Origin of the sequence: Cryobacterium algoricola (assembly GCF_004402485.1) — a bacterium.
Taxonomy (GTDB): domain Bacteria; phylum Actinomycetota; class Actinomycetes; order Actinomycetales; family Microbacteriaceae; genus Cryobacterium; species Cryobacterium algoricola.
Genome location: NZ_SOFG01000004.1, coordinates 457,979 through 513,616, shown reverse-complemented (window position 1 = coordinate 513,616; position 55,638 = coordinate 457,979). Strand labels below are relative to the sequence as shown.

The following is a 55,638-nucleotide window of genomic DNA, read 5'->3' as shown; positions in this document are numbered from 1 at the left end:
CCCGGAGAGCGGGCGTGCGGTGATGTACGCGTTCAGCGACGGCGTGTCGAGCAGGGCGAGGCGATCGTCGACCGAGATGCCCGGGTCCACGAGGTCCGCTGCGGCGTGGGCGAAGGCGCGACGCTCTGCCACGGGCCGGCGTTTGTCCTTACCGGCCGCGGCGAGGAGCACCGAACCTTCGAGGAAGGTCAGCTCGATGTCGATCCCTGCCGGAACCTTGATCTCGGCGGTGTGCACCCAGGTGGCCCAGTCGTCGGCCCACGCCCGCACCCGGTACTGCCAGGTGCCCTGGCGGTCGAGGGTGACGAGAGCGGTCCAGCGGTCGGTCCCCGGAGCGCCCGGATGCATCGGGTGCTCTGACTTGGTGCCCTCGGGATCGGTCAGGAGCAGGGTGACCCCGATCAGGTCGTGACCCTCGCGGAACGCCGTCGCAGCGAAGGGGACGGCTTCACCGACGAAGGCCTTGGCCGGCCACAGGTTGTCGGCGAGCTGGGGCGCAAGGTCGAGGATCGGAATGCGGCTGATGCGCGTCGGTTCCTCCCTGCCTCGCTTGCCCAGGACCGCAGGGGGAGCCAGGTTCGGGCCGGCGTCGGTGCCTGCCACGGATTCGGGAACAACATTCGCACGTTTAGCTGTCTTTGCCACAAGAAGACCGTAGCGCGAATTGTGTGCTTTCCGGGGGACGAAAGGCCCAGAGACCTCCCAGCGCCTCTAGGCTGGAACGTGTGAAGGCGATCCGTAAATTTACAGTCCGCACCGTCGTGCCCGAGGCTCTTGCTGCCCTCGATGAGCTTGCCGGTAACCTGCGCTGGTCCTGGCACGAGCCGACCCGCCAACTCTTCGAACACATCTCACCCGAGCTGTGGCGCGAAATCGGCACCGATCCCGTTGCCTTGCTCGGCGCCGTCGATCCGGCACGCCTCGTGGCGCTCGCCGCGGACCACGACTACGTCTCCTGGGTGAATTCGATCAGGGACGGGCTGCGCTCCTACCTGCAGGAACCGCGCTGGTACCAGGGCCTCGAGGGTGACAAGCCCGAGTCGATCGCATACTTCTCCCCGGAGTTCGGCATCGCCGCCGCGCTCCCGCAGTACTCCGGCGGACTCGGGATCCTCGCGGGCGACCACCTGAAAAGCGCGTCTGACCTCGGCGTCCCGCTCATCGGCGTGGGCCTGTTCTACCGGGCGGGCTACTTCAGCCAGGCGATCTCCCCGGATGGCTGGCAGATCGAAAGCTATCCGCTGCTCGACCCCGACGGCCTGCCCCTGTCCGTGCTGCGCCGTGCTGACGGTTCCGCCGTGCAGGTGTCCCTCGCCCTCCCCGACAACCGCACCCTGCACGCGAGGGTCTGGCAGGCGAACGTCGGCCGCATCCGCTTGCTCATGCTCGACACGGACATCCCCGAGAACACGGACGACCTGCGCCTCGTCACCGACCGGCTCTACGGCGGCGGCGGCGAGCACCGGCTGCTGCAGGAACTGCTGCTCGGCATCGGCGGCGCCCGCGCCGTCAAGGTCTGGAGCGCCCTCAACAACCGGCCGGAACCCGAGGTGTTCCACACCAACGAGGGTCACGCCGGCTTCCTCGGCCTCGAGCGCATCTCGAGCCTGATCGGCGATGGACTGAGCTTCGCCGAGGCCCTGCAGGTCGCGCGCGCCGGAACGGTGTTCACGACCCACACGCCCGTCGCCGCGGGAATCGACCGGTTCGAGCGCAGTCTCGTACGGCGGTACTTCGAGACCGACCTCCTCCCCGGTGTCGGCGTCGACGAACTCCTCGCCCTCGGCGCGGAGAACTATCCGGGCGGCTCGCCCGACGTCTTCAACATGGCCCTGATGGGCCTGCGGCTCGGCCAGCGCGCCAACGGCGTCTCCAAGCTGCACGGCGAGGTCAGCCGGCGGATGTTCAAGGGACTCTGGCCGGGCTTCGACGCCGAAGACGTGCCGATCGACTCGATCACCAACGGCGTGCACGCCCCGACCTGGACCGACCCCTCGCTGCTCCACCTCGCCGAGGACCGCCTGGGCACGAGCGACACCTCAGAGGCCGACTGGGCGTCGCCCGCCATCACCGACGACGACCTGTGGTCTGTGCGCGGGACGATGCGCCTGCAGTTCGTCGAGGACGCCCGCCGGCGCATCGCCGCGGCCTGGCTCGTGCAGAACCCCGGCGGGATCGTACCCGGCTGGATCGGCCAGGTCTTCGACCCGAAGGTGCTCACCATCGGCTTCGCCCGCAGAGTCCCGACCTACAAGCGCCTGACCCTGATGCTGCACGACCCCGAGCGCCTCCGCGCCCTGCTGCTGCACCCGGAGCACCCGATCCAGATCGTGATCGCCGGCAAGTCGCACCCCGCCGACGAAGAAGGCAAACGCCTCATCCAGAAGGTCGTGCAGTTCGCGGCCGATCCCGAACTGCGCACCCGCATCGCCTTCCTCCCTGACTACAACATCGGCATGGCCCAGTTGATGTACCCGGGCACGGATGTCTGGCTCAACAACCCGCTGCGTCCCCTGGAGGCCTGTGGCACCTCGGGCATGAAGGCGGCACTCAACGGAGCGCTCAACCTCTCGATCCTCGACGGCTGGTGGCCCGAGTACTACGACGGCAAGAACGGCTGGGCGATCCCGTCCGCCGATGCGGCCGGCGACTCCGCGGAGCGCGACCGGATCGAAGCGGATGCTCTCTACGAACTCATCGAGCACCACGTCGCGCCCCGCTTCTACGACCGCAACGCCGACGGGGTCCCCGAACGCTGGGTCGCCTCGATCCGGCACACCCTCGCGACTCTGTCCCCGGAGCTCAACGCCGGCCGGATGGTGCGCCAGTATGTGCAGAAGCTCTACCGCCCTGCCGGGGCGGCCGAGGCACGCCTGTCCGCGAACAACTACCGCGCAGCACGCGAGCTCGCCGTGTGGAAGGGACGCATCGTCGCCAAGTGGCCCGGCGTCTCCGTCGCCCACGTCGAGTCAGGGGGAGTCGCGGCGGTCCCCAAGGTCGGCGACGAGCTGCACCTGCGCGCCCACGTCCAGCTGAACGGGCTCGACCCCGCCGATGTGACGGTCGAGGTCGTCTACGGCAAGAGCCTCGCCAACGACGAGCTGAGCGGTGTGCACACCCTCGCGCTCGAAGCGGTCGTCGACCCGGATGCCGCGGACGGTTCGGACACACCCGAGCAGGGCGGCGCGACCCTCTTCACCGGAACGGTCGCGCTCGACCGCGGCGGTGCGTTCGGGTACACCGTGCGCGTCGTCCCGAAGAACGACCTGCTCGTGAGCTCGGCCGAGATGGGCCTGATCGCCGTAGCCGGCTAGCGCGCGATGGGGGCGGTGAGGGCGTCGGTGGCGGCGAGCAGGTCCGCCGGCGCCAGCTCGATGTCGAAGCCGCGGCGCCCGCCGGAGACGAACACGGTGTCGTAGAGCAGGGCGGTCTCGTCGACGACGGTCGCCAGGCGGGTCTTCTGCCCGACCGGGCTGATGCCGCCGAGAACGTAGCCGGTCTTCCGCTCGGCGAGTTTCGGGTCGGCCATCACGGCCTTCTTGGCGCCGGCCGCGTGCGCGAGCGCCTTGAGGTCGAGCTGTCCCGCGACCGGCACGACGGCGACAACGAGCGTGCCATCGGCATCCGCCAGCAGGGTCTTGAACACCCGCGCCGGGTCGAGCCCGAGCTTGGCGGCTGCCTCGAGGCCGTACCCCGTCGCCGACGGGTCGTGGTCGTAGGCGTGCGGGGTGAAACGGATGCCCGCATGAGTGAGCGCGACCGTCGCGGGAGTACCCCCGGCACCATCGTGCTTCTTCACCACTGCGGCTCCTCCACGACCGGGCCGGACTAGCTCGCCCGGAACAGCTGCATCGATGCACCCGGCACGAGCAGGCGGGTGCCGGGGATGTGCTCGATGACCGCGTCGCTCAGGTCGTCGTGGCTGGAATCCCAGAGCAGCGTATACGAGGAGACCCCGGCATGCTCCGGCAGCGTCACGGTCACGTCGCGCTCACGGCCCTGCACGATGAGGAGGATCCGGTTGAACTCCTCGAACTCGGGCGTCGAGGCCGCAAGATACTGCAGGGTGCGCTCCTTCGGGGAGTGCCAGTTGTCCTCCGACATGGACTTGCCTTCGATGTTGTACCAGTCCATCTCGCTCGCGCTCAGCGTGGTTTCGCCGGAGCGGCCGAACCACACCGGGCGGAGGGCCGGGTTCTCGCGACGCAGCTGGAGCAGCTTCCGCGTGACGCGGTGCAGGTCGACCTGCCAGTCGTCGAGGTCCCAGTTCAGCCAGGTCAGCTCGCTGTCGTGGCAGTACGCGTTGTTGTTGCCGCGCTGGCTGCGACCGAATTCGTCGCCGGCCGTGAGCATCGGGATGCCGGCGGAGAGTAACAGGGTGCCGAGGAGGTTGCGCATCGCCTTGCGCCGGGTCGCGAGGATGCCGCGGTCGCGCGTCGGCCCCTCTGCGCCGTGGTTGAACGAATTGTTACTGTCGGTGCCGTCACGGTTCGATTCGCCGTTTCCGACGTTGTGCTTGACGTTGTACGCGGTCAGGTCTGCCATCGTGAAGCCGTCGTGCGCCGTGATGAAGTTGAGGGATGCGAGCGGGCCACGCTCCATGGAGAAGGTGTTCGCGGAGCCGGCCAGCCGGGTCGCGAACCGGCCGATGCCGCTTCCGGAGTGGCCGTCCCTGGCCGCTGCGATGTCGGTGAGCCAGAACGAGCGCATCCGATCGCGGTAGCGGTCGTTCCACTCGGTCCAGCCGTCCGGGAAGTTGCCGGTCTGCCAACCGCCCATGCCCACGTCCCACGGCTCGGCGATGAGCTTCACGCCGGCGAGTTCCGGATCGGACTGGATGGACTTGATCAGGGGATGGTCGCGCTGGAACTCCACGTTGTCGCCGCGGCTGAGCGTCGCGGCGAGGTCGAACCGGAAACCGTCGATCTGCACGTCGTTCGCCCAGTACTTGAGCGAGTCGAGCACCAGCCGCCTCGGCACCTCGTTGGAGACGTTGAGGGTGTTGCCGCAGCCGGTGACGTCGACATAGCCGCCCGCGTCGTTCTGGCGGTAGTAGGTCGCGTTGTCGATGCCGCGGAGACTGCTCGCGGGGCCGCCGGGGCCTTCCTCTGCGGTGTGGTTGTAGACCACGTCGAGGATCACCTCGAGGCCGGCCTCGTGCAGAAGTTTGACCATGCCTTTGAACTCGCGGAGCACGGCCTCCGGTCCGGCCGACTGGGACGCCATCGTCGCGTAGTCGGCGTGCGGGGTGAAGAAGTTGAAGGTGTTGTAACCCCAGTAGTTGGTCAGGCCCTGCTTGAGCAGGCGCTGCTCGGACACGAAGGCCTGAACGGGGAGGAGCTCGACCGTGGTGACGCCGAGTTCCTTGAGATAGCCGATCGTCGCCTCGTGCGCCAGGCCGGCGTACGTGCCGCGGAGGTCGGCGGGGATCGCCGGGTTGAGCTTGCTGATGCCGCGCACGTGCGCCTCATAGACCACGGTGTGGTCGAGCGCGATCTTCGGCTTCACCGAACCGGCCCAGTCGAAGGCGTCGTCGACGACGGAGGACTGCCACTGCTCAGGGCCGACTCTGACGAGGCCCCGCGAATAGGGCTCGACCATGGTCTTCTCGGGGTGGAACGAATTCGTGGGCGAGGCAGGCCCGGAGACGCGGATGCCGTAGTGTCGGCCCGCGGCCAGGGTGCGACTGCGACCGGACCAGACGTTGTCCGCATCGCGGGTCATCGGCACGGTCTTGACGATCCAGTTCGGGTCCGTGGTGTCGAAGATGCAGAGGTCCATGGCCTCGGCGTTCTGCGACCAGACCCGGAGTTCGCCGACCCCGGCTGAAAGCCGCACGCCGAGGTTGTGCAGGGGATCGGCGTGAGTCATGCGTTCTAGAGTAATGAGTACGGAGAGTGGCCGTGACCACCGGCGCACGCGCAGCCAGCCGAAAACCGAGCGGAAGAGGGTATTTTGTCGATTTATCTCGACCACGCCGCGACGACGCCGATGCTCCCAGCGGCCATCGAGGCATACGTCGACGCCATGAGCGTCGTCGGAAACCCGGCTTCCATCCACAGCCAGGGCCAGAACGCCAAGCGGATGCTCGAGGAAGCCCGCGAGACCGTCGCACGCAGTGTCGGCTGCGACCCGATCGAGGTCGTGTTCACCGGGGGAGGCACCGAGGCGATCAACCTCGCCATCAAGGGCCTGTTCTGGGCGCGCGCCCCACGCCGCGGCATCCTCGTCCCCGGCGGAGAGCACCACGCGACCATGGACACCGTCGAATGGCTCGAACGCCACGACGGGGCGGAACCGGGCTGGCTCCCGCTCGACGGCACCGGACGGGTCGACCCGGCCAGGGTGGCGGATGCCCTCGCGACCGGCACAGACGATGTCGCACTGCTCAGCCTGCTCGCCGCGAACAACGAGGTCGGCACCCTGCAGCCCATCGCCGAGATCGGCGAGCTCGCCGCGGCCCACGGGATCCCGGTGCACGTCGATGCGGTGTCCGCATACGGCCAGGTACCGATCGACTTCCGCGCGCTGAGCGGCGCGGGCCGTGCCGGATCGGCCGGCGGCGGCATCGTCGCACTGAGCGTCTCCGCCCACAAGATCGGCGGACCGGTCGGCATCGGCGCCCTCGTGCTCTCGCGCCGGGCCAGCATCGTCCCCCTCATCCACGGCGGCGGGCAACAGCGCCAGGTCCGCAGCGGTACCCAGGACGTCGCCGCCGCCGTCGCGTTCGCGGCCGCGGCATCCGCCCTCGGCGACCTGCCCGCACGCAACGTGCGCCTCCGGGCGCTGCGCGACCGGCTGATCGTCGGCGTGCGCTCTGCGGTCCCGACCGCAGTGCTCAACGGTCCCGTACCTGATGGGTCGAACGAGCAGCGCCTGCCGGGCAACGCCCACTTCACCTTCCCCGGCTGCGAGGGGGAGTCGCTCCTGTTCCTGCTCGACGCCGCCGGAATCTCGGTGTCGACCGGCTCGGCGTGCCAGGCCGGTATCCCGGAGCCCTCGCACGTGCTGCGCGCGATGGGTCGCAGCGAGGCCGAGGCCCGCAGCGCCTTGAGGATCACCCTCGGCCGCGATTCCACAGACGCGGATGTCGACGCCTTCCTCGCCGCACTGCCCGCGGCGCACGCCCAGGCTAGCCGCGCCGGCATGAACGACCGCGTGTCCACCCGCTGACCCCGCCTGGCCCGACGCTGCGGGCTCGCGGCCGCGCCGGTTTGGGCAGGCCGCGCCTGCCGTTTCGGGAGCGGCCTGCGGAAACGGGCGCGGCGGTGCTCGAGTCGCGCCCGGAAACCCGCATTGGTCAAACCGGGCCTCCCGATTACACTTGCCCGGTGAAGGTTTTGGCAGCAATGAGTGGCGGGGTCGACTCCGCGGTGGCAGCGGCGCGCGCGGTTGAGGCGGGGCACGAGGTCGTCGGCGTGCACCTCGCCCTGAGTCGCATGCCCGGGACCCTGCGCACCGGCAGCCGCGGCTGCTGCACGATCGAGGACTCGATGGACGCCCAGCGGGCCGCGAACATCATCGGCATCCCGTACTACGTCTGGGACTTCTCCGAGCGGTTCAAGCTCGACGTCGTCGACGACTTCATCGCCGAATACGCCGCCGGCCGCACCCCGAACCCCTGCATGCGCTGCAACGAGCGCATCAAGTTCGCCGCCCTGCTCGACAAGGCGCTCGACCTCGGCTTCGACGCCGTCTGCACCGGCCACTACGCGAGCATCCAGACGGATGCCGCGGGGAACCGCGAACTGCACCGCGCGAGCGCCTGGGCGAAAGACCAGTCCTACGTGCTCGGCGTGCTGACCGCAGAGCAGCTCGCGCACTCGATGTTCCCGCTCGGCGAGACGCCGTCCAAGGCCGAGGTGCGCGCGGAAGCCGCAGAGCGCGGCTTCTCCGTCGCGACCAAGCCGGACTCCTACGACATCTGCTTCATCCCCGACGGCGACACCCGCGGCTGGCTCGCCGAGCGCGTGCCGGCAACCGCGGGCGACATCCTCGACCGCGAGGGAAACACCCTCGGCAGGCACGAGGGCGCCGCAGCGTTCACCGTCGGCCAGCGCAAGGGCCTCCAGATCGGCACTCCGGCCGCGGACGGCAAGCCGCGCTTCGTGCTCGAGGTGCGCCCGATCACCAACACCGTCGTCGTCGGCCCGAAGGAGGCGCTCGCGATCGGCCTCATCGCCGGGTCGAAGTTCACCTGGACCGGACTGCCGCCGGAGCACCCCGGGATCGCCTTCGACTGCGACGTGCAGATTCGCGCGCACGCCGACCCGGTCCCCGCCGTCGCGCAGGTCGTGAGCATCCCGGCCCCGGCCAGCGGAGCCCCCGACAACGCAGCTCCGGACAGCGGTCGCACGACCGAACTCGTGATCACCCCGCGCGAGCCCCTGACGGGCGTCGCGCCCGGCCAGACCGCGGTGCTCTACGTCGGCACCCGCGTGCTCGGCCAGTGCACGATCGACCGCACGGTGAGCGCCGTTCCCGTGCCCTCCGCCGAGGCCGTGCCCGCCGCCGCCGAACCAGCCCTGGTCGCCGTTCCCGCCGCCCGTGCCTGACGCCGCGAGCGCCGTGCCAGACGACTCCACCCCGCCGGACCTCCAGCGGGCCGCCGCCGAGGTCGCCGACCTCACCGCACGCATCGTCGACGCCCGTGACGCGTACTACGAGCGCAACGAGGTCGTCATTTCCGATGCGGACTACGACGCGCTCGTCCGGCGGCTCGCGGTGCTCGAGGGCGAGTTCCCCGAGCTCGCGAGCCAGGACAGCCCCACCCAGACCGTCGGCGGCCGCGCCGAGACGAGCCTGTTCGCGCCCGTCCAGCACGCCGAGCGGATGCTGAGCCTCGACAACGTCTTCTCGATCGAGGAATTCGAGGCCTGGGCCGCCAAGGTCGAACGGGACGCCGGCCGCCCCGTGCACTACCTGTGCGAACTCAAGATCGACGGCCTCGCGATCAATCTCCGCTACGAAAACGGCGTGCTCGTCACCGCGGCGACCCGCGGCGACGGTGTCGTCGGCGAGGACGTCACCGAGAACATCCACTGGGTCCCCGGAATCCCCGAGAGGCTGTCCGGCACCGGGCATCCGCCGCTGATGGAGGTGCGCGGCGAGGTCTTCTTCCCCGTCGTCGCCTTCGCCGACCTCAACGCCCAGCAGGTCGCCGCCGGAGAACGCCCCTTCGCCAACCCGCGCAACGCCGCCGCAGGCTCCCTGCGCCAGAAGGCGGAGGGCAAGAACCCGGAAGCACTGCGCCTGATGCGCGCGCGGCTCGGCCGGCTGCGGATGCTCGTGCACGGCATCGGGGCCTGGGCCGATCCCGAGGCTGACGCCCAGTCCGAGGTCTATGCCCTGCTGGCCGGCTGGGGGCTGCCGACGAGCAGCTACTTCCGCGTCGAGTCGGACGCGAGCGGGGCATCCGCCTTCATCGCGTACTACGGCGAGCATCGGGCGAGCGTCTCCCACGAGATCGACGGCATCGTGATCAAGGTCGACGAACTCGCCCTGCACGCCGAACTGGGGGCAACGAGCCGGGCGCCCCGCTGGGCGATCGCATACAAGTACCCGCCGGAACAGGTGAACACGAAGCTGCTCGACATCGTCGTGAGCGTCGGCCGTACCGGGCGCGCCACGCCATTCGCCGTGATGCAGAAGGTGCGGGTCGCCGGCTCCGAGGTGCGCCAGGCCACCCTGCACAACCAGGACGTCGTCAAGGCCAAGGGCGTGCTGATCGGCGACACCGTCGTGCTGCGGAAGGCCGGCGACGTGATCCCCGAGATCCTCGGCCCGGTCGTCGAGCTGCGCGACGGCACCGAACGGGCGTTCGTGATGCCGGCGAACTGTCCGGAGTGCGGCACCCCGCTCGCCCCCGCAAAAGAGGGCGACATCGACCTGCGCTGCCCGAACGCGCGCAGCTGTCCGGCCCAGGTCCGTGGTCGGGTCGAACACATCGGGTCTCGCGGTGCGCTCGACATCGAGGTGCTCGGCGAGGTGGCCGCGGCCGCGCTCACCCAGCCGACCGTGCCGATCGAGCCGCCACTGCGCACCGAAGCCGGCCTCTTCGACCTCACCCTCGACGACCTGACCCCGATCGAGGTCGTCGTGCGCGACGCCGAGACCGGGCTGCCCCGCGAGGAGGAGGACGGCACGATCCGGCTGCGCACCCCCTTCCGGCGGAACCCGACGGCCGCCGAGAAGCGGGAAGGCCTCACCGGCCCGCAGCCGTCCTCGAGCGCGGTCAAGCTGCTCGCCGAGATCGAACTCGCCAAGACCAAACCGCTCTGGCGCCTGCTGGTGTCGCTCAACATCCGTCACGTCGGCCCGGTCGCCGCGCGCGCCCTTGCCGGCCACTTCGGCGGCCTCGACGCGATCCGTGCGGCAACGCGCGATGAACTCGCCGAGGTCGACGGCGTCGGCGGCATCATCGCCGACGCTATCATCGACTGGTTCGAGGTCGACTGGCACCGCGACATCGTCGATCAGTGGACGGCCGCCGGCGTGCAGTTCCAGACGCCCGGCCACCCCGGCCCGGGCGCAGCGGCCGCGGCCGGGGGAGTGCTCGCGGGCCTCACGGTCGTCGCTACCGGGTCACTCGAGGGCTATACCCGGGAGGAAGCCCAGGAGGCGATCATCTCCGCGGGCGGAAAGAGCGCGTCGAGCGTGTCCAAGAACACCGACTTCGTGGCTGCGGGGCCGGGTGCCGGCTCCAAGCTCACCAAGGCTGAGGCCCTCGGGCTGCGCATCCTCGATGCCGCCCAATTCCGGCTCCTCGTCACCGGTGGCCCCGCTGCACTCGGCGCGGCCGATGGCGGCGTCGCCGAGGTGGGCACCGACCTGACCGCTGACGCGACCGTCGACCCTACGGCCGACGCGACCGACGGTACGGCCGCCGCGCCGACCGACTGACCGGAGCCGGCCGAGCCTGCAGGGCAGGCCGGGCCGGTCATCCGTCACCCATCAGCCGGGCTCGGGAACCGTTGCCTTGTCGACCCAGCCGACGATCATCCGAGTGAAGAGTGCGGCGTCCTCGATGCTCCAGACGTGGTGCATGCCGGGAGCGATCCAGGTGAGGGTTTGCGGCAGCCTGCGTTGCAGTTCGGGGAAGCTGCGCCGCACCAGGCTCGACTCCTTTCCCCCGGCGACGGCGAGGAGCGGACCCCGGTAGTCGTCGAGCGATTCCGGGCAGCCGCCCCGGTTGACGTCTGCGAACACGCGTGCCGCGTTGTCCGCCCGGATGCCCAGGCCGTGGCCGACGAACAGGTCGACGGCGTCTTCGGGCAGCCCGAACGCCTTCGCCTGGGCCTTCCAGTACCAGGCCTTGTCCCACAGGCGCAGCTGGAGGGTGTTGAGGAAGCGCGCGGCGCCGTGGATGCCGGCTAGCGGTGCGCCCGAGATGAGACAGGACCGGATCAGGTCCGGGTGCCTCGCCATCAGGCGCACGGCGACCAGTCCGCCGAGCGAGAGCCCGACCACGTGGGCGCGCCCGCTCCTGGCGTGGCTGCGGATGATCTCGGCCACGTCGTCAGCGGTGCGATCGAGCGAGAGCCATTCTTCCCCCGAGCGAGAGCCGAACCCCGGCAGGTCGGGTGTGAGGATGTGCCGCTCCGGCAGGCGCTCGACCTGCGGTTGCCAGGACCAGGAGGCGACGGTGCCGCCGTGCAGCAGGACGATGGTCTCCGAGTCCGGGGCCGCGGCGCCGTGCTCGAGCGGGTACCCCGTCACCGTGTGGCCGTGACCACTGCGGAATCGGTCTCGTCGAGCCAGGCGAGTTCCGCCTCGGCGTGCACGATGCCGCTGCGGAGCGTGGCCCGTCGCAGGGCCTGGCCGACGTCGTCCGGGTGTCCCGTCTCCGAGGCGGCGATCGCTGTCAGGCGCGCGAGCAGCGCGGTCGCCTCCTCCCTGCGCGCTCGAAGGAGTTCGCGGACGCCGTCGGCTCCGAGCCTGCCCGCGAAGAAGAGGCGCATCAGGAAGGACTCGTGCGGGTTCTCGGGTTCCAGCGGCGCCGTCAGCGCGGCGTCGAGGGCCTTGCGGCCCGCCGGGGTGATCCGGTGCTCGCGCCGGTCGGGCTTGCCGGCCTGGGGGATGACCGTGACCTCGACGAGTCCGTCGGCGACCAGGCGGCTGAGCGTGCGGTAGATCTGGGACTGGTCCGCAGACCAGAAATGTATGACGGATCCCTCGATCCGCTTGTTGAGGTCGTACCCGGAGAGGGGCGAGAGCTCGAGCATCCCGAGCAGGGCAATGGTCAGCGACATATCTATATAAGACCATGCATATATGCCCGCGCGCAAGGGGTCAGTGTCGGCGCGGAGTTTTTCGGCGCGTTCTGGGGACAATGTTCAACGAAATCCGCCGCCAAATTCGATATTCTAAAAGTGCAGGGTGTGCACTCGATACCGTGCTGATCCACCGCTCGGTGTTCGTGAGGGGACGTACCCAGGTTTGCTGTTAGGCGCGGCAATTCTTCTTGCATCCTCGCTGGTTTTCAATGGAGCCAGCGAGTCCTTTCCGGTGCACGAATACGCGGTCCTGTCGAGCGACACCGACCTCGGACTGCAGCCCATCGGCCTTGAACCGGCCCTGTCGATCGACGGAGACGTCAACTCCCTCCGCTTCCTGCGCGGGTCGAGCCTTCTCGCCGGCCTGGCCAGGCTGAACGTGGCGGACATCTCGAGCTTCGTCCTGGACTTCCCCGAACAGCTCGACTCCCTCCTCGCGGTTCCGCCGGCCGCGACCGAGGTCACCGGCTGGTGGACGAACCTCGGCGGCACCGAACGCTCCTCGCTCATCGCAGCGGCACCCCGTCTCGTCGGCAACCTCGAGGGCATCCCGTTCCGGGAGCGCGGCCGCGCCAACGCCCGATACCTGAACGAGAGCATCGCCGGGGCCCAGCAGCGCCTCGTGGGCGCCCTGAGCGACGACGACCGCACGAGCGCGACCCACGAGCTCGCCATCCTCGGCCAGGTGCGCACCGCACTCCGGCAAGCGGATGCCGGCCCGCGCCGCTCCCTGATCCTGCTCGACAGCACCGGCGGTGGCCGCGCAGCCATCGCGCTCGGCAACCCCGACACGGCTGATTACGTCGGCTTCCTCGTCCCCGGCATGAACTACACCGTCGAGGCCGAGATGGTGCACTGGACGAACACCGCGAACGACCTGTACGCCGAACAGGAGAAGGTACTCGCCGAACGCGCAGCCCAGGGGAAAGGCGAGACGCCCGCCAGTGTCGCGACGGTGGCCTGGATCGGCTACGAGGTCCCCGACCTGTTCAGTGTCGGCGGCCTCGACAAGGCCCTCGTCGGAGCCGACTTCCTCGAGAAGTCCTCGCTCGGCATCCGCTCGGACCGACGGGCGCACCAACCCTTCATCACCGTCTACGCGCACTCCTACGGCTCGACCGTCGCGCTCACCGCCCTCGCCCGAGGCTCCTTCGACGTTGACGCCCTCGTGCTCGTCGGATCGCCGGGCAGCCAGATCCAGTCCGCGGCCAGCCTGCACGTGACGGGCGAGAACGTCTGGGTCGGGAAGGCCGACTGGGATCCGGCCGTGAACAGCGCGTTCTTCGGGAGCGATCCTGGGGCGGAATCGTACGGGGCGCATCCGCTCGGAGTGTCGGGGGCGACCGACCGGATCACCGGTGCCAGCCTCACGGCCTCGCTCGGCCACAACGCGTATTTCGAGCCGGGAAGCGAGTCCCTGCACAATATGGCGCTGGTCGGAACGGACAACGCGGATCTGGTCACCAACGGCTCCGAATAGAATTGGGTCTTCACCTCAACCACAATCGGAGCAACATGTCTGAAATCACGGCCGAGCAGGTTGCGCACTTGGCAAACCTCGCCCGGATCGACCTCAGCCCGGAGGAGATCACCCGCCTCACCGCCGAACTCGGCCAGATCGTGGATTCGGTGGCGAAGGTCGCCGAAGTCGCCACGCCCGACGTTCCCGCGACGAGCCACCCGATGCCGTTGACCAACGTTTTCCGCGCCGACGTCGTCGTGCCGTCCCTGTCCGTCGAAGAAGCACTGTCCGGATCGACCGACCGCGACGGCGACAAGTTCCGCGTGCCGGCGATCCTGGACGAGGAGTAGTCATGACCGATCTCACCCGCCTGTCCGCCGCAGACCTATCGATCCTCCTCACGAGCGGTGCCGTCAGCTCGGTGGAGGCCACCCAGGCCCACCTCGACCACATCGCGGCCGTCGACACCGACGTGCACGCGTTCCTGCACGTGGCCGGGGCGAGCGCCCTCGCAGCTGCCGCGGCCGTCGACGCCCAGCGCGCCGCCGGTGCCGTGCTCGGTCCGCTTGCCGGAGTGCCCATCGCCATCAAGGACGTGCTCGCGACGCGCGACATGCCCTCGACCGCCGGCTCGAAGATCCTCGAGGGCTGGATCCCGCCCTACGACGCGACCGTCGTGCGCCTCGTCCGTGAGGCCGGGCTGATCCCGCTCGGCAAGACCAACATGGACGAATTCGCGATGGGTTCGTCCACCGAGTTCTCCGCGTACGGCCCGACCCACAACCCCTGGGACCTCGACCGGATCCCCGGCGGTTCCGGCGGAGGCTCCGCCGCCGCAGTGAGCGCGTTCGAAGCTCCCCTCGCCCTCGGCAGCGACACCGGCGGATCGATCCGCCAGCCCGCCGCCGTCACCGGATCCGTCGGAGTCAAGCCGACCTACGGCGGCGTCTCCCGGTACGGAGCGATCGCCCTGGCGTCCTCGCTCGACCAGGTCGGGCCGGTCAGCCGCACCGTCTACGACGCCGCGCTCCTCCACGACGTGCTGAGCGGCCACGACCCGCTCGACTCCACCTCGCTGACCGACCGCTGGCCGTCGATGGCCGCTGCCGCGATCGCGGGCCGGGTCGACGGCGCCCTCACCGGTGTGCGGATCGGCGTCGTCAAGGAGCTGTCCGGCCCCGGGTTCCAGCCCGGCGTCCTGCAGCGCTTCAACGAAACCCTCGCGATGCTCGTCGCTGCCGGCGCCGAGATCGAAGAGGTCAGCGCGCCGAGCTTCGAATACGCCGTCGCCGCGTACTACCTGATCCTCCCGGCCGAAGCCTCGAGCAACCTGGCCCGCTTCGACTCGGTGCGTTTCGGCATCCGTGTCGACCCGGAGGAGGGCCCGCTCACGAGCGAACGGGTCATGGCCGCGACCCGCGACGCCGGGTTCGGCCCGGAGGTCAAGCGCCGGATCATCCTCGGCACCTACGCCCTGAGTGCCGGATACTACGACGCCTACTACGGCAGCGCCCAGAAGGTGCGTACCCTGATCCAGCGCGACTTCGACGCGGCATTCGAGAAGGTCGACGTCCTGTTGTCCCCGAGCGCGCCGACCACGGCGTTCAAGTTCGGCGAGAAGATGGACGACCCGATGGCGATGTACCTCAACGACGTCACCACGATCCCGGCGAACCTCGCCGGTATCCCCGGAATGAGCCTGCCGATGGGCCTCGCGCCGGAGGACGGCCTGCCCGTCGGGCTGCAGGTCATGGCGCCCGCCAAGCAGGATGCCCGCCTGTACACCTTCGGTGCCGCCGTCGAGCAGTTGCTCGAAGCGCACTGGGGACACACCCTGCTCAGCCTTGCGCCGAAACTGGCGCCCACCGAAATGTTCGCGAGCGAAGGGGGAGCCGTCTGATGAAGAAGGCTGAACTGATGGATTACGACAAGGCCCTCGAACTGTTCGAGCCGGTGCTCGGCTTCGAGGTGCACGTCGAACTGAACACCAAGACCAAGATGTTCTGCGGCTGCGCGAACGAATTCGGCCAGGGTGCCAACACGAACACCTGCCCGACCTGCCTCGGGCTTCCCGGCGGGCTCCCGCAGGTGAACGCGAAGGCGATCGAGTCGAGCATCCGCCTCGGGCTCGCCCTCGGCTGCGAGATCGCCGAATACTCGCGCTTCGCGCGCAAGAACTACTTCTACCCCGACACTGCGAAGAACTTCCAGACCTCGCAGTACGACGAGCCGATCGCGTTCAACGGGCAGCTCACGATCGAACTCGAGAGCGGCCGCCAGGTCACGATCGACATCGAACGCGCGCACATGGAAGACGACGCGGGCAAGCTCACCCACGTCGGCGGCGCGACCGGCCGCATCCAGGGCGCCGACTACTCGCTCGTGGACTACAACCGCGGCGGCGTGCCGCTCGTCGAGATCGTCACGCAGATGATCGAGGGCGGCGAGGCGGACTCTCCCGAGATCGGACGCACCTATGTGGCCGCGATCCGCGAGATCGTCAAGGCGCTCGGGGTGTCCAACGCCCGGATGGAAGAGGGCAACGTGCGCTGCGACGCGAACGTGTCCCTGCGCCCGCGCGGCTCCGGCAAGCTCGGCACCCGCACGGAGACCAAGAACGTCAACTCGCTCCGCAGCGTCGAACGTGCCGTCCGCTACGAGATCCAGCGCCAGGCCGCGCTCCTCGCCGCCGGTGGAACCATCACCCAGGAAACGCGCCACTGGCACGAGGACACCGGAATCACGTCCGCAGGCCGGCCCAAGTCCGACGCCGACGACTACCGCTACTTCCCCGAGCCGGACCTCGTCCCCGTCGCGCCCTCCCGCGCCTGGGTCGAAGAACTCCGCGCGACCCTGCCGGAGCCGCCCGCGGCACGGCGTAAGCGCCTCCAGGCCGACTGGGGCTTCGCGAACCTGGAGTTCCAGGACGTCGTCAACTCCGATTTGCTCGACGCGGTCGAGGCCACCGTCGCGGCCGGGGCATCCGCCCAGTCTGCCCGCAAGTGGTGGACCGGCGAGGTCGCCCGGCTCGCGAACGTCGCCGGCGTCTCCGCTGACTCGCTCGTCGAGCCGATGCAGCTCGCCGCGCTCATCGAACTCGTCACCGCGGGAACGCTGACCGACCGCCTGGCCCGCCAGGTGCTCGAGGGCGTCATCGCCGGCGAAGGCACCCCGCTCGAGGTCGTCGAGATCCGCGGTCTCGCAGTCGTTTCCGACGACGGCCCGCTCATCGAGGCCATCGACCTCGCCCTCGCCTCCCAGCCCGACGTCCTCGCGAAGATCCGCGACGGCAAGGTCCAGGCGGCCGGCGCCGTGATCGGCGCCGTCATGAAGGCCATGCGCGGGCAGGCGGATGCCGCACGGGTACGGGAACTCGTCCTCGAAAGGGCAGGAACGGCCGAGTAATGGCTCTCTGGAAGCGACGCGAGCCCGCAGCGGACGGGGCTGCGAGCCGCGCCGTTTTCGGCGTGGGGATGCAGGTCCTGGTGCGGCTCGACCGCAGCCGATACCCGGAGTCGATGGTGGAAGACCCCATCGGCGTCATCGTCGGAGCGGGGGACTCCGACGGCGCTGCACTGTACGCGCCGGTCTCCGGCCGGGAGGCGATCTGGACCGTGCAATTCGACGAGCCCTTCTTCGGGCTCGACGGCTCCGGACCGCACCTGTCTGCCCGGGTCGCCCAGGCCTCCCTCGAACCGGCCCCGGAAGCGTGATGGCGATGAGCGCAGCCCAGGAACTCCCGGAGTCCCCGAGCACGGAAAGCCCCGCGACCCCGGCCGACATCCGTCGCTGGCGCCAGTACCTCGCCGACGAACGCGCGGAGGCCGCGGTGTACCGCGACCTGGCCTCCCGACGGGTCGGTGAGGAGCGCGAGATTCTGCTTGCCCTCGCCGAGGCGGAAGCCCGCCACGAGGCGCATTGGCGTGACCTGCTGGGCGATCAGGCCGGACCGCCGAAGCGCGGTGCGGTGCGCACCCGGTTCCTCGGTTTCCTCGCGAGGCGCTTCGGTTCCGTCTTCGTGCTCGCGCTCGCCCAGCGGGCGGAAGCACGCTCGCCATACGACTCCGACGTCGACGCGACGAAGACGATGGCGGCCGACGAACGCATCCACGAGGAGGTCGTCCGCGGGCTCGCCGCTCGGGGGCGCCAGCGTCTCGCCGGATCCTTCCGCGCCGCAGTGTTCGGTATCAACGACGGCCTCGTCTCCAACCTCGCCCTCGTGCTCGGCATCGGAGCGACCGGCGTCCCGGCCGCGACCATCCTGTTCACGGGCATTGCCGGCCTGCTCGCCGGCGCCCTGTCGATGGGTGCGGGGGAGTACGTCTCGGTGCGGTCGCAGCGGGAGCTGCTCGAGGCATCCACTCCCCAGGCGACGGCACGCACGGTGCTCTCGCACCTCGACCTCGCCGCCAACGAGCTCACGCTCGTCTACCGGGCGCAGGGGATGGCGGCCGAGGAGGCCGAAGCGCACGCCCACGAAGTGCTGCGCACGCTGACCATGGCGACCGGACCGGTTTCGGTTGCCGCCCCCGTCCCCGGCTCCGATTCTCCCCACGGGGCGCTCGACCCCGCGACCGATGAGCACGAGGCGATCGGAACCGGCTGGGGCGCCGCCACCTCGAGCTTCTGCTTCTTCGCTTCCGGGGCCATCCTTCCCGTTCTTCCGTACCTGTTCGGCCTCGAGGGCCTCACGGCGATCGTGGTCGCGTCCGTGCTCGTCGGACTCGCCCTCCTCGCGACAGGTGCGATCGTCGGCCTGCTCTCCGGCGGTCCGCCGCTCCGTCGTGCGCTCCGCCAGCTGCTGATCGGCTTCGCGGCCGCCGGCGTCACCTACGTGCTCGGCCTGCTCTTCGGCACCTCGCTCGGGTAGATAGCCCGTCGCGGCCCACCCGCTTCCCGAGTTTGCTGAGCAACCGCAGTCGGGAGCGCGGGTGGGCGCTCAAGCGAACCGGATGAGGCGACACCGGAGTGCCTTACAGATTTGATTCGTCAGCGCCGGGGGCGCCGGATCTCTGACTGGAACCACAGATGTTCCATTGGGGAGAAGCCAGGTGGCCAGGCAGACCGGTTCACAATGTCGGCTGGAGAAATCGGATGCAGCGAGACGGGAGCGTTCTGCGCCCGAGGTCTGTTGAGGCACAGGCTAGGGGGTAGACCGTGACAGGTACTCCTGACTCGTCCGGATTAGGTTGTCGAGCACCGAGCGTGCCTTTTCGAGTCGTGCCATGGCCTCATCGAGGCGTACCCCCTCAGCAATCATGATTTCCGTCGAGCGGTGCGCCACCTCGACTGTTGGCGCGTTAACCATGCACGGCACCATATCCACAATGACCCGGCTTGAGAGCCCTGCCGCGAAGAACGTCTGGATGATGTCGACCCGATTGGCCTGCTGCCCGTCATAGTGGCGCTGGCCCTTCTCTGACCGGGTGCTCGTGATCAGGCCCTGCTCTTCGTAGTACCGCAACGAACGACGGCTGACGCCGGTCAGAGACGACAACTCGCCGATTCGCATTAGTCCTACCCATTCGTTGGCCGCAATCATTTGACCCTCACATTGATGTGAGCGTTTAGTGTAACTGAGAAGACGAGGGGACGCGGTGGCTGCTGTGTTTCCTCAAACTCCTCGAAAGGAACCATTGTGATCAAGCTCGCATTCATGATCAGACGCGTCGAAGGGATGAGCGCCGAGGAGTTCGTCGACTATCACCGGAACCACCACGCCCCTCTCTTCGCCTCAATCCCCGAGTTCGCGCACTACGTGAGGAAGTACACGGTGTCGCACCCCATTGCTGCAGCGGGGTATCCAGCCCCGGCATACGACGGGCTCACTGAGATCTGGTTCGACGACTGGGCCGACCATGACGCGTTCTTTTCCTCGGACAACTACACGACGCTCGTTCAGCCGGACGAAGCCAACCTCGTCGCCAAGGGTTCGACAGGAGTCATGGTCACTCACGAGACGCTGGTCATCTGACCGAAAGCGAATCTGGGACCAAGCTCGTTCGACAAGCAAGCCTGCCTCACTTCAAATGAGCCGCGTGAAGAAGAATCACCCGTTTTCAGGTGCGAAACTCGAGACGAGAAGCCAAAAAGTAGCTGAGCTAACCTCGCATTCGTGTTCGATTTGGGGTAGAATCGGGGTATGACAGGAGCTTCGGATCCACAGTCACACACCCCGCAGACACCCGGTTCCGGGGCCGCGGGAGACCAGGCCGGCACGGCGGGCCTCGCATCCACCGAGTCGTCGGCTGAGTCGTCGGCTGAGTCGTCGGTCGGGTCCTCAGACGGGCAGGTGGAGTCGGCCCATCCGGTCGCGATTGCCGAGGGCTTCGAGGGAGCGGAGGGGCTGGCCGGGGCGGTTGCGTCGGTGCATGCGGATGCTGTCGCCCGGCTCGCTGCAGCGCGTTCGGTTTTGGTGGAGGCGTTGGCGGCGATCCCGGTCGGGTTGCTCAGTGATGCGGAAGCGGTCACGGCGCTGAAGGAAGTCGAGGCGATCGGCCGGACGGTGGATGCGGCCCGGGTCAATACGGCGACGGATGTGGACCGGCGGGCCCGAGTGCTCGGCCGGGACGGGCTGGCCTGGAAGATGGGCTGCCGGGGCCCCTGGGACGTCCTGACCCGGGTGACCCGGGTCTCGGCCCGGGAAGTGAAACGGCGCACGAAACTCGGCGACGCGGTGTTGCCCCGCCGGGCGGGCCTGACGGTGTTGCCGCCGCTGTTCCCGGTCGTGGGGGCCGCGCTCACCGCGGGGGATATCGGTGTGGAGGCGGCGGAGTTGATCACGACGGGGCTCGGGTTGGTCAGTCACCGTGCGGTCCCGGCGGAGGTGGAGGTCGCCGAGCGGGCCCTCGTCGCCACGGCGGCCGGATGGATCACCCCGGAGACGGAGATCCTCGCTGGCGCCGGGGTCCCCGCGGCCGCGGACTTGATCCGCGGCATGGTGCTCCAGTGGCAGGCCGTCCTCGACCCCGACGGGGTCCTGCCGCAGGAGGACCTGTTCGAGGCGAAGTCGAACATCGGCTTCGGACAACTCAAGAACGGGTTGTATCCGGTGAAGGGCGGGGTGACGCCGGAACTGTTCGGGATGATGAACACCCTCTTCGACGCGTTCCTCAGCTTCCATGCCCGGCCCGCGTTCCCCACCGAGGAGGAACAGGCGCTGATGGATTCGGGTCAGATGATCCCCGGTGCCGAGACCGCAGGCGCCGGAGCAGGCACGGGCCCGGAGCTTGATGTGATCGAAGCCGAGCTTCGGGAACGCCGCCAGGACACCCGCACCAGCGGGGAGAAACGCGCGGACATCCTCCGCGCCCTGTTCGAACACGCCGCCCGCGACCAGGACACGCCCAGCATGGGCGGTTCCGCTCCCACGGTGATGGTGCACGTCAACGCCGTCGACCTCGCCAGCGGCGTCGGGGTGGGGTGGATTGACGGGGTCGAAGCGCCCGTGTCGCTCAAGACCGTGCACCAGCGGATCTGTGACGGTGGCTTCCAAGGGGTGTTGTTCGGCGAGAACAACCAGGTGCTCAAGCTCGGCCCGGAACGACGGTACTTCAACCGGGCGCAACGCCGGGCGATCACCGCCCGGGACGGCGGGTGCATCATCCCGGGTTGTAAAGCCCCGGCGCACTGGGCGGAAGTGCACCATGTGAAGCCCTGGGCGAAAGACGGGCCCACGAATGTCGACAACGGGGTCCTCCTGTGTTGGTTCCACCACCACACGATCGATACGTCGGGGTGGGAGATCCGCATGGTGAAGGGATCACCTCAGGTACGGGCCCCGGGGTTGATCGATCCGCAACGGTTGTGGCGGCCACCGAACCGGCACCGCGCCCATCAGGTCCTGACCGGACCACCCAACCGCGACTGACCAGGCGGCTGTCCAGTACTCGACTTAGCTCGGTTACTGGACCTTGAGACTGGACTGTGTGACTGACTCACTGAGTCAGCGCGCGTCGCGGCCGGTGAGCGCGAGCAGGCGGGTCTGCAGCGGTGCATCGTCCGGGAGCGGGACCGGGGGAGCGAAGAGGCCGCTCGCCTCGAGGGCATCCTTCTGCGGCTCGAAGACCGTCCACACCGCAGCGACGAGTTCGTCGTCGAGGGTGTCGTCGGCGGAGACGGCCCGGGCGAGATCCCAGGTGTGGATCGTGACCTCCGCGACCTGCTCCCGCAGGTATTCCTCTGCGGAAACGGTCTCGGATGCCAGCCGGACGGGGGCATCCGCCGGTGCTTCCGACCAGGCGGCAGTGGCGAGGGCGGAGTACGTGTCCCACTCCGCCTGCAGGTCGGAGCCGAGCGGTGCACGGGTGAGCTTCGCCTCGATGGCCGAGCGTCCGGCGAGCAAGCGCGGCACCGTCTGCTGACCTCGGACGACGTGTCGGACGAGATCGCGGACCGTCCACTCGGAGTCCGGGGTCGGCGCGTCCCAGCTGGTGACCTGGGCGAGCCGTGCGCTGAACTCCTGATGTGCCTGCTGCTGCAGGGCGAGCCAGTTCGATTCCATGAGGGCTCCTTTCGTTGCACGATGCAACCCGTGCGGCCGCCGGTGCATTCCGCCTCGCACGCTACCCGCTGAACGGGTCTGCTCGCACGGTCGGCGGTGTGGGTTAGTGTCGCAGGGTGAGCAGGCAGGACGGAAGCGACCGCACGGTCTCGGCGGCAAGCGTCGACGACTCCTCGGCGACCCTGCTCCACATCGACATGGACGCGTTCTTCGCCTCCGTCGAGCTGCTCGACCATCCGGAACTCGTCGACAAACCCGTCATCGTCGGCCACCGCTCCGGCCGCTCCGTCGTGACCGCCGCCAACTACATCGCCCGACGCTACGGCGTGAACTCGGCCATGCCGATGGCGCTGGCCCTGCGGCGCTGCCCGGCGGCGGTCGTCCTCGAACCGCATATGAGCCGGTACCGGGATTTCTCTGAGCAGGTGATGGGCATCTTCACGGACATGACCCCGCTCGTCGAGCCGCTCAGCATCGACGAAGCGTTCCTCGACGTCGCCGGCGCCCGCCGCCTGCACGGCTCGCCCGCCGTGATCGCAGCGCTGATCCGCGAACGGGTCCAGAACGAGACCGGGCTCACCTGCTCCGTCGGCGCGGCGTCGACGAAGTTCGTCGCCAAGATGGCGTCGAGCAGGGCGAAACCCAACGGCCTGCTCGTGGTTCCCGCCGAGGACACCCTCGCGTTCCTGCATCCGCTGCCCGTCGGCTCGCTGTGGGGCGTCGGCGCCATGACCGAGAAGTCGCTCCTCGCGCTCGGCCTGCGCACGATCGGCGATCTCGCCGCCACACCGCTGCCGGTCCTGCAGAAGAAGATCGGCGAGGCCGCGGGCCGCAAGCTGCACGAGCTCGCGTGGGGGAGGGACCCGCGCGGAGTGAGCCTCGAACGCGAGGAGAAGAGCGTCGGCCACGAGATCACCTTCGAACACGACGTCACGGATGTCGCCCGGTTGCGCAGCGAACTTCTCCGCCAGTCCGACGCGGTGGCGGTTTCCCTCCGCCGCGCCGGGCTCGTCGGCCGCTGCGTGGTGCTGAAACTCCGGTACACCGACTTCAGCACGGTGACCCGCTCGCGCACTCTCGCCGAGGCGACCAACGTGGGCCGGCGCATCTACGAGGAGGCCGCGGCGAGCTTCGACGTGCTCGCGGCCCGCGGCATCCGCGTGCGGTTGATCGGGGTGCGGGTGGAGCAACTCGGCGACGGCGACGGGGCCGGCCTCGGCCTCTGGGACCCCGACGATGACTGGCGCGGTGCCGAACTCGCGGTGGACACGGTCAGTGCCCGCTTCGGCCGAGGTGCGGTGCGCCCTGCCTCGCTGCTCGGGCCGAGCCAGGCCCGCCCGGTCGGCCTCGACGCCACCAAGCCGAACCCCCGGGCGGGCGAACACGGAGACGACAATCCCTGATGCCGGGCGTGGCGGAGCACGACGGGGTATCTTGAGAATATGACTAGCCTCCCCGAAAAGCTCGCAGAAATCTCTCGCTCCGCCGGTGTGCGGTCGGCATACGGTGACCCCGTCCTCGTCGACGGGATCACGATCGTTCCCGTCGCGCTCGTGTACTACGGCTTCGGCGGCGGCGAAGGCGAATCCGCAGAGGGTGCCGGCTCTGGCGGCTTCGGCGGCCCCGGACACGGCGCCGGTGGCGGCGGTGGCGGGGTGTCCATCCCCGTGGGCGCCTACGTGAAGGCCGAGGGCACCGTGCGCTTCGAGCCCAACGTCATCTCCCTGCTCGCCGTCGGAATCCCCTTCGTCTGGGTTGTCGGCAAGACCCTCAGCCACGTCATCCGGGCGCTCAAGAAGTAGCCCTAGCTGAACGCGTCGGGGATCCCGTCGTTGTCCGCGTCCGCCTTCTCCTTGAGGTCGATTTCCCGGTAGTGCCGGTTGCGGCTGCGCAGCACGACGGCGGCGAGCAGGGCCGCGAGCAGTGAAGCCGTGAGGATGGCCACCTTGGCGTGGTCGTCCTCCACTGTGCCGTGCCCGAAGCCGAGCTCACTGATCAGTAACGACACCGTGAAGCCCACGCCGGCGAGCGTGGCCACGCCGATCACGTCGACCCAGGCCAGGTCGGGGTCGAGTGATGCCTTCGTCGTGCGGGTGACGAGCCATGTCGAGCAGAGGATGCCGACCGGCTTGCCGAGCACGAGCGCAACGATGATCCCGATCGCGACGGGGTCGCTCAAGGCGGCCGCGAGACCGGCGGGCCCGCCGATCGCGACCCCGGCGGAGAAGAAGGCGAAGACCGGAACGGCGAATCCCGCGGACAACGGCCGGATCCGGTGCTCGAGGGTCTGGGCGAGCCCGGCTCCCGCGTCCGGCCCGCCACCACGACGGCTGCGGAGCACGGGCACCGCGAAACCGAGCAGCACACCGGCGACGGTGGCGTGGATGCCGGACGCATGGACCAGGACCCAGGTCACCACGCCGAGCGGCACGAGCACGAGCCACGCCAGCCACGGTTGCGTCCCGAAGTGGTACGAGTATCGGTGCGCGAGGAATGCGAAGAGGGCGAGCGGCACCGCGGCCGCCGCGAGCAGGAGCGGCTGCAGGTCGCTCGTGTAGAAGAACGCGATGATCGTGATCGCCAGCAGGTCGTCGACGACCGCGAGGGTCAGCAGGAACACCCGGAGGGCGCTCGGCAGGTGCGAGCCGATCACGGCGAGCACGGCGACGGCGAAGGCGATGTCCGTCGCCGTCGGCACCGCCCAGCCCCGCAAGGCCTCCGCGCCGCCGCCGAGGTTCACGAGCGTGAAGAAGAGCGCGGGGGTCAGCACGCCACCGACCGCCGCCGCAACGGGAACGACCGCGCGGTCCAGGGTGCGGAGGTCACCGGCGACGAATTCGCGTTTGAGCTCGAGGCCGGCAAGGAAGAAGAAGATGGCGAGGAGGCCGTCGGCCGCCCATGCCCCGACGCTGAGCTGGAGGTGCCAGGGCTCATAGCCGAACTCGAAGTCCCGCACGGCGAAATAGAGGCCCGAGGCCGGCGAATTCGCGAGGATCAACGCGATGACCGTCGCAATGAGCAGGAGCGCCCCGCCGACCGTTTCGCGGCGGAGGATCTGACTGATCCGCACGTATTCCGGATAGCTACTGCGCCGGAAGACAGCGCCGATTCCCCGGGGAGTGCGCGGAGCCGGGGAGGCTCCTGACGGGTTCATGGGTGGGTTCATGGGTGGATCCTCTGGTTTCGGGCTCGATGAGCGGACGCCGACCAGACTTCCCGGCACACCTGCTTTCACTGTACACGGGCCCCTGTACACGGTCCCCTCGCCGCGTCCCAGCCTGCTGCGGGAACCCGGTCCGGTCTATACTCGGTATCGAACACGGGAGTCCGGTCAACCGGGCTGAGAGGAAGCTTCCTAAGCTTCGACCGTCGAACCTGATCTGGATCATGCCAGCGCAGGGAGGCAGAAACACTCATACCCGTGCCCTCAATTGCCATTGAAAGGGCGCGACACCATGCATTCACCACTCACCACACCCGCAGCCCGGGTCCGCAACTACCGCTGGCGGGTCGTCGACATCGTCGTCGCCAGCGTGATCGGCGTCGCGAGCGGCGTCATCTTCTGGGCCTGGGGCCTGGCCTGGACGCCGCTGAGCGCCGTCCTGGCCTTCACACCGGGCCTCGAGGGCCTGCTCGCCGGCGGCTGGCTCTTCGCAGCCGTGCTCGGCGGGCTCGTCGTGCGGAAGCCCGGCGCCGCCGTCTACACCGAGGTCGTCGCCGCCGTCGTCTCGATGCTGATCGGCACTCAGTGGGGCTTCTCGACCCTGATCTGGGGTGTCGTCGAGGGCCTCGGCGCGGAGATCGTCTTCGCCCTGTTCCTCTATTCGAGCTGGAAGCTCGGCACCGCGCTCCTCGCCGGCGCCGGGGCAGGCGTCGCGGTCGGAATCCTCGACGTCCTGAACAGCTACGCCGCCGTCGACGATGCGATCAAGGTGACCTACTTCGTCTCCGCCGTGGTCTCTGGCGTTTTGCTCGGTGGGCTGGTCTCCTGGCTCGTCCTGCGCGGCCTCGTTCGCTCGGGAGCCCTGAGTCGCTTCGCCGCCGGCCGCGACTCTGCCGGCCGGGCGACTCAGCGCGCGACCGTGTAGCGTATGCCCCTGGACCCCGATTCCGTCCGCCCGGTCGCGGGTGCGCACGTGCGCGCCCGCGGCTGGGGCTGGCGGCACGCCGGACGGCGCGCACCGGCGGTCTCCGGACTCGACCTCGACATCCGCCCCGGCGAACGGGTGCTGCTGCTCGGCGCGAGCGGCGCGGGCAAGAGCACCCTCGTGCACGCCCTCGCCGGGGTGCTCGGCTCGGAGGACGAGGGCGACGAGACCGGCGAGCTGCTCGTCGACGGGCGGAGACCGGCGGATGCCCGCGGCCGGGTCGGACTCGTGCTGCAGGACCCGGATTCCCAGGTCGTGCTCGCGCGGGTCGGCGACGATGTCGCCTTCGGCTGCGAGAATCTCGCCGTGCCGCGGGACGAGATCTGGCGCAGGGTCGGTGTCGCCCTCGAGGCGGTCGGCCTGAGGGTCCCGCTCGACCACCCCACCGCCGCCCTCAGCGGAGGCCAGAAGCAACGCCTCGCCCTCGCCGGCGTCCTCGCGATGCGGCCGGGCCTGCTCCTGCTCGACGAGCCGACCGCGAACCTCGACCCCGATGGTGTGATGGAGGTGCGAGACGCCGTGGGCCGCACCCTCGACGCCTCGGGGGCGACCCTGATCGTGATCGAACACCGGGTCGCGGTGTGGCAGGACCTCGTCGACCGGGTCATCGTGCTCGATGCCGCCGGGGGAATCCTCGCCGACGGGCCGACCGGCACCGTGCTGCAATCCGAGGGCGAACGGCTCGCGGCTGCCGGTGTCTGGGTGCCGCACCTCCCGCCGCGGTTGCCCGGCAGGCTGCCCGGTCGGCTGCCGAACCGGCTGTCTGCTGACCTCGGCCTGCAGGCCGGGGGAGCCCACGCTCCCGAACTCCTGCTGTCCGCGACCGGGCTCGCTGTCGGGCGAGTGCCGTTCGCGCGCCGCACCGCCCAGGTCGTCGCCGACGGGATCGACCTCGGCATCGGGGCGGGCACGGCGACCGCGATCACCGGACCGAACGGCGCGGGCAAATCGACCCTCGCGCTCACCCTCGCCGGGCTGCTCGCTCCGGCGGGCGGCCGTCTCGCGGCGGGTCCCGGCCTCGCGGGCGGTCTCGGTGCCGAACCGGTGCGCTGGCGCTCCCGCGCCCTGCTCACCCGCATCGGCACGGTCTTCCAGGACCCCGAGCACCAGTTCCTCACCGGCTCCGTGCGTGCCGAACTCACCGTCGGACCGCACGCCCTCGGCCTCGCTCCCGCGGAACAGGCGCGCCGCGTCGACGAGCTCCTCGAGAGGCTCCGGCTCGACCATCTCGCCGAGGCAAACCCCTTCACCCTCTCCGGCGGAGAGAAACGCCGGCTCTCGGTCGCGACGGTGCTCGCGAGTCGCCCGCGGGTGCTCGTCCTCGACGAACCCACCTTCGGCCAGGACTCCCGCACCTGGCGGGAACTCGTCTCCCTCCTCGTCGACGTGCAGAGCGCGGGCACCGCACTCGTCTGCGTGACCCATGACCAGCTCCTCGTCGACACGATCGCCGACTCCGAATACCGGCTCGCGGCCGGCCACGCCGGGTCCACGGCCGGGGTACGCCGATGAGCCTGCTGACGCCGAGCATCCGCCCGAGCGCGGTCGCCCGGCTCAACCCGATCTCCAAGCTCGGTGCCGCGATCGTCGTGAGCCTCGCGTTGCTGCTCTCGATCGACTGGGTCTCCGCGATGGTCGCCCTGGCCCTCGAGGGCGTCTTGCTGTTCTGGTGTGGGCTGAGCGCACGGCAATTCTGGCTGCGCACGTCGACGCTGTGGATCGCCTCGCCCTTCGCCGGCCTGACCACGGTGCTCTACGGCCGCGACTCGGGGGCCGTGCTCCTGACCGTCGGTTTCGTGACGGTGACGGATGGCTCCGTGCAGCTCGGTCTGGCCATTGCGCTCCGCGTGCTCGCGATCGGGCTGCCGGGGATCGTGCTCCTGGCCACGACGGATCCCACCGACCTCGCCGACGGGCTCGCCCAGGTGCTGCGGCTTCCTGCCCGGTTCGTGCTCGGCGGACTCGCCGGCCTCCGCCTCGTCGGCATGTTCATCGAAGACTGGCGCTTCCTCGGCCTCGCGCGGCGTGCGCGGGGAGTCGGTGACGGTGGCGGACCGATCGGGGCGCTCCGCCGCTTCTTCGGGCCGGCCTTCGCTCTCCTGGTCATCTCGGTGCGCCGCGGGAGCAAGCTCGCAACGGCCATGGAAGCCAGGGGTTTCGGGACCGCGCCGCGCACCTGGGCCCGCGAATCGGTGATCGGTGCCGGGGACGCGGTGCTGCTGGGGCTCGGCATCGGCATCGCCGGAATCGCGATCGTGGTCGCGATCTGGGCGGGGACGTGGCACTTTGTCCTCTCCTGACCAGGTGCTGCTCGCCCCGGTGCTGGCTGCGATCGCGGCGCACACCGCAGCGCACACCGGGGTGGATGCCCGGAATCCGTCTCCGCCCGTCGTCATCCTGATCGACGGGCCGAGTGGGGCGGGCAAGAGCACCCTCGCCGACCGCATCCTCGCCGCCTGGCCTGCGACAGAGGGCCGGACGAATGGGCTGCCCACGCTCATCCGTCTCGACGACATCTACCCCGGCTGGAACGGACTCGCCTCCGCGAGCGCAGACGTGACCGAACACGTGCTGCGTCCGTTCCGGGCGGGCCTGTCCGGCGCGTGGCGCCGCTACGACTGGACCACGGACGCGCCCGCGGAATGGCACCCGGTCGATCCGGAGCGCCCGCTGCTCGTGGAGGGCTGCGGCACCCTCGCCGCGGCCAACGCCGGGCTGAGCGACGTGCGGATCTGGCTCACGGCCGACGACCAGGAGCGCAAGCAGCGGGCGCTCGCGCGGGACGGCGAGGCATTCCGGTCGCACTGGGACCAGTGGCAGGCGGAATGGCAGGGATTCCTCGTGCGGGAGGAACCCGCACGCTGGGCGACGCTCGAACTCGACGGAACCCCGGCATCCGCGTAGATCAGGGAAATCGGACTACCGTGGAGGTATGACTAGTCCAGCTCCCGAAGAAGTGTTCTACACCGCCGAATTCATCGACGGCCCCCTCGAAGGGCAGGTCGATTCCCGGGTTCTCGTGCGCGGCGCTCACGACAGCCGGATCAGCATGGTCTCGCTCGTCGAGGGCATCGAGACCCTGTTCTGGTACGACGAGGTCGATGAACGCGACGTGCAGGGCCGGATCCACGTGCGCTACCGCTTCGACGCGACGGACAGCGACCCGTACGTTCCGGAAGAGCAGCCGGAGTAATCGCCTACTGCTCCAGAAGCGCCGAGATCATCGGCACCGGGTTGAGCAGCCGCCAGCCGGGTCCGGGTGCGCTGATCGTCGCATCGAGCACGAGGGGTGAGGTCACGGCCTCCCCGCTCGCATCCACGGTGACCCGGCCGATCGTCGTGCCGGAGCGGCCGGTCGAGAACGCGTCCAGGTCGAGCGTCGCTGCTCCCACCGGGGTCGCCTGCCAGCCGAACCGGGTCTTACCCGTCTTCACGACGCCAGTGGACGTCGCGTCCCAGGGAGCGTCGAACCGCACGTATGCCGCGCCCTCCGCGAGGATCGGAAGGTCGGTGACGCCTGCCTTCGCACTGGCCATCAGGGCCTTCAGATCGCTCGTCAGCGTGTCGTAGTCCGGCTCGCCGATCAGGGCGCCGGCGAAGGTGAAGGCGGCCGGCGCGGTTCCGACGGTTGCGGTGAACAGGAAACAGACGCCGCCGGCATCCGTGTAGCTCCGGGAGAGGCCGGTGATGCCCTCCTCGGGCAGGTAGGCGGTCGTGTTGTCGACTCCGCGCTGGCCGACCAGTGCGGATGCCGGGCTCGCCAGGATCTGGCTGATCACCGGGTTGGTCGCGGCGAGGCCCGCGAGCCGCGCGAGGTCCGTTCCGGTTCCGGCGCTCGCATCCGCGAGGCCCGTGGCATCGGCGACGTGGATGCCGGCCAGGCCCTCCTTCGCGAGCCAGGCGTTGGCGGCGCTCACGTACGCGTCGACGGAGCCGAAGGCCCACCGGGCGAGGGTGTCCGCGTGGTTGTTGCTCGAGCCGAGGATCATCGCCTGCAGGAGTTCCTGCTGCGTCCAGGTCTCGCCCGGGAAGACGATGACCGTGCGCGCGCCGTTGGCCACGTAGTCGAGGTAGCCCTGATAGTCGGCCGGTGTGATCGGCACCCCGGGCCCCGCTGCTCCGGCGTCGAGCGGCTTGGCCGAGAGCACGACGAGGGCTGCGACGACCTTCGCCGCCGCGGCCATCGGCAGCGGCGTCGTGCTGCCCGCTGCGGCGATCGGGGTGCTCGCGACCGTCATCGCGGTCGTCGTGGCGCCGGCGGCCGGCGGCACCAGGCTCACGACCGCGCTCGTGCCCGCTGCGGGGAGGACCGGGGGAGTGGCCGGTGCCGCGGCAGCAGGCGCCGACACCACGGTCGCCTTGACCATCGGGAGCGGCCCGAGGAGCGTCGCCGGCCCGTAGACGCCGATGACCAGGATCGCAAGGGCACCAACCGTGATGCCCAGGGCGCGGCCGGGCCGGAATCTACTCATGAGTCGAGGCTAACAAGTGCCGGTCATCCCCAGCCGAGCTCGTGCAGCCTGTCGTCATCGATCCCATAGAAATGTCCGATTTCGTGCACGAGAGTGATGTGCACCTGGTCGCGGAGTTCGTCGAGGGAATCGACGATCGCGAGCAGGGCCTCCCGGTACAGGATGATCCGGTCCGGCATCTCCCCGAAGCCGTACTGGTCGCGCTGCGTCAGTGCGACGCCGTCATAGAGGCCGAGCGTGTCCAGAGAACCGTCCTCGGGACGATCCTCGACCACGAAGATGACGTTCTCGAGGCCGTCGACCATGTCGTCCGGCAGGAGGTCGAGTTCGTCGACGACGATCTTCTCGAATTCCGCGTGACTGAAATCATCGGGGCTGAGCTGCGGCATCCGTTCAGCATGTCATAGGAAGACACTGCCGAACGGATGCCGGCTCTACTTGGGGTGACTGACGGGGCTTGAACCCGCGACCTTCCGGACCACAACCGGACGCTCTACCAACTGAGCTACAACCACCATGTGCTGCGCTTTTCCCGAAGGAGCAGCGGCAACTCAAGAATTCTATTACACGTTTGGGGTGAATGCTGACACGGCTTCGGCCGCGCTCGCTTTTGCCTCGTCGCTCGTGGGCCCGGGGTCGGTCACGAACACGGTCTTGCGGTAGTACGCGAGTTCGCGAATCGACTCAAGGATGTCGGCGAGGGCGCGGTGGCCGCCGTCCTTGACGGGGGCGTTGAAGTACACCCGCGGGTACCAGCGACGGGCCAGTTCCTTGATGGAGGAGACGTCGACGTTACGGTAGTGCAGCTGGTTGTCGAGGCGCGGCATGTACTTCGCGAGGAAGGAGCGGTCCGTTCCGATCGAGTTTCCGGCGAGGGGCGCCTTCTGCTCCGCGGGAATGAACTTGAGCACGTACTCGAGGACCTCGAATTCGGCTTCTGCGGCGCTGACCCCGTTCGGGATCTCCTCGATGAGGCCGGAGGTCGTGTGCATGTTGCGCACGAAGTCGTTCATGTTCGCGAGCGCGGAGGCGTTCGGCTTGATGATGATGTCGAGGCCCGGGTCGATCACGTTGAGGTCGTAGTCGGTGATGACCACGGCGATCTCCACCAGTTCATCGTTTTCCAGGTCTAACCCGGTCATCTCACAATCGATCCAGACCAACCGGTCACTGCTTTTTGTCATGCTCCGAGTCTAGCGGCGGGGTCCGACGTGGCCCTCGGTGCCGAGAGTCCGCGTCGGACGGGATCCTGGGCTCTCCGGGTCTGCGGTATCGTTGAAGCGCTGTGCGCCCCCGTAGCTCAGTGGATAGAGCAGCGGCCTTCTAATCCGCTTGTCGTTGGTTCGATTCCAACCGGGGGCACCGTGCCACACATGCCGCGACACCCGTTCAGCGGATGCGCAGCAGGCTGCCGACGCCCAGCGGGTAGTCTCCCGGCCGGGGACCCGTTGCCTCGACCAGGATCGGACCCGGTGACGCCCCGCGGTCCGTGGTGGGAAACCAGGGACGGCCGGGTGAGACGAGGATCAGCAGGCCGTCGGTGTCTCCGACCGGGGCGAAACTGCGGCCGGGCTCACCGATGTACGGCCGGACATCCGCTTCGCGGTTCAGGAGAGCGGCCGTCGCGAGGACGTCGCTCGTCGCGACTCCGACCTCGCTGATGCAGAGGAGGTCGGCGCTCGTGAATGCGCCCGGCGTGTTGTTGTCGAGGTCGCGACGGATGATGAACTCGAGGACCGAACCGTCCGGCCCGGTGAAGTACAGCGAGCGGGCGTTCCAGGCTGCGAACTCGAATTCGTCGGCGTCGGCAGTGCCGATGAGGGCGGATCGGGGCTCGAGCCACTCGCGGGCCGCCGTGAACTTGTTGGAGGGGATCGTGATGGCCAGGTGGTGCCGGCCGACGGCGTTCTCGTCCTCCGTGAACTCGAGCAGGGTCGTCCCGATGCGTACCTCGACCGTGTCCGGTCTCCGGAGCCCTGTCCGGTCGAGGTTGAGGAGGAGGACGTTCTCGAAGAATTGCGCGGCCTCGCTCACGTTCCCCGCGCGCACGGACACCTTCGTGATCTGCATGCCCCCAGTCAAGGCCTTCGGGCACTGAATTCACAGGCCACCGGAGCAATGCACAGTGTTTGCGGGGATGGCCGGGCCGGCCGTTTTGATAGATTCGAGGTATGGGAGAACTTCAGGCGCGCATCATCGCCGAACTGCATGTGTCACCGACCATTGATCCGGCTGCCGAGATCCGCCGACGGGTGGACTTCCTCAAGGAGTACCTGGTGGGCTCGGGTGCGAAGGGGCTGATCCTCGGGATCAGCGGCGGGCAGGACTCGTCCCTTGCGGGCCGCCTCGCGCAGCTCGCCATCGAGGAACTCGATGACGCCGGCCAGGAGTTCGAGTTCGTCGCCGTGCGGCTGCCGTACGCCGTGCAGCACGATGACGCCGACGGCGAGCTCGCGCTCGACTTCATCCAGCCGCACACCGCACTCACCTTCAACGTGCAGCGCGCCGTCGACGGGATCGCCGCCGAATACGAGGACAGCACCGGGGAGGTGCTGCCCGACTTCGACAAGGGCAACACGAAGGCCAGGGAGCGCATGGTCGCGCAGTACGCGATCGCCGGGGCGCGTGGCCTCCTCGTGATCGGCACCGACCACGCTGCAGAGGCGGTCACGGGCTTCTTCACCAAGTACGGTGACGGCGGCGCCGACGTGCTGCCGCTCACCGGCCTGACCAAGCGCCAGGGCAAGGCCCTCCTCATCGAACTCGGTGCGCCGAAGCACCTCTACCTCAAGGCTCCGACGGCCGACCTGCTCGACGGCAACCCCGGCCAGACCGACGAGGACAACCTCGGCCTGCGCTACGAGCAGATCGACGACTACCTCGAGGGCCTTCCCGTCGACGAGGAGGTCGCGGCGGCGATCGAGGCACGGTTCCTCAACACCGAGCACAAGCGTCAGGTCCCGGCGTCCCTCTTCGACGAGTGGTGGCGCTGAGCCGCTAAACACGAATCGCCCGGAGCCAGAATGCTCCGGGCGATTTGTCGTGCGCGAACTACGGGTGGTTGATCGGTGCCGGTCGTACCTCGAGGGCCTGGACGTCGTCGAGGAGGCGCTGGGTTTCCGTCGACGGCGTGGACTGGCTGGCCGCGTGCACACTCGGTGAGGGCGTGGCGGGGACCGGCGCTGCCGGCAGCGCCTCGTTGAACTGGTCGTGGTGCTGCTGGGCCGCCCACGCGTCCTGCTGGGCGAGCAGGCTCGATTCTGAGGTGGAATTCTGCGTCTTCCACCGGTCGAGGTCGCTCTGGAACACCTTGCGGGTGCGGCGGGGCTTGTCCTGCCACTCGATCAGTCGATCACGGAATTCCAGCAGGGCGGGCTCCAGCTGGTAGCCGAAGGTCGCCGAGGTGCGCTTGAGCTCGTTGAGCTGGTGTGACGCCCAGTTGGCCGCGACGCCGGAGCCGCGAATCGGAAGCAGGCGCACCTGGATGTCGGCCTGGCCGACGGCGCGGTCCGCCATCACCTGTTCCTGCGGGGTGAGGGAGTTCCAGACGGATGCCTCTGTCGCGGCATCGATAAGGGCGCCGATGGCAGCGGCCTTGAGCTCACGGTCGTGCTGGACGAGGAGCTGCTTGATGGCACCGCGCCCGATCAGGGCGGTGAGAACGCCGGCGATCAGGATCGCGACAATGAACACCACGGCTGTGTTCACCACGGTCTGGTTGCTGGCTGCCGTGAGCCAGGATACAAAACTATTCCACCACGTCATGTGCGGCACTTTATCGCGAGCGCGGCGGGTTGGACGGCTTTGCGGACGGCGTGCCTCAATGTGGCGGATATCTCACTGGTGTACGCCACTGCGGCCACCGGAGTCATCGGAAGCAGTCCGCGGCATCCGCCAGCTGCCAGAAGGTGCCCAGATCGAGGGTGCGGGTAGCCGGGAGCAACCGCCGGGCAGCGAAGGACTCTCCGCGGTCGTCGAGCTTGCGTTCGATGTGGCCGAGGACGGCACCCGAACGGCCCGTGACGCGCCAGAGCCCGTCCTTCACGGGAACCAGGGCGAGGCCGCGAACGGACGCGATGTCGCGGAGAGGGGCTCGCACAGGGGCTCGCAACGGGGCCAGGAACGGGGTGTCGGTCATGGGGTCCTCCGGTGCCGGGTGGCGGGGTCTCGAGTGGCTGGTGCTGTGCTCAGCACGCTACGGGGGACCTCCGACAGTGGACCGGCCGCCGGTCGCCCGGCGGGGCCAATGCCGTCCGGGAGCTACGGAAGCTGGATGGCGCCGGTGACTCCGGGGCCGGCCAGGTCCAGGTCCACGGGCCGATTGGCCCGTGCCGTCTGGGCCACGATGATCCCGGCGAGGACGAGCACGGCGCCGATCGCCTGGACGCCGTCGAGGGTCTCGCCGAGCCACAGGAACGCGAAGGCGAACGCGAAGATGACCTCAGACGCCGACACGATTCCCGCGGCGGTCGCGGTCAGACGGGCGAGGGCCATATACGAGAGCAGGTACGGGGCGAAGGAGCCGAGCACCCCGTTCCAGAGCAGCAGCGTCCAGAGCGGGGCCGCCACGGTCTCGAGGTGGCCGTGCAGGTGCACCGACTGCGTGAGGAGTGCAGGGTCGATCTGCCACCATCCGCTGAACAACAACCAGAAGGCGCTCGCGAACAGCATCGACCAGAAGGCGACGGCGAGCGGTGACGAGGACGCCACCTGGCGCTCACCGACCAGGAAATAGACCGCGAGGCAGATGGCCGCAGCGACGCCGGCGAGTACTCCGAGCGTCGAGAGCGGGCTCGCCCAGATCTGGGCGACGACGGCCATGCCGACGAGGACGCACCCGATCGCCCACCAGATCCGCGGTTTGACGCGTTCCCTGAACACGAAGCGCGCCACGAGGGCGATCAGGAGCACGCCGGAATACTCGAGCATGAGCGCGATGCCGACAGGAAGCAGGCTGATCGCGACGGCGTAGAACCACTGGATCAGCGCGACCCCGGCGACGCCGAGAAGCGCCATCACGGCGAGCTGGCGCCGGTCGATGCGGAAGGCCCTCCGGTTCGTGACGAGCAGGACGGTGCCCGCGAGCACCATGATCACCGTGACCCTGACGAAGGTCAGCTGCGCGGGGGACAGCCCCGCCTCAACAATGACCTTCGTCGTCGAGCCGTTGAGCCCGAAGAGCAGGGACGCGAGGAGCGCGTACAGATACCCCAATCAGGAGTCCCGGCCGGTGCCGTGCACCGCGAACGGCTCGATGTCCGTGATTTCGGCCTCGGTCAGTGCCGGCGCGTCGAGGGCGGCGACGGTCTGCTCGAGCTGGTGCACGCTGCTCGCGCCGACGAGCACGCTCGTCACCTGGGGCTGGCGCAGGATCCAGGTCACCGCGAGCTGGGCGAGGGTCTGGCCCCGGCCGAGCGCGATCTCGTTGAGGGCACGGGCTCGTTCGAAGTAGCTGTCCGTGAGGGCGTTCTCCGAGAGGAAACGGCTCGTCGCGGCGCGCGACCCGGCCGGGACGCTGCCGCCGAGGTACCGGTCGGTGAGGAGTCCCTGCGCGAGTGGGGAGAAGACGATGCTGCCGATGCCGAGTTCGTCGAGCACGGGGAACAGGCCGTCCTCGATGTGCCGGTCGAACATCGAGTACCGCGGCTGGTGGATGAGCAGCGGGATCTTGTGTTCGGCGAGCGCCGCGGCGGCGGCCCTGGTCTCCTCCGGCGAATAGTTGGACACGCCGACGTAGAGGGCCTTGCCCTGCTGGACGGCGGTCGCGAGGGCGCCCATCGTCTCCTCGATCGGCGTTTCCGGGTCCGGGCGGTGCGAGTAGAAGATGTCCACGTAGTCGAGGCCGAGGCGTCCGAGGCTCTGGTCGAGGGAGGACAGCAGGTACTTGCGCGAGCCGAAGTCGCCGTATGGGCCGGCCCACATGTCGTACCCGGCCTTGCTCGACACGATGATCTCGTCGCGGTATGCCGTGAAGTCCTCCGCGAAGATCCGGCCGAAGTTGGTTTCCGCAGCACCGTACGGCGGGCCGTAGTTGTTGGCGAGGTCGAAGTGCGTGACGCCGAGGTCGAAGGCCCTGCGGAGTATGGCCCTCTGGGTGTCGATGGGGCGTTCGTGTCCGAAATTGTGCCAGAGGCCGAGCGAGAGCGCCGGGAGCTTGAGCCCGCTCCGTCCGGTCCTGCGATAGGTCATGTCCGAATAGCGGTTCTCAGCGGCGACAAAGCTCATGGGATCACTTTAGGGCCGCAGGGGAGGGTTCCCTCCTCACCAGGCAGCCGTTCTGCGGCGTTTTCCCCACAAGCGGATGCCGCGAGTCGTCCGGGTGCACACGGCCGCACACTCGGACGTGACCCGGGGGCGTCGGAGACAGGCACGAGCGTCGCCCCCGGGCCAACGCCGGGCGAGCGTCCGGCGCCGACCAGGACGGGAGACCCCATGAGCAACAGCATCACCGTGACCGGAATCGTGGCGACCACGCCGCGCCACCTCGTGACGAGCGCAGGACTCGCGATCACCTCCTTCCGACTGGCCTCCGGGCAGCGACGGTACGACCGGAACCTGCACAGCTGGGTCGACGCCGACACGAACTGGTACACCGTGACCGCGTTCCGGCACCTGGCCCACAACGTCGTGCGGTCGGTACGGAAGGGCGAGCACGTCCTCGTGGCCGGGCAGCTGCGGGTACGGGCGTGGCAGAACGCCGAGCGATCCGGCACCTTCGTCGAGGTCGAGGCCGAGGCGGTCGGCCACGACCTCGGCTGGTGCACGACGAACTACCTGCGCCCGGTCGCGGGCACGGCGGAGGCCAGGGGGCTCCCGATCGCGCCGGATCCGGCCGCCGCTGCCACGACCGCTGCCGCTGACGCCGCTACGACCGCTGCCGCTGGCGAGTCCGCCATGCGCTCGGTTTAGACTCGATGGCACTGGCCGCATCGCGGCCTCGGGAGGACACACGTGCCGGCAGTACACAGGACGACACTCCGACCCTTCGTTGCCGTCGTCATCGGCGGCCTTATCGTCGCATCCCTCGCCGGCTGCACCGCGGGCACTGCCGCACCCACGCCCGTGGCGGCCACACCCACGAGCACTCCGGCCGCCACGGCGACGCCGACCGCCACCGCGGCGCCGACGGTGCGTCCCGCACTCGGTGCCCAGGCGAACCACGCATACTTCGACCAGATCGCCGCTGCCGTGGATCCCGCGACGGGCGGGCGCGGCGTCGTGGACGCCCTCGTTGCCGCCGGATTCGACAAAACAACGATGGAGGTCGGGTTCGACAAGACGAGCGTCAACCTCGACGCCGACTCCGTGCAATTCTCGGTCCGCTTCCCCGACGGCTGCCTGATCGGCCAGAACGGGCCGAAGTCCGGCGGGTACCACAGCATGTTCACGACCACGATCTCGACCGGCCGGTGTCTGATCGGGGCCACGCGCCAAATAGACTGGTAAGCACTATGGCCGAATTTATTTATACGATGGTCCGCGCACGCAAGGCGGTAGGCGACAAGCTCATCCTCGACGACGTCACGATGTCGTTCTTCCCCGGTGCCAAAATCGGCATCGTCGGGCCGAACGGCGCCGGAAAGTCCACGATCCTCAAGATCATGGCGGGCCTCGACACACCGAGCAACGGCGAGGCGAAGCTCTCACCGGGCTACAGCGTCGGCATCCTGATGCAGGAGCCGGAACTCGACGAGACCAAGACGGTCCTCGAGAACGTGCAGGAAGGCGTCGGCCCGATCAAGGCCAAGGTCGACCGGTTCAACGAGATCAGCGCAGCACTGGGCGAACCCGACGCGGACTTCGACACCCTCCTCGCCGAGATGGGCACCCTGCAGGAAGCCATCGACGCCGCAGACGCCTGGGACCTCGACTCCCAGCTCGAACAGGCGATGGATGCCCTCCGCACGCCGCCGGGAGACTCAGCCGTCTCCGACCTCTCCGGTGGTGAGAAGCGCCGCGTGGCGCTGACCAAGCTCCTGCTGCAGAAGCCCGACCTGCTCCTCCTCGACGAGCCCACCAACCACCTCGACGCCGAGAGCGTGCTCTGGCTCGAGCAGCACCTGGCCCAGTACGCCGGCGCCGTCCTCGCCGTCACCCACGACCGGTACTTCCTCGACCACGTCGCCGAATGGATCGCCGAGGTCGACCGCGGCCACCTCTACCCCTACGAGGGCAACTACTCGACCTACCTCGAGAAGAAGCAGGAACGTCTCCTGATCGCCGGCAAGAAGGACGCGAAGATCGCCAAGCGCCTCGCCGACGAACTCGAGTGGGTCCGCTCGAACGCCAAGGGACGCCAGGCCAAGTCCAAGGCGCGCCTCGCGCGCTACGAAGAGATGGCATCCGCTGCGGAGAGCACCCGCAAGCTCGATTTCGAAGAGATCCAGATCCCGGTCGGCCCGCGCCTCGGCGCCCAGGTCATCGACGCGAAGAAGCTGGAAAAGGGCTTCGGCGACCGGATGCTCATCGACGGGCTCAGCTTCACCCTCCCGCGGAACGGCATCGTCGGCATCATCGGCCCGAACGGCGTCGGAAAGACCACGCTCTTCAAGACCATCGTCGGCAAGGAACCGCTCGACGGCGGCGAGCTCAAGATCGGCGAGACGGTCTCGATCTCCTACGTCGACCAGGACCGCACCGGTATCGACCCGAACAAGACCCTCTGGGAGGTCGTCTCCGACGGCCAGGACTACATCCAGGTCGGCAAGACCGAGATCCCGTCCCGCGCCTACGTGTCGACCTTCGGATTCAAGGGCCCCGACCAGCAGAAGAAGGCCGGCGTGCTCTCCGGTGGAGAGCGCAACCGCCTGAACCTCGCGCTCACCCTCAAGCAGGGCGGCAACCTGCTGCTCCTCGACGAACCGACTAACGACCTCGACGTCGAAACCCTCGGCTCGCTCGAGAACGCGCTGCTCGAATTCCCCGGTTGCGCCGTGGTCATCACTCACGACCGGTGGTTCCTCGACCGGATCGCGACGCACATCCTCTCCTATGAGGGCACGGACGAGAACCCGGCGAGCTGGTACTGGTTCGAGGGCAACTTCGAATCCTACGAGCAGAACAAGATCGAGCGGCTCGGCCCCGACGCGGCGAAGCCGCACCGGTCCGCGTACCGCAAGCTCACGCGCGACTAGGCACGTCGTGAAGCTGCACGTGCCGATCAGCCTGCGCTGGTCAGACCTCGACGCGTACGGCCACGTCAACAACGCCTCGATGCTGCGCCTCCTCGAGGAGGCGCGCATCCAGGCGTTCTGGCTCGACGAGGAGGTGGAACCGGGCTCGGGGGCCGGGACCGCCGTTCTCGACGGCCGGCCCGGCGCGGCGACGCTGACCGTGATCGCGCGGCTCGAAGCCGAGTACCTGCTGTCGATCCCGTACCTTCGGCAGCCCGTGGACATCCGCCTCTGGCTCGGCAAGGTCGGCGGGGCGAGCCTCGAGGTGTGTTACGAGGTCTGGGGGCCGGTGGACGCCGAGCCGGCGCTGCTGTACGCCCAGGCCAGCACCACGATCGTGCTTGTCGACGCCGCGACTCAGCGCCCGCGCAAGATCACCGACGAAGAGCGGGCGGCATGGCTGCCCTACCTCGAAGACCCCGTGCGGTTCACCCGCAGGGCAGCCCTCCCGGAAGACTGACCCCCGGCGGCTCAGCTCGCGGTGACCGAGTCTCCCGAGACGGTGACGGTGATGCCGAGCAGCGGCTTCGGCGCGGGGCCCGCGAGCACGGCGCCGGTGTCCTTGTCGAACCTCGAACCGTGGCAGGGGCAGTCGAACGACGAGTCGGCGAGCTTCACGATGCAGCCCTGGTGCGTGCACACGGCGCTGAACGCCACGACCTTGCCCGCGGTGGGCTGGCTGACGAAGATGGCCTTGCCGTTCAGGGCGGTCTCGATCGAGCCGCCCACCGGGATATCGGAGAGCTTGGCGACCACTGTTCCGCCGCCGCCACCCGCTGCGGCCGTGCTGCCCGTCGTCGCCGCCCCGGTCGATCCTCCGGCGGATCCTCCGGCCGTGCCGCCCGTCGTGGTCGGGGTGCACGCGGCGAGGGTCACTACGGCGGTTCCTGCGGTGCCGATCAGCAGTGCGGTGCGGCGGGAGACCGCGGTGTCGTTCGTCATGATTCTCCTCGTGATGGTGCTCGTGGCGGTCGGTGGCGGCGAATGCGGGTGCTACTCACTAGGGTGCTACTAGTTACTACGAGAACGCGCGGCCATCGGTTCAATCATCGTCGAGGAAATTCGACGGCGACTGAACGAATGGCTCGGTGATCCCGTGTTAACGAGAGGAGGTGCGCCGTGGTGCAGAAAGCTGGACGCGGGGAACGGCCCGTCGACGCGCGTGCCGACCTGCTGCGCGCCCTGCACGACGCGCACGCCGTGGCACTCCACCGGTACGTGTCCCGGCTGACGGGGGATTCCGCACTCGCCGACGATGTCGTGCAGGAGACCCTGCTGCGCGCCTGGCGGCTGCCCCGGGTGCTCGACGACGCTGAGTCCGCGCGCGCCTGGCTCTTCACCGTCGCCCGCCACCTCGTCATCGACGAATGGCGCTCGGCCAGGAACCGGCACGAGATCAGCACCGACGAACTTCCCGAGCGGCTGACGACGGATGCGACGGCCGCCCTCCTCGATGCCTGGCTGGTGGCGGATGCCCTCGACGGCCTCTCGAGCGACCACCGGGCCGTCGTCGTCTGCGCCTACTACCGTGGCCAGACGGTCGCCGAGACCGCGCGCTCCCTCGACATCCCGGAAGGCACAGTGAAGTCGCGCCTGCACTACGCCCTGCGTGCCATGCGCCTGAGCCTCACCGAGAGGGGAGTGACCGAGCGATGAACACGACAGGATCCGGCGCTGCAGGCTCAGGCTCTGCGGGAGCCGGGCGCGACCCCTACGCCGAGTGGGATGCCGCATATGTGCTCGGTGCCCTGGGGGCGGAGGATCGCCACGACTACGAACGCCACCTGCGCACCTGCGCCGACTGCGCCCTGCGGGTGTCCGAGGTCGCCGGGATCCCCGGTCTCCTCGGCCTCGTCCCGATCGACGAGGTGCTGGCCACCGCAGAGTCTCCGGAAACCCCGCCCAGGCCGGACAGCCTGCCGCGCCTGCTCACGGCCGCGCGCCGGCGTCGGCGTCGCGGGCGGATGCTGCAGGCGGGGCTCCTGCTGGCGGTCGCGGCCGTCGCGGCGACCGTTGCGATCGTGCTGCCGGCCCGGCTCGCCCCCGTCGGGACGACGGAACCCCTCGGAGAGCTCGTCACCCTGCTCCAGGTCGTCCCGAACCCGCTGAGCGCGGATGTCCGCATCGTCGCCCAGGCCGGCGGCACCCGCATCGACGGCTCCTGCAGCTACGGCGCGCCCGGGGACGGCGCCGGACCCACCCCCGGAGGCGCCACACCCGGAGGTGCCACCCCCGGATCGGAACGCGCGTACGCGATGTTCGTCACGGACCGCACCGGGGAGGCGACGCAAGTGGCGAGCTGGCTCGCGGGGCCGGGGATGACGGTTCCTGTCGCGGGCACCACGAAACTGGACGCCGGCGACATCGCGTCCGTGGACATCCGCCTGCAGCCGGCCGGTGTCGTGCTGCTCGCTGCCGAGCCGGCACGGCAGCCGGCTGGGTAACCGCCCCTAGTCGTGGTTCGCGGGAACGCGGACCATGCCTTCCTGGGCGACGGTCGCGAGCAGGAGGCCTTCACGGCTGTAGATGCTGCCGGTGGAGAGGCCGCGGCCGCCCTGGGCCGTCGGGGAATCCTGCACGTAGAGCATCCACTCGTCGACACGCCCGAAGCGGTGGAACCACATCGCGTGGTCGAGGCTGGCGACCTTGAGTCCCGGTGTCGCCCAGGCGATGCCGTGGCGGCGCATGACCGGCTCCATGATCGAGTAGTCGCTCGCGTATGCGAGGGCGGCGCGGTGCAGGTCGGGGTCGTCGGGGAGCGGGCCGAGGGTCTTCATCCAGACCGCCTGGTGGCTGGTGTGCTCGCCCGAGACCTGCAGGTAGATCGGCGAGGGCACGTGCCGCATGTCGAAGGGGCGTTCGCTCGCCCAGTAGCGGGCGATCGTGTGGTCGACCTGGGCGAGGGACTCGGCGGCGGTTGGCAGCGACTCCGGATCCGGCAACCCGGCCGGCATGTCGATGTGGTGTTCGAGGCCCTCGTCGTCGTCCTGGAAGGAGGCGATCATCGAGAGGATCGGGTTGCCGTTCTGGTAGGCCTGTGTGCGCCGGGTTGAGAACGAGCGGCCGTCGTGGATCCGGTCCACGGAGAAGGTGATCGGCTGGCTGACGTCGCCGGGACGCAGGAAGTAGCCGTGCATCGAGTGCGGGTGACGGTCGTCCGGAACGGTGCGCATCGCGGCGACCAGGGACTGCGCGAGAACCTGTCCGCCGAACACCCGGCCGAGGGGCATCCACTGCGACGGGCCGGTGAAGATGTCTTCGCTCGTTCGCGCCCCGGTATCCGTCAGGTCGAGGGCGTTCAAGAGACCCTCCATCGGCATGTCCATGCGTCCTCCTCGTTCGTTCTCGCGAAGGCGATATGGGCCTCGCCGTACCTTGGTAGTTTAGGAGCAGATGAGCCAGTCATTTATTCTCACGGATTCCTATGCCCTCAGCGATCTGCAGGTCTACCTGTCGCGCGCCAGCCGCATCGAGGACGGTTCGGTGCGCCTGATTTCGGCCGCGGGGGCGCTCGCGGTGTACTCCGCGATCCTCTACCCGCGCGGACTCCTCGACGGGAGCCCGACCGTGCTGGGCCTGCGCGCCTTCGGCCTCGACGCCCCCGTCGACCTCGACGCCGTCGTGCCGGTGCGTTCCCTGCTCGACCGGGTCGCCCGCCTCGCCGCCGCGGGCAACGACCAGGAGGCCCCCGTCGCGGTGACCGTTCCCCTCGAGGTCACGACCGTGACCTGGGCCGGCATCTCCCCGCCCCGGGGCGGCTGGAAACTGCTCGGCGAGACGGATGCCGCGCTCCTGACGTCCGCTGCGGCCGCCGGTATCGACGAGGTCGCCGCCACCGTGCCGCGGGATTCGGGTGCCCAGGTCGTGCAGCGGGTGCGCGCCGAGGTGTGGGGTCGCCCGATCGCCGGACTCGAGATCGTCCCCGCCGGTGCGGCGTTCGCAGCGGTGAGCCTCGGCTTCCTGCCGAAGGACGAACCGGTGCGTCTCTTCGAGACCGGGCCGTGGACCCGGCTCAGCACGAGCCGCGGCCACATCCTCGTGCGTCGCAAGCCCTGGTCGCTGCGCGCCTGATCGCGCACTCGTATGCCGGGGTCCGGCCCGGACCATGAACTACGATGAACGCGATGAGGGAACGAACCAGGGTTGAGCTCGGGCGCCGGGAGGACCTGGGCGCCGACTGCGCCAGGTGCTTCGGTCTCTGCTGCGTCGCCCTGGCCTTCGCGAGGTCCGCAGACTTCCCGTTCGACAAGCCGGCCGGCGATCCCTGCGAGAACCTCGACGACCACGACGCGTGCCGCGTGCACACTGAGTTGCGCCCCAGGGGGTTCGTCGGTTGCACGGTGTTCGACTGCTTCGGTGCCGGCCAGAAGGTCTCGCAGCACACCTTCGAGGGCCGGTCCTGGCGATCCGATCCGGCCACCAGGACCGCCATGTTCGCGACCTTCCCGATCGTGCGGCGGCTGCACGAACTCCTCTGGTACCTCGAGCAGGCGATCGTTCTCGTCGGGGAGACCGGGGAGACCGGGGATGCGACTCCGCTGCTGTCCCGCTTTGATCGCGTCAGCGCGCTCAGCCGGGAGCAGCCGGACCGGCTCCTGGGCCTCGACGTCGACGCGGAATACTCCGCCGCCCGCCCGCTGCTGCTCCAGGCGAGCGAGGACGCGCGCAGGGGCGTCCTCCGCGGGCTCCCTGATCGGGGCGTTCGGCGCCGGCTCGGCCCGGGGAAGGACCTGGCGGGCGGGGCCCTCGCCGGTGTGGACCTTCGTGGGCTGACCCTGCGCGGCTCCCTCCTCATCGGCGCGGACCTCAGCGGAGCCCTGCTCTCGCACTGCGACCTCCTCGGTGTCGACCTGCGCGACGCGAACGTCGCGGGCGCCGACCTCGCCGGAGCGATCTACCTGACCCAGATGCAGGTCAGCAGCGCCCGGGGCGACGGCCTCACCCTGCTGCCTCCCGGCTTCGCCCGTCCCGCGCACTGGTCGCGAAACCGCCGGTGAGCGGATGCCCGGCGCCCGTGACCTCAGGCGCTCACGTGCTCACGTGCTCACGCGGTCAGCCGGCGTCGTCGCCGGATGCGAGCAGTGCCGCCCAGATGTCGGCGCGCGCATGGAAGGTGCCGAAGTCCCGGCCGAGCAGAGCCTCCGCCTGGCTCACCCTGGCCCGTACCGTGTGCCGGTGCACGCCGAGTTCCGTGGCCGCCGGTCCGAACTTACCGTTGTGCTCGAGCCAGACCCGCAGCGTGTGGATGAGGTCGGTGGCGTGGACGGCGTCGTGCGCGGCGAGGGGCTCGAGCGTCGCCCGGCCGACTTCCGAGGCATCCGTTCTGGCGAGGAAGGCGAGAACGCCCTGCCGTGAGATCACGTCGAACTCGACGATGCCGGGCGCGCCCTCGTGTGAGCGTTCGAGGGCCTGCCTCGCCTGGGCGAGCGCGTGCGGCAGCTCACGGTACCTCGCGCGGTCGGAGAGCCCGAGGTGCAGCCCGAAGCCGACGAGTTCGTCGAGCAGGGGGCCGGCACCCGCATCGAGGCACAGGACCACGAGGCCGCCCTGGCGCGCGAAGAAGAGATGTCCCGGGCTTTCCTCGACCCGGAGCTCGAGGAACTCGGTGAGGGCGTCGAGCCGTTCGGGAGCGGGGTCGGTCACGGCGACCCGAACCGGCTCGAACGGGAGCGGCCCCCACATCTCGCCGGAGGTCGCCTGCACGAGGTCGATGTCACCCCCGAGGAGCGCGTGCAGCAGACCGGAGCGGAGGAGCCCGCGTGCCCGGTCGAGCGCACTGTTCTGCTCGAGCGCGAGCCCGGCGAGCGCGATCACACTCGTCACGACCTCCTGACTGGCCTGGTCGAGCTCACCGGGACCGCCGTGCGCGAGCACCCCGCGCAGCTGGTCCCGTCGCCCGAGGGTCTGCAGGGAGAGCGTCTCTCCGCCGGTCGAGACGGAGGTACTGGCCCGCTGCCCGCGCCGGATCAGCTGGGCCGCCTCGCGCTGCACCCGGTCGAGCGCACCGCGTGAAGCGGATGCCCCGGCGAAGGTGTCCCGGGGGAAGACCCGGTCGAGCGCTCCGCTCATGTCGAAGAGCGCGACCCAGTGGCCGAGCTGGCGGGAGAGCTCGCTGAGGGTCGCGCTGAGCCCGTCCGGTCGGAGCGCAGCGAGCGCGATCGCCCGCTGGGCACCGAGCGCCCAGGTGTTCCGGGCGTAGCGGAGCTCGGCGACCAGGTCGCCGGCCGCCCGCGCGACGGCGATGAACGGCGTTTCGTACGGGACCTCGACGAGGGGGAGTCCGCGCGACTGGCAGGCCGCGACGAGCGCGTCCGGGGTGCCGGAGCGGAGGACCTCCGTGCCGAAGCCGAGGCAGACGATGCCGCGGTCGCGCAGCCGGGTCACGTAGTCGACATAGAACGCGTCCGTGAGGACTTCCGCGAACTGGCGCCCGGTCGTCAGCAGCATCTGGTGCGCCGACAGGAACGGGGTCGGGTCGGCGAGGTCGGAGCTGTGCACCCATTCGACGGGCTGGTCGAGGGCGTACGGCGGCAGCCCGGCCTCCGGAGTGAGCAGGCGCAGCCCCAGGTCCGGCTGGCCGAGCAGGCGGCGCAGCCCGGGCAGCGGCGGCGGTGCGGTGGGCGGGGACATGCGCCGAGTGTACAACGTGTCGAAACCTCGCCACCAATCTGTACAGTTCGGCGAGCGCGCCGCGGTCGGCGCCCTGCCTACCATGGCACCTGACATCGACGCCGCCCGGTCGATGCACCTCGGTTACGAACTGGAGCAGCCATGACCCTCGTCGCATCCCCGCCCACCACCGTTCCCGTCGGCGGTCCGTCCCTTCCGCAGGAACGCCGCCTCGTCACCAGCATCCCCGGCCCGAAGTCGCAGGCCCTGCAGGCCCGCAAGACCGCCGCGGTCTCCGCGGGCGTCGGCGTGACCCTGCCCGTCTACATCGTCGCCGGCGGAGGAGGCGTGCTCGTCGACATCGACGGGAACTCCCTGATCGACCTCGGCAGCGGCATCGCCGTGACCGGTGTCGGCAACAGTGCACCCCGGGTCGTCGAGGCCGTCGCCGCCCAGCTCGCCCAGTTCACCCACACCTGCTTCACCGTCGCCCCGTACGACTCCTACATCGAGGTCGCCGAGACACTCAACCGGATCACCCCCGGAGACCACGCCAAGCGCACCGCCCTGTTCAACTCCGGCGCCGAGGCCGTGGAGAACGCCGTGAAGATCGCCAGGCACTACACCGGCAGGCAGGCCGTCGTCGCCTTCGACCACGCCTACCACGGCCGCACCACGCTGACCATGAGCCTCACCGCGAAGAACCAGCCGTACAAGAACGGCTTCGGCCCATTCGCCGCCGAGGTGTACCGGGCGCCGATGTCCTACCCGCTGCGGGACGGCGGCCTCGACGGCGTCGTCGCCGCCAAGCGCACCATCTCCCAGATCGAGAAGCAGATCGGCGCGGAGAACCTCGCGGCTCTCATCATCGAACCCATCCAAGGCGAGGGCGGCTTCATCGTCCCGGCCGCGGGCTTCCTGGCCACCCTCCTGGCCTGGTGCCGCGCCAACGGGGTCGTCTTCATCGCCGACGAGGTCCAGACCGGCTTCGCCCGCACCGGCGCGATGTTCGCGTGCGACCACGAGGACATCGTCCCCGACCTGATCGTGATGGCCAAGGGCATCGCCGGGGGCCTCCCGCTCTCCGCGGTCACGGGACGCGCCGAGATCATGGACGCCCCGCAGGCCGGCGGCATCGGCGGCACCTACGGCGGCAACCCCCTCGCCTGCGCGGCGGCCCTCGCCACCCTCGACACCTACGAGAGCGAGAACCTCGTCCAGCGCGCCCGCGAGATCGGCACGATCCTCACCGGCCGGCTGAACGCCATCCGCGCCTTCGACAAGCGGGTCGGCGACGTGCGCGGCCGCGGCGCCATGATCGCGATCGAACTGGTCGACTCGGCGACGGGCGAACCGGATGCCGCCCTCACCTCCCGCGTCGCGGCCGCCGCCCACGCGCAGGGCGTCATCGTCCTCACCTGCGGAACCTACGGGAACGTGATCCGGTTCCTGCCGCCGCTCAGTATCTCGGATGACCTCCTCGTCGAGGGCCTCCAGGTCGTCGCCCACGCGCTGGCGAACGCATGAGCCTGCTCGAGGCCCGGCCGGCCGTGCTGACCAGCGCGGCAGCGGGCATCCGCCCCGCACTCGCCATGCCGCTTGCCACGCCGCTCGTCGACGCCCGCTCGCAGCTGAGCGACGCCGTGGCCCTGCTCGGCTACCCGGAGGGCCTGCACGCACTGCTCGCGACCCCGCGCCGTGAGCTCACCGTCGCCGTTCCGCTGCGCCGGGACGACGGCAGCACCCGCCTGTTCACCGGCTACCGGGTGCAGCACAACTTCTCCCGCGGCCCGGCCAAGGGCGGCCTGCGCTACAGCCCGCACGTGACCCTCGACGAGGTGCGCGCCCTCGCCATGTGGATGACCTGGAAATGCGCCCTGCTCGACGTGCCGTACGGGGGCGCCAAGGGCGGCGTGACGATCGATCCGCGCGAGTTCTCGCTTCCCGAACTCGAGCGCGTCACCCGCAGGTACACGAGCGAGATCCTGCCGATCATCGGCCCGGAGAAGGACATCCCCGCCCCCGACATCGGCACCGATGAGCGCACCATGGCCTGGATGATGGACACATACTCCGTCAACGTCGGGTACACCGTGCCCGGGATCGTCACCGGCAAGCCGATCAGCCTCGGCGGTTCACACGGCCGGGCGAGCGCGACCAGCCGCGGCGTGACCCACGTCGCACTCGCCGCCCTCCGGCACCGCCGCATCACCCCCTACGGCGCGACAGCGGCCGTGCAGGGCTTCGGCAAGGTCGGCCACGACGCCGCCGTGTTCCTCGCGGACGCCGGGGTGCGGGTCATCGCGGTCAGCGACCAGTACGGGGCCGTCTACAACGAGCGCGGCATCGACTTCGCCGGGCTCGACGCGCACGTCGCCGCGACCGGCCGGGTCGTCGGCTTCGCCGGGGCAGACCCGCTCGACGGCGACGCCCTGCTCGAGCTCGACGTCGACCTGCTGGTCCCCGCCGCGGTCGAGGGCGTTCTGCACGCCGGGAACGCGGCCCGCGTCACGGCCCGCGTGATCGTCGAGGGCGCGAACGGCCCGACGTCCCCGGCCGCCGACCGGATCTTCGCCGCGAACGGGCAGCTCGTCGTGCCCGACATCCTCGCGAACGCCGGGGGAGTACTCGTCTCCTACTTCGAGTGGGTGCAGGGCAACCAGGCCTACTGGTGGAATGCCGCAGAGGTCGAACAGAAGCTCGAAGAGCGGATGCTCGCCGCCTGGCAGCAAGTCGTGGAGACCGCGGCCTCCCGCGACCTGTCCCTGCGGGCAGCGGCGACGGTCCTCGCCGTCGAACGCGTCGCCGAGGCCCACCTCCTGCGCGGCCTCTACCCCTGACGCCCGATCGCCGCCAACTGCCGTAGCTGCACCGTGACCGAAAGAGAACACCCGTGACCAGTCTCACCACCGAGAACCACCCCCCGGCTCCCGCCGCCGGCGAGAACACCCCTGCCGGCACCGAGCGGGAGGCCGAACTCCTCGCCCGGGTCCCCGTCGGTCTCTACATCGACGGCACCTGGCAGCCCGGCAGCGGGGAGCCGATCATCGTGGTCGACCCCGCGACCGGGCTCGAGCTCACGCGGATCGCCAACGCGGACGTCGCAGACGGCCGCCGCGCCCTCGACGCCGCCGTCGCTGCCGGTCCCGCCTGGGCGGCGACCGCGCCGCGGGTGCGGGCCGAGATCCTGCGCCGCGCGTTCGACCTGTTGCAGGAACGCCGGGAGGACTTCGCCCTGCTCATGACGATCGAAATGGGAAAGCCGCTCGCCGAGGCCCGCGCCGAGGTCGGCTACGGCGGCGAGTTCCTGCGCTGGTTCAGCGAGGAGGCCGTCCGGATCGGGGGGCGTTACGGGCAGGCGCCGGAGGGCACCGGCCAGATGGTCGTCTCCCAGCGCCCGGTCGGCCCGTGCCTCCTGATCACCCCGTGGAACTTCCCGCTCGCGATGGCGACGCGCAAGATCGCCCCCGCGCTCGCCGCGGGCTGCACGATCGTGATCAAGCCCGCGGAACTCACCCCGCTCACCACTCTCCTCTTCGCCCAGCTGCTCGAAGACGCGGGGGTTCCCGCCGGAGTCGTCAACGTGATCACGACCTCGGACTCCGCGACGGTCGCAGCACCCTTGATCGCAGACCCCCGGCTCCGGAAGCTCAGCTTCACCGGCTCGACCGGGGTCGGCCGGGCGCTGCTCCGCCAGGCCGCGGAGGGCGTGCTGCGCACCTCGATGGAACTCGGCGGCAACGCCCCGTTCCTGGTCTTCGCCGACGCGGATCTCGACCGGGCCGTCGACGGCGCCATGCTCGCGAAATTCCGCAACATCGGCCAGGCGTGCACGGCCGCGAACCGGTTCATCGTCCACGCATCCGTCGCCGCCGAATTCGCGCGTCGTCTCGTCGCGCGGGTGGAAGACCTCCGGATCGGCCGGGGCACCGAGCCGGGGGTGACGATCGGCCCGCTCGTGAACGACGCGGCCGTCGCCAACACAGAGAGGCTCGTGCGCGACGCGATCGATCGCGGCGCGACCCTCCTCACCGGTGGATTCCGTCCGGACGGGCCCGGCTCCTTCTACGCTCCGACCGTGCTCACCGACGTGGCGCCGGACAGCGACCTGCTCCGCCAGGAGATCTTCGGCCCCGTCGTGGGGATCGTGACCTTCACGGAGGAGGACGAGGCGATCCGCCTCGCCAACGACACCGAGTACGGGCTGATCAGTTACGTCTTCACCGAGAACATCGCCCGCGGCCAGCGGATGATCGCCGGGCTCGACACGGGCATGATGGGACTCAACACGGGACTCGTGTCCAACGCCGCTGCGCCGTTCGGCGGCGTCAAGCAGTCCGGGCTCGGCCGGGAGGGCGGACTCGAGGGAATCCACGAGTACCTGTCCCCGAAGTACACCCTGATCCCCGCATCCTGAGGGACCCGCACGACTTTCGAACGACCTCGCAGCATCCACGTATGGAGGAGTTTTCATGACAACCAGAATCGACCGTGACGTCGTCATCATCGGCGCAGGGGCATCCGGACTGACCGCGGCAACGTCGCTGCGCCGGGCCGGTCTCACCGTCGCCGTGCTCGAAGCGCGCGACCGGGTCGGCGGCCGGCTGTGGACCGAGGACATCGAGGGCGCGACCCTCGAGATCGGCGGCCAGTGGGTTTCGCCGGACCAGCACGCGCTCAAGGAGACCCTCGCCGAACTCGGTCTCGAAACCTACTCCCGGTACCGTGCCGGCGAGAACGTCTACATCAACGACTCCGGGGTGCGCACCCGCTTCGAGGGCGAGATCTTCCCGGTCGCCCCGGAGACCCAGGCCGAGATCGTCGCACTCATCGAGACCCTCGACGCGCTCGTCGCCGAGGTGGACCCCGACCGGCCGTGGGCGCACCCTCGGGCGGTGGAGCTCGACCGGATCTCCTTCGCCGGCTGGCTCGCCACCCAGACCGAGGACCAGGAAGCCCGCGACAACGTCGCGATGTTCATCGCCGGCGCCATGCTGACCAAGCCGGCGCACGCCTTCTCCGCGCTGCAGGCCCTGCTGATGGCCGCGAGCGCCGGCAGCTTCAGTAACCTGGTCGACGCCGACTTCATCCTCGACGAGCGGGTCGTCGGCGGGCTCCAGCAGGTCCCGCTGCTGCTCGCGGAGCAGCTCGGCGACGACGTGCACCTCGGCCAGCCGGTGCGCACCCTGCGCTGGGACGACGAGGGTGTCGTCGCGGTCACCGACGGGCTCGAGGTGCACGCCCGCCGGGCGATCCTTGCGCTTCCGCCGACCCTGCTCAGCCGGATCTCGTTCGAACCCGCCTTGCCGCGACGCCAGCACCAGCTGCACCAGCACCTCTCGATGGGCCTCGTGATCAAGGTGCACGCGGTCTACGAGACCCCGTTCTGGCGCGAGGACGGTCTCTCCGGTACCGCGTTCAGTCCCTACGAACTCGTGCACGAGGCCTACGACAACACCACCTTCGGCGACGGACGCGGCACCCTCGTCGGCTTCGTCTCCGACGAGGCGGCGGATGCCGTGTTCCGGCTGCCCGCGGAGGAACGCCGGGCCCGCATCCTGCTTTCGCTCTCGCACTACTTCGGGGACAAGGCACTCTCGCCGGCGGTCTACTACGAGAGCGACTGGGGCAACGAGGAATGGACCCGCGGCGCGTACGCCGCGAGTTTCGACCTCGGCGGCCTCGCCCGCTACGGCGCGGACCTGCGCACCCCCGTCGGGCCGATCCACTTCTCCTGCAGCGACCTGGCCGGCAAGGGCTACCAGCACGTCGACGGGGCGATCCGGATGGGCCGCGACACCGCTGCCGCGATCGCGGCGGTGCTCGAGCCGGTCGCGACGTTGACGAGCGTCCTGGACTAGGCATCCGCCGGGCGCCGGCTCGCGGTGCGCGGCGTCGGCTACGTCTCGCGGCGTCGCTTCCAGCGCGCGCCGCGAGGCGAGGTGCGCACTCCGAGACGCGCCGTGCGCCGCGAGCTGGAGGCCGCGCCCCGAGACGGATGCTGTACCGCGGCGTGGTCGTGGCGTGATTCCGTTTTCGTGGCGTGTCTTTCATCTCGCGGCGTCGCTTCCGGCGCGCGCCGCGACGCGAGGTGGGCACTCCGAGATGGGCCGTGCGCCGCGAGACGAGGTGCGCGCCGCGAGACGGAGCGCGCGCCGCGAGGTGGGCCGTGCGCCGCGAGACTCGGAACGGGCCGACGCTCCCGTGACGGGTGGGCGCTTAGAGCGCGGCTGCGGCGGCGCGCCCCGCGGTGCGCCCCGAGAAGAGGCATCCGCCGAGGAAGGTGCCTTCGAGAGCGCGGTAGCCGTGCATGCCGCCGCCGCCGAAGCCGCTCGCCTCGCCGGCCGCATAGAGCCCGGGAACGGGCGTGCCGTCCTGCCCGAGAGCGCGGGCGGAGAGGTCGGTCTCGATGCCGCCCAGGCTCTTCCGGGTCAGGATGTGCAGCTTGACCGCGATCAACGGGCCGGTGTGCGGGTCGAGGAGCCGGTGCGGGCTCGCCACCCGGATGAGACGGTCGCCCCGGTAGCGCCGGGCCTGGCGGATCGCCGTGATCTGGGCATCCTTGGTGAAGGCATTGTCGAGCTCGCGGTCGCGGGCGCGGATCTCGCGCTCGACCTGGGCGAGGTCCAACGGAGCATCGGGGGAGAGCCGACGCATGCCCGCGAGCAGGTCGGGCAGGGTGTCGGCGACGACGAAGTCTGCACCGTGCTTCTTGAATGCCTCGACCGGGCCGGGGGCTCCCTTCGTGACCCGTTTGGCGAGGAGGGCCAGGTTCTTGCCGGTCAGGTCGGGGTTCTGCTCGGAGCCGGAGAGCGCGAACTCCTTCTCGATGATCTTCTGGGTGAGCACGAACCAGCTGTGTTCGTAGCCGGTCCGCAGGATGTACTCGAGCGAACCCAGGGTGTCGAAGCCGGGGAACAGCGGCGCCGGCAGCCGGGTCCCGGTCGCATCGAGCCAGAGCGAGGACGGACCGGGCAGGATCCGGATGCCGTGCGCCGCCCAGACCGGGTCCCAGTTCCCGACGCCCTCCGGGTAGTGCCACATCCGGTCCCCGTTGATCAGCCGGGCCCCGGCCTGTTCGCTGATGCCGAGCATCCGCCCGTCGACGTGCGCGGGCACGCCGGACAGCAGTTCCCGGGGTGCGGTGCCGAGCCGGGCCGGCCACTGCGCGCGGACGTGCGCGGGATTGCCGCCGATGCCGCCGCTCGTCACGATGACGGCGGATGCCCGCAGCTCGAAGTCCCCGACGACCTCTCGGGAGCTGGGTGCGCCCCGGGGCGCGTCGCTCGGGGCGAGGATGCTGCCGCGCACGCCGACGACGACGCCGTCATGGGTGAGGAGCTCGTCGACCCTGCGGCGGTGCAGGGCCGTGACGAGCCCGGACCGCACGCCCTCCCGCACCCGCTCGATGAACGGTGCGAGAATCGCCGGGCCGGTGCCCCAGACGATGTGGAACCGGGGCACGGAATTGCCGGGACCGAGGGCCGTCGTGCCGCCGCGTTCGGCCCAGCCGACGACCGGGAAGAAGCGGATGCCGCGGGAGTGCAGCCAGGCGCGTTTCTCGCCTGCGGCGAAGTCCAGGTAGGCCTCCGCCCAGCGGCGCGGCCAGAGGTCTTCCTCACGGTCGAAGCCCGCGGTGCCGAACCAGTCCTGGCGGGCGAGGCTCGCGGAGTCGTGCACCCCGAGCCGGCGCTGCTCGGGCGAGTCGACGAGGAACAGGCCGCCGAACGACCACCAGGCCTGACCGCCGAGTGAGGCGGGCGGCTCCTGGTCGAGCAGGATGACGCGCTTACCCGCGGCAACGAGCTCCGCGGTTGCGACGAGTCCAGCGAGACCGGCCCCGACGACGATGACGTCGGCTTCGCTCGGATCGGTGCGAGGGGATGCCGCTCGGGGGCCGGTCGCGTGCGGGGGAACCGTGCTCATCGTGACTCCAGTGTCAGAAGGGCAGCGGGAGCCGAATGCGTTTCGGGGCCCGCGGGGCGTCGCCTGAGGCGAAGCTGGCTCCATGCTAGCCGGGCGGTTCCCCGGATTCGCGCCACCGGGTGAGCGCGTTTTTGCTGGTGAGGAGGATAGGCGTCTGCCGGGGGTCGAGTCCGGGTGGCGGGGTGAGCGAGTACTGGCCGGTGTCGTCTCGGGTGATGCGCCAGTGTTCGTTGTGGAGTCTGAGGTGGTCGGCCCGGCAGAGCAGGATGCCGTCGTCGAGGTTGGTTTCGCCGGTGTCGTCTTTCCAGTGCTCGATGTGGTGGGTTTCGGTCCAGGATGGTGGTCGGTCGCAGCCGGGCCACATGCAGCCGCCGTCGCGGATGGCGAGGGCGGTGCGTTGGGCGGGGCTGAAGGTGCGTTGCTCGCGGCCGAGGTCGAGGCCGCTGCCCTGATCGTCGAAGGTGACGTCGAGGAGTCCGGTGTCGCAGAGGTTGCGTTCGAGGGTTTCGGTGGAGACGGTGACCGCGGTTCCCTCGATCACGCCCGGCTGGAGCGCGGGTGCCTCGGTCCCGGGGATCGGCCTGGCATCGGCCACGGGTTCGTCCGCGGTTGGAGTCGGGTCGCCAGGGTCCGTTCTATCCTCTGCGGTGCCGGTAGACGCCGTCCCGATGTGAGTGGTCCCGGTCGGTGCGGTGTTTATGGGTGCGGCCCCGGTGGGAGTGTTTTCGGTGGGTGCGGTATTCGAGGGTGCGGTCCCCGTGGGCGCGGTCCCGATGTGAGTGGTTCCGGACTGTGAGGCGCCGGTGGGTGCGGTCCCGGTCGATACCGTCCCGGTCGGTGCGTTGCCGCTGGGGGTGGTGTTCCGGGGGCGGATGGTGACCATGCGCACGGCGGGGCTGCGGCCGCCGGCGATGCGTTTCGGGTCGGCTTTGACGCCGAGTTTGGTCAGGGCGACGAATGCGTCCGCGGTGAGCTGCTCGGTCGTGCGCGGGTCGTCTTGCACGCGCTTGGCCCACGCCGCCTGTTCCTTGTCCACGAACCTGACCCCGCCGCGGCGGGGGCTGGTGATG

At 69.7% G+C, this 55,638-nt stretch carries 53 protein-coding genes, 2 tRNA genes and 1 riboswitch (2 of these 56 only partly in view); of the genes, 33 read left to right on the top strand and 22 right to left on the bottom strand.

The features are described from left to right. On the bottom strand, positions 1 to 525 hold the 5' end (the start) of the coding sequence (locus tag E3O44_RS02865; RefSeq protein ID WP_206751271.1) for an alpha-1,4-glucan--maltose-1-phosphate maltosyltransferase. The gene continues 1,461 nt to the left of window position 1, outside the view; the window shows 525 of its 1,986 coding nt (coding positions 1-525); its start codon is at positions 523 to 525; its stop codon lies beyond the left edge, outside the window. A gap of 200 nt (positions 526 to 725) precedes the next feature. Between E3O44_RS02865 and glgP the strand changes: the two genes are divergently transcribed. Continuing rightward, on the top strand, positions 726 to 3,314 hold the full coding sequence (gene glgP / locus E3O44_RS02860) for an alpha-glucan family phosphorylase (RefSeq protein WP_134532288.1): 2,589 nt from the start codon (positions 726 to 728) through the stop codon (positions 3,312 to 3,314). On the opposite strand, the gene ybaK is transcribed toward glgP, so the two are convergent. Together ybaK and glgX are read right to left on the bottom strand one after the other, a co-directional pair. After that, positions 3,311 to 3,799 (bottom strand): Cys-tRNA(Pro) deacylase, encoded by a 489-nt coding sequence (gene ybaK, locus E3O44_RS02855; RefSeq protein ID WP_372488118.1) that lies wholly within the window; start codon positions 3,797 to 3,799, stop codon positions 3,311 to 3,313. The genes glgP and ybaK overlap by 4 nt on opposite strands. Before the next feature lie 29 nt (positions 3,800 to 3,828). Further along, positions 3,829 to 5,871, bottom strand: coding sequence for a glycogen debranching protein GlgX (gene glgX, locus E3O44_RS02850; protein WP_134532284.1), 2,043 nt, complete (start codon positions 5,869 to 5,871; stop codon positions 3,829 to 3,831). A gap of 84 nt (positions 5,872 to 5,955) precedes the next feature. Between glgX and E3O44_RS02845 the strand changes: the two genes are divergently transcribed. The 3 genes from E3O44_RS02845 to ligA all read left to right on the top strand — a co-directional run bounded on the left by E3O44_RS02845 (position 5,956) and on the right by ligA (position 10,902). Then, on the top strand, positions 5,956 to 7,173 hold the full coding sequence (locus E3O44_RS02845; protein ID WP_134532282.1) for a cysteine desulfurase family protein: 1,218 nt from the start codon (positions 5,956 to 5,958) through the stop codon (positions 7,171 to 7,173). Positions 7,174 to 7,331: 158 nt separating this feature from the next. Then, positions 7,332 to 8,555: a tRNA 2-thiouridine(34) synthase MnmA gene (gene mnmA / locus E3O44_RS02840; protein WP_174775020.1), complete on the top strand. Its 1,224-nt coding sequence runs from the start codon at positions 7,332 to 7,334 to the stop codon at positions 8,553 to 8,555. 13 nt (positions 8,556 to 8,568) lie between these two features. Next, entirely contained in the window at positions 8,569 to 10,902 is a 2,334-nt protein-coding gene (ligA, locus tag E3O44_RS02835; RefSeq protein ID WP_134532977.1) for an NAD-dependent DNA ligase LigA, read from the top strand. 51 nt (positions 10,903 to 10,953) lie between these two features. Here ligA and E3O44_RS02830 read toward each other — a convergent pair whose 3' ends face one another. After that, positions 10,954 to 11,718 carry an alpha/beta fold hydrolase gene (locus E3O44_RS02830; protein WP_134532281.1) on the bottom strand — a complete coding sequence of 255 codons (765 nt, stop codon included), beginning with the start codon at positions 11,716 to 11,718 and terminating at the stop codon, positions 10,954 to 10,956. Then, entirely contained in the window at positions 11,715 to 12,251 is a 537-nt protein-coding gene (locus E3O44_RS02825; protein WP_134532279.1) for a PadR family transcriptional regulator, read from the bottom strand. Before E3O44_RS02825 ends, E3O44_RS02830 begins: the two co-directional genes overlap by 4 nt. 256 nt (positions 12,252 to 12,507) lie before the next feature. Here E3O44_RS02825 and E3O44_RS02820 point away from each other — a divergent pair, with 256 nt between their 5' ends. From E3O44_RS02820 to E3O44_RS02795, 6 genes are read left to right on the top strand one after another with little or no spacing between them, the layout of a single operon-like run. Continuing rightward, positions 12,508 to 13,755: an alpha/beta hydrolase gene (locus E3O44_RS02820; RefSeq protein ID WP_134532277.1), complete on the top strand. Its 1,248-nt coding sequence runs from the start codon at positions 12,508 to 12,510 to the stop codon at positions 13,753 to 13,755. Positions 13,756 to 13,790: 35 nt separating this feature from the next. Next, complete coding sequence (gene gatC / locus E3O44_RS02815; protein WP_134532275.1) at positions 13,791 to 14,087, top strand: Asp-tRNA(Asn)/Glu-tRNA(Gln) amidotransferase subunit GatC; 297 nt, start codon at positions 13,791 to 13,793, stop codon at positions 14,085 to 14,087. A gap of 2 nt (positions 14,088 to 14,089) precedes the next feature. After that, positions 14,090 to 15,637 carry an Asp-tRNA(Asn)/Glu-tRNA(Gln) amidotransferase subunit GatA gene (gatA, locus tag E3O44_RS02810; protein ID WP_134532273.1) on the top strand — a complete coding sequence of 516 codons (1,548 nt, stop codon included), beginning with the start codon at positions 14,090 to 14,092 and terminating at the stop codon, positions 15,635 to 15,637. Then, the gene (gene gatB, locus E3O44_RS02805; protein ID WP_134532271.1) at positions 15,637 to 17,142 is read left to right on the top strand and encodes an Asp-tRNA(Asn)/Glu-tRNA(Gln) amidotransferase subunit GatB; all 1,506 of its coding nucleotides are present in this window, start codon (positions 15,637 to 15,639) and stop codon (positions 17,140 to 17,142) included. The genes gatA and gatB overlap by 1 nt, the downstream gene beginning before the upstream one ends. After that, a complete protein-coding gene (locus E3O44_RS19425) occupies positions 17,142 to 17,450 on the top strand; it encodes a hypothetical protein (RefSeq protein ID WP_134532269.1) in 309 nt (102 codons plus the stop codon). The genes gatB and E3O44_RS19425 overlap by 1 nt, the downstream gene beginning before the upstream one ends. Before the next feature lie 5 nt (positions 17,451 to 17,455). Continuing rightward, on the top strand, positions 17,456 to 18,607 hold the full coding sequence (locus E3O44_RS02795; protein ID WP_134532267.1) for a VIT1/CCC1 transporter family protein: 1,152 nt from the start codon (positions 17,456 to 17,458) through the stop codon (positions 18,605 to 18,607). A 273-nt stretch (positions 18,608 to 18,880) separates the two neighbouring features. Here the strand turns inward: E3O44_RS02795 and E3O44_RS02790 are convergent, their stop codons facing one another. After that, positions 18,881 to 19,279: a MerR family transcriptional regulator gene (locus tag E3O44_RS02790; protein ID WP_198415859.1), complete on the bottom strand. Its 399-nt coding sequence runs from the start codon at positions 19,277 to 19,279 to the stop codon at positions 18,881 to 18,883. A gap of 96 nt (positions 19,280 to 19,375) precedes the next feature. Here E3O44_RS02790 and E3O44_RS02785 point away from each other — a divergent pair, with 96 nt between their 5' ends. Next, positions 19,376 to 19,711 (top strand): EthD domain-containing protein, encoded by a 336-nt coding sequence (locus tag E3O44_RS02785; RefSeq protein WP_134532265.1) that lies wholly within the window; start codon positions 19,376 to 19,378, stop codon positions 19,709 to 19,711. A gap of 168 nt (positions 19,712 to 19,879) precedes the next feature. Further along, on the top strand, positions 19,880 to 21,607 hold the full coding sequence (locus E3O44_RS02780; RefSeq protein ID WP_134532263.1) for an HNH endonuclease signature motif containing protein: 1,728 nt from the start codon (positions 19,880 to 19,882) through the stop codon (positions 21,605 to 21,607). A gap of 75 nt (positions 21,608 to 21,682) precedes the next feature. On the opposite strand, the gene E3O44_RS02775 is transcribed toward E3O44_RS02780, so the two are convergent. Beyond that, on the bottom strand, positions 21,683 to 22,240 hold the full coding sequence (locus E3O44_RS02775; RefSeq protein WP_134532261.1) for a TIGR03086 family metal-binding protein: 558 nt from the start codon (positions 22,238 to 22,240) through the stop codon (positions 21,683 to 21,685). 116 nt (positions 22,241 to 22,356) lie between these two features. Here E3O44_RS02775 and E3O44_RS02770 point away from each other — a divergent pair, with 116 nt between their 5' ends. Next, complete coding sequence (locus tag E3O44_RS02770; RefSeq protein WP_134532259.1) at positions 22,357 to 23,643, top strand: DNA polymerase IV; 1,287 nt, start codon at positions 22,357 to 22,359, stop codon at positions 23,641 to 23,643. Positions 23,644 to 23,682: 39 nt separating this feature from the next. Further along, complete coding sequence (locus E3O44_RS02765; RefSeq protein ID WP_134532257.1) at positions 23,683 to 24,042, top strand: hypothetical protein; 360 nt, start codon at positions 23,683 to 23,685, stop codon at positions 24,040 to 24,042. Positions 24,043 to 24,044: 2 nt separating this feature from the next. Here E3O44_RS02765 and nhaA read toward each other — a convergent pair whose 3' ends face one another. Beyond that, on the bottom strand, positions 24,045 to 25,406 hold the full coding sequence (gene nhaA / locus E3O44_RS02760; protein ID WP_241975977.1) for a Na+/H+ antiporter NhaA: 1,362 nt from the start codon (positions 25,404 to 25,406) through the stop codon (positions 24,045 to 24,047). Between the two features lie 143 nt (positions 25,407 to 25,549). Further along, positions 25,550 to 25,659: riboswitch (TPP riboswitch) on the top strand. 36 nt (positions 25,660 to 25,695) lie between these two features. Between nhaA and E3O44_RS02755 the strand changes: the two genes are divergently transcribed. From E3O44_RS02755 to E3O44_RS02735, 5 genes are read left to right on the top strand one after another with little or no spacing between them, the layout of a single operon-like run. After that, the gene (locus tag E3O44_RS02755; RefSeq protein ID WP_134532255.1) at positions 25,696 to 26,328 is read left to right on the top strand and encodes an ECF transporter S component; all 633 of its coding nucleotides are present in this window, start codon (positions 25,696 to 25,698) and stop codon (positions 26,326 to 26,328) included. 3 nt (positions 26,329 to 26,331) lie between these two features. Continuing rightward, entirely contained in the window at positions 26,332 to 27,900 is a 1,569-nt protein-coding gene (locus tag E3O44_RS02750) for an ABC transporter ATP-binding protein (protein WP_134532253.1), read from the top strand. Then, entirely contained in the window at positions 27,897 to 28,688 is a 792-nt protein-coding gene (locus E3O44_RS02745; RefSeq protein ID WP_134532251.1) for an energy-coupling factor transporter transmembrane component T family protein, read from the top strand. Before E3O44_RS02750 ends, E3O44_RS02745 begins: the two co-directional genes overlap by 4 nt. Next, positions 28,675 to 29,292 carry a nucleoside/nucleotide kinase family protein gene (locus E3O44_RS02740; protein ID WP_241975976.1) on the top strand — a complete coding sequence of 206 codons (618 nt, stop codon included), beginning with the start codon at positions 28,675 to 28,677 and terminating at the stop codon, positions 29,290 to 29,292. Before E3O44_RS02745 ends, E3O44_RS02740 begins: the two co-directional genes overlap by 14 nt. Positions 29,293 to 29,320: 28 nt before the next feature. Beyond that, entirely contained in the window at positions 29,321 to 29,581 is a 261-nt protein-coding gene (locus E3O44_RS02735) for a hypothetical protein (RefSeq protein WP_134532249.1), read from the top strand. A gap of 4 nt (positions 29,582 to 29,585) precedes the next feature. Here the strand turns inward: E3O44_RS02735 and E3O44_RS02730 are convergent, their stop codons facing one another. From E3O44_RS02730 to orn, 4 genes are all read right to left on the bottom strand, one after another. Beyond that, on the bottom strand, positions 29,586 to 30,860 hold the full coding sequence (locus tag E3O44_RS02730) for a D-alanyl-D-alanine carboxypeptidase family protein (protein ID WP_134532247.1): 1,275 nt from the start codon (positions 30,858 to 30,860) through the stop codon (positions 29,586 to 29,588). Positions 30,861 to 30,883: 23 nt separating this feature from the next. Then, on the bottom strand, positions 30,884 to 31,249 hold the full coding sequence (locus E3O44_RS02725; protein WP_134532245.1) for a metallopeptidase family protein: 366 nt from the start codon (positions 31,247 to 31,249) through the stop codon (positions 30,884 to 30,886). A 50-nt stretch (positions 31,250 to 31,299) separates the two neighbouring features. Further along, positions 31,300 to 31,375 (bottom strand) — tRNA-His (locus tag E3O44_RS02720). A 48-nt stretch (positions 31,376 to 31,423) separates the two neighbouring features. Next, positions 31,424 to 32,044, bottom strand: coding sequence for an oligoribonuclease (gene orn, locus E3O44_RS02715; RefSeq protein ID WP_134532243.1), 621 nt, complete (start codon positions 32,042 to 32,044; stop codon positions 31,424 to 31,426). Positions 32,045 to 32,149: 105 nt separating this feature from the next. Here orn and E3O44_RS02710 point away from each other — a divergent pair. Further along, positions 32,150 to 32,222 (top strand) — tRNA-Arg (locus E3O44_RS02710). Between the two features lie 27 nt (positions 32,223 to 32,249). Here E3O44_RS02710 and E3O44_RS02705 read toward each other — a convergent pair. Then, the gene (locus E3O44_RS02705) at positions 32,250 to 32,930 is read right to left on the bottom strand and encodes a VOC family protein (protein WP_134532241.1); all 681 of its coding nucleotides are present in this window, start codon (positions 32,928 to 32,930) and stop codon (positions 32,250 to 32,252) included. A gap of 101 nt (positions 32,931 to 33,031) precedes the next feature. Here E3O44_RS02705 and nadE point away from each other — a divergent pair, with 101 nt between their 5' ends. After that, a complete protein-coding gene (gene nadE / locus E3O44_RS02700) occupies positions 33,032 to 33,853 on the top strand; it encodes an ammonia-dependent NAD(+) synthetase (protein ID WP_134532239.1) in 822 nt (273 codons plus the stop codon). A gap of 58 nt (positions 33,854 to 33,911) precedes the next feature. Here the strand turns inward: nadE and E3O44_RS02695 are convergent, their stop codons facing one another. From E3O44_RS02695 to E3O44_RS02680, 4 genes are all read right to left on the bottom strand, one after another. Beyond that, positions 33,912 to 34,625, bottom strand: a complete 714-nt coding sequence (locus E3O44_RS02695) for a hypothetical protein (RefSeq protein WP_134532237.1) — start codon at positions 34,623 to 34,625, stop codon at positions 33,912 to 33,914. Between the two features lie 103 nt (positions 34,626 to 34,728). After that, positions 34,729 to 34,998, bottom strand: coding sequence for a hypothetical protein (locus tag E3O44_RS02690; protein WP_241975975.1), 270 nt, complete (start codon positions 34,996 to 34,998; stop codon positions 34,729 to 34,731). Positions 34,999 to 35,120: 122 nt separating this feature from the next. Then, a complete protein-coding gene (locus E3O44_RS02685; RefSeq protein WP_134532235.1) occupies positions 35,121 to 36,074 on the bottom strand; it encodes a DMT family transporter in 954 nt (317 codons plus the stop codon). Continuing rightward, positions 36,075 to 37,085 (bottom strand): aldo/keto reductase, encoded by a 1,011-nt coding sequence (locus E3O44_RS02680; RefSeq protein WP_134532233.1) that lies wholly within the window; start codon positions 37,083 to 37,085, stop codon positions 36,075 to 36,077. A gap of 207 nt (positions 37,086 to 37,292) precedes the next feature. On the opposite strand from E3O44_RS02680, the gene E3O44_RS02675 reads away from it, so the two are divergent. The 4 genes from E3O44_RS02675 to E3O44_RS02660 are packed head-to-tail and all read left to right on the top strand — an operon-like array spanning position 37,293 to position 40,493. Then, positions 37,293 to 37,769, top strand: a complete 477-nt coding sequence (locus E3O44_RS02675) for a single-stranded DNA-binding protein (protein ID WP_134532231.1) — start codon at positions 37,293 to 37,295, stop codon at positions 37,767 to 37,769. Between the two features lie 42 nt (positions 37,770 to 37,811). Continuing rightward, positions 37,812 to 38,306 carry a DUF6993 domain-containing protein gene (locus E3O44_RS02670; protein ID WP_241975974.1) on the top strand — a complete coding sequence of 165 codons (495 nt, stop codon included), beginning with the start codon at positions 37,812 to 37,814 and terminating at the stop codon, positions 38,304 to 38,306. Between the two features lie 5 nt (positions 38,307 to 38,311). Further along, positions 38,312 to 39,994 (top strand): energy-dependent translational throttle protein EttA, encoded by a 1,683-nt coding sequence (ettA, locus tag E3O44_RS02665; protein ID WP_134532229.1) that lies wholly within the window; start codon positions 38,312 to 38,314, stop codon positions 39,992 to 39,994. Between the two features lie 7 nt (positions 39,995 to 40,001). Next, on the top strand, positions 40,002 to 40,493 hold the full coding sequence (locus E3O44_RS02660) for an acyl-CoA thioesterase (RefSeq protein ID WP_134532227.1): 492 nt from the start codon (positions 40,002 to 40,004) through the stop codon (positions 40,491 to 40,493). An 11-nt stretch (positions 40,494 to 40,504) separates the two neighbouring features. On the opposite strand, the gene E3O44_RS02655 is transcribed toward E3O44_RS02660, so the two are convergent. Next, on the bottom strand, positions 40,505 to 40,975 hold the full coding sequence (locus E3O44_RS02655; RefSeq protein ID WP_134532225.1) for a QcrA and Rieske domain-containing protein: 471 nt from the start codon (positions 40,973 to 40,975) through the stop codon (positions 40,505 to 40,507). Between the two features lie 177 nt (positions 40,976 to 41,152). On the opposite strand from E3O44_RS02655, the gene E3O44_RS02650 reads away from it, so the two are divergent. Together E3O44_RS02650 and E3O44_RS02645 are read left to right on the top strand one after the other, a co-directional pair. Beyond that, the gene (locus E3O44_RS02650) at positions 41,153 to 41,689 is read left to right on the top strand and encodes a sigma-70 family RNA polymerase sigma factor (protein WP_134532223.1); all 537 of its coding nucleotides are present in this window, start codon (positions 41,153 to 41,155) and stop codon (positions 41,687 to 41,689) included. Continuing rightward, positions 41,686 to 42,477 carry an anti-sigma factor family protein gene (locus tag E3O44_RS02645; protein ID WP_134532221.1) on the top strand — a complete coding sequence of 264 codons (792 nt, stop codon included), beginning with the start codon at positions 41,686 to 41,688 and terminating at the stop codon, positions 42,475 to 42,477. The genes E3O44_RS02650 and E3O44_RS02645 overlap by 4 nt, the downstream gene beginning before the upstream one ends. A 6-nt stretch (positions 42,478 to 42,483) precedes the next feature. On the opposite strand, the gene E3O44_RS02640 is transcribed toward E3O44_RS02645, so the two are convergent. After that, a complete protein-coding gene (locus E3O44_RS02640) occupies positions 42,484 to 43,359 on the bottom strand; it encodes an acyl-CoA thioesterase (protein WP_241975973.1) in 876 nt (291 codons plus the stop codon). Positions 43,360 to 43,426: 67 nt separating this feature from the next. On the opposite strand from E3O44_RS02640, the gene E3O44_RS02635 reads away from it, so the two are divergent. Both E3O44_RS02635 and E3O44_RS02630 read left to right on the top strand, forming a co-directional pair. Next, positions 43,427 to 44,104 carry a DUF8185 domain-containing protein gene (locus E3O44_RS02635; protein WP_134532219.1) on the top strand — a complete coding sequence of 226 codons (678 nt, stop codon included), beginning with the start codon at positions 43,427 to 43,429 and terminating at the stop codon, positions 44,102 to 44,104. Between the two features lie 53 nt (positions 44,105 to 44,157). Next, a complete protein-coding gene (locus E3O44_RS02630; RefSeq protein WP_134532217.1) occupies positions 44,158 to 45,030 on the top strand; it encodes a pentapeptide repeat-containing protein in 873 nt (290 codons plus the stop codon). Between the two features lie 55 nt (positions 45,031 to 45,085). Here E3O44_RS02630 and E3O44_RS02625 read toward each other — a convergent pair whose 3' ends face one another. Beyond that, positions 45,086 to 46,663 (bottom strand): PucR family transcriptional regulator, encoded by a 1,578-nt coding sequence (locus E3O44_RS02625; protein ID WP_134532215.1) that lies wholly within the window; start codon positions 46,661 to 46,663, stop codon positions 45,086 to 45,088. 141 nt (positions 46,664 to 46,804) lie between these two features. Between E3O44_RS02625 and gabT the strand changes: the two genes are divergently transcribed. The 4 genes from gabT to E3O44_RS02605 all read left to right on the top strand — a co-directional run bounded on the left by gabT (position 46,805) and on the right by E3O44_RS02605 (position 52,503). Continuing rightward, a complete protein-coding gene (gabT, locus tag E3O44_RS02620; RefSeq protein ID WP_134532213.1) occupies positions 46,805 to 48,169 on the top strand; it encodes a 4-aminobutyrate--2-oxoglutarate transaminase in 1,365 nt (454 codons plus the stop codon). A gap of 65 nt (positions 48,170 to 48,234) precedes the next feature. Then, positions 48,235 to 49,482, top strand: a complete 1,248-nt coding sequence (locus E3O44_RS02615) for a Glu/Leu/Phe/Val family dehydrogenase (protein WP_241976047.1) — start codon at positions 48,235 to 48,237, stop codon at positions 49,480 to 49,482. A 167-nt stretch (positions 49,483 to 49,649) separates the two neighbouring features. Then, positions 49,650 to 51,059: an NAD-dependent succinate-semialdehyde dehydrogenase gene (locus E3O44_RS02610; RefSeq protein ID WP_241976045.1), complete on the top strand. Its 1,410-nt coding sequence runs from the start codon at positions 49,650 to 49,652 to the stop codon at positions 51,057 to 51,059. Between the two features lie 55 nt (positions 51,060 to 51,114). After that, positions 51,115 to 52,503: a flavin monoamine oxidase family protein gene (locus E3O44_RS02605; RefSeq protein WP_134532208.1), complete on the top strand. Its 1,389-nt coding sequence runs from the start codon at positions 51,115 to 51,117 to the stop codon at positions 52,501 to 52,503. 358 nt (positions 52,504 to 52,861) lie between these two features. Here E3O44_RS02605 and E3O44_RS02600 read toward each other — a convergent pair whose 3' ends face one another. Next, entirely contained in the window at positions 52,862 to 54,568 is a 1,707-nt protein-coding gene (locus E3O44_RS02600; protein WP_134532206.1) for an FAD-binding dehydrogenase, read from the bottom strand. 85 nt (positions 54,569 to 54,653) lie between these two features. Continuing rightward, on the bottom strand, positions 54,654 to 55,638 hold the 3' portion of the coding sequence (locus E3O44_RS02595; RefSeq protein ID WP_134532204.1) for an HNH endonuclease signature motif containing protein. Its footprint extends 854 nt past the window's final position; only the last 985 of its 1,839 coding nucleotides appear in the window; its start codon lies off the right edge, out of view; it ends in the stop codon at positions 54,654 to 54,656.

What these genes read in the sequence shown, in the direction of transcription:
- E3O44_RS02755 (WP_134532255.1), top strand. Translation starts at nt 25,696, where the DNA reads ATGCATTCACCACTCACCACACCCGCAGCCCGGGTCCGCAACTACCGC.
- E3O44_RS02730 (WP_134532247.1), bottom strand. Translation starts at nt 30,860, where the DNA reads ATGAGTAGATTCCGGCCCGGCCGCGCCCTGGGCATCACGGTTGGTGCC.
- E3O44_RS02675 (WP_134532231.1), top strand. Translation starts at nt 37,293, where the DNA reads ATGAGCAACAGCATCACCGTGACCGGAATCGTGGCGACCACGCCGCGC.
- E3O44_RS02795 (WP_134532267.1), top strand. Translation starts at nt 17,456, where the DNA reads ATGAGCGCAGCCCAGGAACTCCCGGAGTCCCCGAGCACGGAAAGCCCC.
- E3O44_RS02630 (WP_134532217.1), top strand. Translation starts at nt 44,158, where the DNA reads ATGAGGGAACGAACCAGGGTTGAGCTCGGGCGCCGGGAGGACCTGGGC.
- gatA (WP_134532273.1), top strand. Translation starts at nt 14,090, where the DNA reads ATGACCGATCTCACCCGCCTGTCCGCCGCAGACCTATCGATCCTCCTC.
- E3O44_RS02605 (WP_134532208.1), top strand. Translation starts at nt 51,115, where the DNA reads ATGACAACCAGAATCGACCGTGACGTCGTCATCATCGGCGCAGGGGCA.
- E3O44_RS02750 (WP_134532253.1), top strand. Translation starts at nt 26,332, where the DNA reads ATGCCCCTGGACCCCGATTCCGTCCGCCCGGTCGCGGGTGCGCACGTG.
- gatC (WP_134532275.1), top strand. Translation starts at nt 13,791, where the DNA reads ATGTCTGAAATCACGGCCGAGCAGGTTGCGCACTTGGCAAACCTCGCC.
- gatB (WP_134532271.1), top strand. Translation starts at nt 15,637, where the DNA reads ATGAAGAAGGCTGAACTGATGGATTACGACAAGGCCCTCGAACTGTTC.
- E3O44_RS02600 (WP_134532206.1), bottom strand. Translation starts at nt 54,568, where the DNA reads ATGAGCACGGTTCCCCCGCACGCGACCGGCCCCCGAGCGGCATCCCCT.
- E3O44_RS02625 (WP_134532215.1), bottom strand. Translation starts at nt 46,663, where the DNA reads ATGTCCCCGCCCACCGCACCGCCGCCGCTGCCCGGGCTGCGCCGCCTG.
- E3O44_RS02705 (WP_134532241.1), bottom strand. Translation starts at nt 32,930, where the DNA reads ATGCAGATCACGAAGGTGTCCGTGCGCGCGGGGAACGTGAGCGAGGCC.
- E3O44_RS02640 (WP_241975973.1), bottom strand. Translation starts at nt 43,359, where the DNA reads ATGGACATGCCGATGGAGGGTCTCTTGAACGCCCTCGACCTGACGGAT.
- E3O44_RS02745 (WP_134532251.1), top strand. Translation starts at nt 27,897, where the DNA reads ATGAGCCTGCTGACGCCGAGCATCCGCCCGAGCGCGGTCGCCCGGCTC.
- E3O44_RS02695 (WP_134532237.1), bottom strand. Translation starts at nt 34,625, where the DNA reads ATGACGTGGTGGAATAGTTTTGTATCCTGGCTCACGGCAGCCAGCAAC.
- E3O44_RS02780 (WP_134532263.1), top strand. Translation starts at nt 19,880, where the DNA reads ATGACAGGAGCTTCGGATCCACAGTCACACACCCCGCAGACACCCGGT.
- nadE (WP_134532239.1), top strand. Translation starts at nt 33,032, where the DNA reads ATGGGAGAACTTCAGGCGCGCATCATCGCCGAACTGCATGTGTCACCG.
- E3O44_RS02735 (WP_134532249.1), top strand. Translation starts at nt 29,321, where the DNA reads ATGACTAGTCCAGCTCCCGAAGAAGTGTTCTACACCGCCGAATTCATC.
- E3O44_RS02725 (WP_134532245.1), bottom strand. Translation starts at nt 31,249, where the DNA reads ATGCCGCAGCTCAGCCCCGATGATTTCAGTCACGCGGAATTCGAGAAG.
- glgX (WP_134532284.1), bottom strand. Translation starts at nt 5,871, where the DNA reads ATGACTCACGCCGATCCCCTGCACAACCTCGGCGTGCGGCTTTCAGCC.
- ettA (WP_134532229.1), top strand. Translation starts at nt 38,312, where the DNA reads ATGGCCGAATTTATTTATACGATGGTCCGCGCACGCAAGGCGGTAGGC.
- orn (WP_134532243.1), bottom strand. Translation starts at nt 32,044, where the DNA reads ATGACAAAAAGCAGTGACCGGTTGGTCTGGATCGATTGTGAGATGACC.
- E3O44_RS02655 (WP_134532225.1), bottom strand. Translation starts at nt 40,975, where the DNA reads ATGACGAACGACACCGCGGTCTCCCGCCGCACCGCACTGCTGATCGGC.
- E3O44_RS02775 (WP_134532261.1), bottom strand. Translation starts at nt 22,240, where the DNA reads ATGGAATCGAACTGGCTCGCCCTGCAGCAGCAGGCACATCAGGAGTTC.
- E3O44_RS02765 (WP_134532257.1), top strand. Translation starts at nt 23,683, where the DNA reads ATGACTAGCCTCCCCGAAAAGCTCGCAGAAATCTCTCGCTCCGCCGGT.
- E3O44_RS02635 (WP_134532219.1), top strand. Translation starts at nt 43,427, where the DNA reads ATGAGCCAGTCATTTATTCTCACGGATTCCTATGCCCTCAGCGATCTG.
- E3O44_RS02645 (WP_134532221.1), top strand. Translation starts at nt 41,686, where the DNA reads ATGAACACGACAGGATCCGGCGCTGCAGGCTCAGGCTCTGCGGGAGCC.
- E3O44_RS19425 (WP_134532269.1), top strand. Translation starts at nt 17,142, where the DNA reads ATGGCTCTCTGGAAGCGACGCGAGCCCGCAGCGGACGGGGCTGCGAGC.
- E3O44_RS02680 (WP_134532233.1), bottom strand. Translation starts at nt 37,085, where the DNA reads ATGAGCTTTGTCGCCGCTGAGAACCGCTATTCGGACATGACCTATCGC.
- E3O44_RS02690 (WP_241975975.1), bottom strand. Translation starts at nt 34,998, where the DNA reads ATGACCGACACCCCGTTCCTGGCCCCGTTGCGAGCCCCTGTGCGAGCC.
- gabT (WP_134532213.1), top strand. Translation starts at nt 46,805, where the DNA reads ATGACCCTCGTCGCATCCCCGCCCACCACCGTTCCCGTCGGCGGTCCG.
- E3O44_RS02790 (WP_198415859.1), bottom strand. Translation starts at nt 19,279, where the DNA reads ATGATTGCGGCCAACGAATGGGTAGGACTAATGCGAATCGGCGAGTTG.
- E3O44_RS02825 (WP_134532279.1), bottom strand. Translation starts at nt 12,251, where the DNA reads ATGTCGCTGACCATTGCCCTGCTCGGGATGCTCGAGCTCTCGCCCCTC.
- E3O44_RS02615 (WP_241976047.1), top strand. Translation starts at nt 48,235, where the DNA reads ATGCCGCTTGCCACGCCGCTCGTCGACGCCCGCTCGCAGCTGAGCGAC.
- nhaA (WP_241975977.1), bottom strand. Translation starts at nt 25,406, where the DNA reads ATGAACCCACCCATGAACCCGTCAGGAGCCTCCCCGGCTCCGCGCACT.